Origin of the sequence: Flavobacterium hercynium, from assembly GCF_002217285.1 — a bacterium.
Lineage (GTDB): Bacteria > Bacteroidota > Bacteroidia > Flavobacteriales > Flavobacteriaceae > Flavobacterium > Flavobacterium hercynium.
In genome coordinates this window covers 1-57671 of record NZ_MUGW01000009.1, presented here as the reverse complement: position 1 = coordinate 57671, position 57671 = coordinate 1, and the positions used below count along the sequence as shown (strand labels likewise).

The following is a 57671-nucleotide window of genomic DNA, read 5'->3' as shown; positions in this document are numbered from 1 at the left end:
GCCAGCTTACTCAAAGCATCCATTTTAAAAAACTTTGGATACTGAATTTCAAAATGACGATACGCCTGTTTAGAGAAATCAGCAAAATCAGTAGGTTCAATTTTGAATATAGAATCTCCGTTCAAAACAATTTCGTTGTTTTGAATCGTGATGTAAGATTGTATGTATGTTTTTTGAGTCATTGTTTTAATTTAACACTAATTCCACAAATTAGCACGAATTGATTTCGGGTCTTTAAGAAATAGAGTTAAAATATAAATTTTGATAATTTCATTTTTCTTAAAAATTTGAACTTTCAAGATTTCCTTGCAAGTTGGATTTTTTTCATTTGAACTGTTCGGAATTTCCGAATAGTTCAAATTATAAACTAAAAATTAAAGCAGCTTAATTCGTGAAAATTAGTGCAATTCGTGTTTTACTTTTTCAAATACAACAGCCGTATTACAACCTCCGAATCCAGAAGCTGTTTTCAGGAAATATTTAATTTTTGCCTCTTCATTTTTGTGAATAACATTTATAGTTTCGCTTACGCCGATTTCGTCAAAACCTTTTGATTCAAAAAGCATATTCTGATTGACAGACTCTATAGCAATGACAGTTTCCAGTAATCCTGAAGCACCTAATGTATGACCATAAAAACCTTTGAGACTGTTTATGGGAGCTTTTTGTAAATCTAATCGGTTTAAGGCAATGGCTTCCATCTCATCGTTAAATGGTGTTGCCGTTCCGTGTGCTGATATGTAATCTATTTGAGATGCATTTATTTGCGCTTCCTGCAATGCATTTTGTATACTTCTAAACAAACCTTCACCGGTTCTTGATGGACCCGAAATGTGGTTGGCATCGTTTATAGAACTATCTCCAATGACTTTAATTTTTGCTTTCTCTCCTTCAGCAGAAACTAAAACTGCTGCTGTCGCTTCTCCCAAACTTACACCGGTTCTGTTTTTAGAATACGGTTTACAAGGGGAATCGCTCATGGCCTGAAAGGCATTGAAACCAGATAAAACAAACTCTGAAACTTCATCGCCGGCAACTATAAAAATGTTATCATACAATTCAGACTGAATCATTCTTTTAGCAACTGAAACGGCTAGAATTCCGGAAACACAAGCATTCGAAACCACGATAGGTTGTGTTTTGAATTGAAAGAAATCAGCAACATTTTGAGCTAAAACATCTAAATGTGCATTATTGAAATTCTCTTCCGAATCAACTTTTAATGCCGTAACATTTCCTTTAGTGGTAGAAAGTATAAAAGCTGTTTTTGAGTTTAAGGCTACTTTAGAATTTTTGATAATAGGTTCTAAAGCCAGAATCATCAATTTTTCTAAGCGTGAATATTTTGTACTGCTGATTTTTTCAAATGCAGCATTTATTTTTTCGTTACTAATAATCGAAGCATAAAAAGGGACAGGCATTAAAGAAGCGTCTTCGTGCCTTTGAATACCGGAATCACCATGAACAATAGCACTAATGTTCGATGGAACATCAAATCCTAAAGGTGTGATACAATTGGTTTCGGTAATATATACTTCTCTTATCATTTTATCATTTTTTTTCGCATATATCTATTTAAGTCTTTGGAAAACGAATGTTTTAATTAATCGTTTTTTTAATACTTTGTTTTAGATATTGTTAAATTCCTTTATCTTCATAAAGTATTTTTCTAGATTGTTCTTCGTATTTTTTTTTCAAGGCTTTCAGGTCATTTTTATATTGTTCACCTAGTGCTGTTGGAATGAATAAATTTACTTCGTCAAGCGTCACTTGCCCAACTTGTAGTTTATTTAAAATTTTTATAAACCCATTAAATGTATTTTGCAAGTGATTAACAAAAAAATTAGAAGTTTCGTTACTCAAAGACTCATTTAATAAAATACTTCGTTTTTCAATAAAAATAAAGGCCTCTTTTAATGGAGTTGAATCAAATTCTATATGAATTATTCTATTTCTTTGAGCTTGCTTGTATTGATCAGGCAAATCGTGACGGATATAATATTCAGTTTCAATAATTTTTTCCCATACTTCTTGTAGCGTTTTTAATAAAGTATCATAACGCTCTTTTCTTATTGCTACTAATGTCTTTTGAAACTCTTCGATTCTATTAAAACGATTATCAATACGTTTTTGAATAAAATATGTTGCAATACCAACAACAAATGCTGAAGTCAATAAATTAGATAATATGTCTACGTTTATCATATTTTTTTAAGTTTTGTATAATTGATTCACGAAACGTGTTCTATTTTATTAATCCAACTTTTCGTTTCCATGTTTCATAGAAAGGAGGATTAGTCAACATCAGATTTCCGTCGCCATCTAAAAAGACCTGAACAGTTTCGCCTGTACAAGCGACATCGCCTTTTGCATCTATAATTTTAAAACGATAAATCATTTTGGCAGCCGGTGTGTCGATAACAGTTGTTTCAATGGTTACAACATCGCCGTAACGCAAAGACAATTTATGTTCGCAAGTCGATTTTACGATTGGAGTTGTATATCCGGTTTCGGCAATATCCAAATAAGTAAGTCCGTGCTGACGTCCAAATGCTTCTCTGCCATCCTCAAAGTAGGTAATATAATTGCCATGCCAAACGATTCCTAACGGATCAGTTTCATTAAAACGAATTCTGATTTCGTGAGAGACGGTTAAGGCTGTGGCTTCGTTATACTGTTCTTTTCTTTTTGTCATAAAATAATGCGATGGATGTTGTGATAATAAAGAACAAAAATAACAAACTTATTTTTGGAATGATTTCGAGAAAAGAAACGTTACGCAATAAAACGTCGTAAAAGGCTTCCAGACCCCAATTCATTGGTGATGATTTGGCCACGATCTGCATGATTTTAGGCATAGCAAAAACAGGAACCCAAACACCTCCAACGGCAGCCAGAATAATGACACTTGTAGCCCCAAACGGAGCAGATTGTTCTTGTGTACTGGCTACAGTTCCCAGTAAAATTCCGAAACCAATGGCTGCAAAACCAGAGAACAGCGCGACAACACTCATTAAAAACAAATGTCCTTCGATATTTAGGGAAGGCAAACCAATATGTGGAAACAAGAAGATTGCTACCGCAACCATCATATAAAACTGAATCATGCAAATGATCGAGTAGGTAATGGTCTTTCCGATAATTACAACCACATTTGAAACAGGATTTGTGAGTAATCGAACAAATGTTCCTTGTGATTTTTCTTTAACAATATTAATAGACAACGGAATTACAATAAAAAATATTGCAAAAAGCGTCCATGCCGGAACGTTGTGCTGTACAGAATTCGGGCGTATTTCTTTGTTGTTTATAGTCGGAATAATTTCTTTGAAAGTAATAAAACTCTTTTGTTCAAATGCTACATCGCCTTCACCAAGCTGACTTTGAAAAGTGGTGTAGATTGATTTTGTTTCGATTTGTGAAATCATCTTATCAATCGAACTCATTACGGCATTTTTAAAGCTCATTTGCACTGCAGGATCAAAATACAATTTAACCTCTTTTTCTTTAATTACTTTAGTTGCTTTTGGCTGTGCAGCAGTATCTGTTTCTGTAAGACCCATTTTGCTCACAATGTTTTCGACATTCTGATCTATTTTGGTTTGAAGATCGATACTTAAGTTTTGCGGAATGATAATAGCCAATTGAAATTTTCCTTTGTAAACGGCTTCTTTCGCCATTTCTTCTGTAATGGGTTTGTGGTCTAATTGCGTGACAACAGTAAACAAATTACTTTTTTCAAGATTATCAAAAACAGTTTTAGATACAGAACCTTTGTCGTAGTCTACTAATAAAATTTCAATTTTGTTATCACTGATTGTTTTAAACGTGCTGTCCTGAATTAGTGTTACTGTGATGACAAGTACTAACGGCATTATAAACAGAATAATCAAACCGCCTAAATCACGTTTAAGCAGCAGAAATTCTTTAACAACGGACATCCATATTTTATAGCTCATCTCTAAAGTCTTTACCGGTTAATGAAATAAAAACTTCTTCAAGATTGCGTGCTTCTTTAGTCGAATCAATTAGATTGGAAGGTGTTCCCTGTGCAAAGATTTTCCCTCGGTCTAAAATAGCGATGTTGGTGCAAAAATCTTCGGCTTCAGCCAAATGATGAGAGGTGTATATAATGGTAGTTCCGTTTTGATTTAACGCTTTTAAATAATCTATGATAGCATTTTTAGACTGCACATCAACTCCAACCGTTGGTTCATCCAGGAATAAAACTTTAGGATTGTGCAAAATCCCGGCAATTAGATTTATTCTTCGTTTCATACCTCCGGAAAAAGTATCGATACGTTTGTCTGCAAATTTTAATAAACCTAAAAGATTTAAAGCTTCAATTACTTTCTCTTTTAAATCATTGCTTTTCAGTCCGTACATGCTTCCAAAATAATGTAAATTCTCTCGGGCTGTCAGCGTAGGATAGAGGGCATATTCTTGGGGAACTACTCCAATGATTTTTTTTATTTTTAAAGCATCATTTGTGTAGTTCAGATCATCAATAGTAAAATGACCTGATGTTGGTTTTATCAATCCGCAAAGCATGGAAATCAAGGTTGTTTTTCCGGCACCATTTGGACCTAATAATCCAAAAATTTCACCTGCATTTATTTCCAGCGAAACATTGTTCAAAGAATACTGATCTGCATTTTTGTACTTTTTCGAAAGGGATTCTATTTTTATAATGGATTGCAAAATATTTTTAACTTATGGCTTTTTTTAGTTTTTTGAAAAAGATTTCTTCTCTGTTGGCAATGCTCAAAAGTTCATCGGCAATAGCGTTGTAAGCATCTTCTTTGGCGCTTCTGTTCTTATAGATTCGGGATGCTTCGACAGCAAAATCACGCCATGAATCACCAATTTGAGTCATTTCTTTCGAAAGCTCTTTTAGCTCGTCATTGTTTAAAATTGTTGCTGCTTCTTGTAAAAAAGCGGCATAAATAAAACGAAAACCTCCGCCTCCCGTTCCAATTTCTTCCTGCATACGAACCATTTGTGCCAGATAATGATTGGCTTTTTTAGTTCCGTGTTTTACAGGCCATTTTCGAATTTGTTTCGATACGAATTTAATACCGCGAACACCAATAATAGGCATTGGAGCCAACATATCGCGACAAGTGTTTTTTATTCCTTTAATGATAGCGCTTTTGAGATCAACATTCGATGGAATCTGAATCGGGTAGTACATTTGTCCCCTTGGAGCAAAAGCGCCTTTAGCAAAGCGTACTTTGTCTAATTCTTCATGCGTTAGTGTGGTAACGGTTTCCATTACAGGATCACTCACTAAATAATCAGTTTCTGTTTTTCCGTAAACAACCAGATTATGCGCATTAAAATGAAAGCGGTATTCATCCGGGAAATAACTCAAATGATACACACCAACTTGTAATCCGGTTGGAATATTGTTTTTTAAATTTTCGTCCAGCGCTTTGTTTGCATTTACTGCTGAAGAAAATTTTTGTCTTTTTATTTTTAAATTTAATCGGCTTGCCAGCTTATTAAAAATTTGACCAGGTAAAGTTCTGTAGCTGATTGCGGGTGCGTGATTTACTTTTATGAAGGGTAAATACACGAAAAATAATCCGGATCCAATACCAAAAACCATTGGTTCGCTAATGTTAAGTCCGTTGTTTTTTAACAAATTAGACGCCACGCCATTTTCACAATGGGCAGATTGATGATGTGTGAAATTAGTTTGCATTAATCTGTTTTAATATTTTTTAATTCAGCAACCGAAATATCAAAAGTTTCGGCATATTTTTTTAGAATAGAATCGCTTAATTTAGCAAAAACGGCTGGTTTGAAGTGCCTTTTTACGCGCCATTTCCACATTCCGACATAACTGGAAAGTATCGTAAGATCCATTTTGTTTACTTCCATATAATAGCAAATCGGACTCACTTCGCCTTTTTCCACCTGCATTTTTGCTTCTGCAATTCTTTCATTTATTTCTTCGATCGAGTTAGAAAGTGCGATCGTTTTGGGCTCCCATCCAGTACTTAATGAAGTGGTGTAATTTCCGTTTTCATCCGTTGCGTATAAAAGTTCTTTAACGTTATTCTTCGTTAAATTACTTTTGTCTTGTGGTACATGTTCTTTTTCCATCGCCTGTTTTTTTCAGATAAAAGTAAATATAGTTAATTTTTAATCTGCATTACCTTGTTTAATAAAGGAGCTAAACCGCTTTCAGTTTTTACATCGTTGTTCCAAAAACTCAAACAACAACTTACATAATTTTCTCTTACTTTGCTTGCAACATAATAAATTGTTAGCGTTTTTCCTCCAGATACTCCTGCAAGTAATGATTTTACCCCTGTAAAATCATAAATAATTCTTTTTGCTTTAGTCTCAGTTCCTTCAAATAATATATCAACATCTTCTTCGTTAATTATTTTTCCTCCTTTTTGATATTTTGTAGAAGTGAATTGATTCTGAATTGATTGTTGCGCGCTTTCTATTGTCTTATGAATTGACCAATTCATTTCACCATTATATGGGCATTGAATTGTATTTACATTTGTCCAATAACAACTATTACTAAGAATAATTGCTCTTCCTGCAAAATCAATACTATCAATGGTAATTGATTCGAAAACTTCCTGAGGAATTTCTTTATTTAAAATTCTATTAATGTACTTTCGCTCAAAAACTTCGTCATTTTTGTTATAAAAGCCAAACCAAAAAATTGTTATTGTTTTGTTTTTGTCTTCAACGAAATAAAAAGAATTTATCGCATTAAGATTTTCAGTTAGCTTTACAGATTTTGTTATGTGAAAATTATTAAAATTTAAACTATCATCTTTGATTTTTAGATCTTCTTCTTTAATAGAAAATTTTCTGTACAGTTTTTTTAGACTTTTTTCTGAGAAATCGTAACTAAATGTTTCACTTGAAAAATCAACACCATCGACATTATAATAAGTTTTAGTTTTAGAATTTATTGCTTTTAATCTTTTTGTAAACCCGTCATTATTTTGACAATAAGTAACAATTGATAAAAGAAATAGTATTATTGATGTTATTTTTTTCATTGAAATTATTATCTAACCGAAATAGTCTGTTGTATAAACAAGTTAATTTCGCATTCTAAAAGTGTTCTGTCTTCGAGTACGCTTTCGCAACTCATGGTACATAAAGTATAATCGTCTCCTATAAATTTTGAAATCAGTCTGGCTTTCGTAATAATTGTATTTCCAACTTTAGGTAGTTCGTGTATTTTTAAGTTTTTTATAGCGCTTATAAAACCAATAACATGTACGTTTTCGTTTTCTGTTCCGTCTTCAGAGAAAAAGTATTTTTTGCCTACAATCGAAGAACAGGTTTGTGCTGTATTTTCAATAAGGCCTGCTTCGATAAAAGTTCCGTTATCTATAAAAACATTGTCTTCTTGTATCAAAAAAATAGTTTCTACATAATTGGCATCTATATCCAAAATTAAATCGACCATAAGCATTGGTGCTCGGTGCGGCAGATAGTTTTGTATGTCAACTCCGGATTTCATTCTTATATTATTTAGCTAAAACGGTTTTCATTTGTCCTTTAGCAATTTCTTCGTTATTAAGTGTTGTTACGATATCAACCAATGTGATTCCTGCAAATTCCTGTAAAATAGTTACTGTTGACTGAATACTATCACCAATTTTTGGTAATTGTTTAATTTCAATTTCTTTTATAGAACCAATATATCCTGTTGGTGCTACTTCATTTCTTAAAAAAAAATCATATCCGGTATGCAATGCTACAGACTGTGCCATATGTTCGATTAAGCCGGCTTCCAGAAAAGTATCCTGATCAAAAAATATATTATCGTTTGTTATTTTTAAACCGGAAACTAATGACGTTTCGGTAAACGAATACATACTGTCGACCATTACAAACGGAAACTTTTGCGGCAATAGATTTTCAACTGCTTCTTTTTCTAAAACTAACGCGCTACTCATTAATAAACGGTTAGATAAGCATAAGCAAATGAGAATCTTCCACTTTCAGGAACTGATAAAAGAATACGATCACCCTTTCTTAGATTTCCTGAATTCATCAATTCTTCTACAGCCAGATAAATAGAGGCAGAGCCAACATTTCCCACTCTAGAAAGATTCATAAACCATTTTTCATCCGCCATTCCGATTCCTTTTTCTTCCAGACCTTTTTTCAGACCTTCTACAAAAAAGTTTGAAGATACGTGCGGAATAAAATAATCTACCTGATCTGCTGTAATATTATTTTTGATCATGGCCTCTTTCATACTTTCAGCTCCTTTAGAAAGAATGAATTCGTCCAGTAATTTTACATCTTGTTTAATAGCAAAAACCGATTCGTTTAATAATTGTTCCGGTTCGTAATCGCTCCAAGGTTTAATTTCGCCATTTTCTAACTTATCTCCTCCTGCATACATGCAAGTCTCTAATTCGAAAGCGTATGAAAAGGCTTCCATCCATTCTATTTTTAGCGAAATAGCGCCTTTAGGTTCATTCTCTAATAAAAATGCTCCGGCACCATCAGAAAGCATCCACCTTAAAAAGTCTTTTTTGAAAGCAATAATAGGCTGTTCTTCAAGGCTTTTTAGGTTGTTAACTTCTTGACTGTATTTTTGAGCAATAAGCCAGGACGAAACTTTTTCTGATCCTGTACAAATTGCATTTTTTGAATTTCCTGATCGTACAGAAAGAAAACCGAATTTTAGAGAATTCATTCCTGCACAACAAACACCGGTTGATGAATTTAATTCTACCGATTTGTTTTTTAATAAACCATGAACCATCGCTGCATGCGAAGGCAAGAAAATGTCAGGCGTTGAGGTTCCACATGAAAGTACATCTAAATCCTGAGGCGTAAAATTTTCATCAAACAATTGCATAACTGCATTTTGAGTCAATTCTGCATTATTATGTGTGCTTTTTCCTGTTTTGTCTACGGCGTAGTAACGGCTTGTAATTTTATTATTGCGCAAAATAATACGTCTTGCTTTTGAAGCGGTATCGTTTATAAGACCTAAATAATTTTCCATTTCATCATTAGAAACAGCTTCATTTGGCAAATATTTTGCAGCTCGGGTAATATATACTTCAAACATAATCTAATTTCCTATTCTAAACTCCTTGATAATATTGAGTTTCTTTTTTTATGGTTTTTAACTTAAGGGGATACGTAAAAAGGTGCAATATATACACTATTGGTGAGATTAACCATATCGCAAGGAATAAATAAACATAAAAGACTTTAAGCAGCTTTTTTCTGTTTTTTTGATTTTTATAAATCAGATTTGACCATTTATTAAAAATTTTATTCGCTGTTTTGTCAACGGTAATCAGGTATGAACTAATTTTTACTGCACCCGCTGCCAGTAATTTTGGTTGTAAATTTTCGAGATTATGCTGTTTGAATTCAGAAAGTATTATGGTTCCAAACTTATCTGATTCCTGAATATCTTTTTCAGAAACTCCAGGAAGTGGGAAAATGCCTAAGTATTTTTTCTTTACTCCGGAGAACATCCATTCCACAATTGTTATAACACTTATCAAATTTCCTACGCGATCTACCAAAGCTACATTTCCAACTAACTGAGCGTTTGCTTCTTTTAGTAAAACTTTGATTTTTTCCTGTGCCATGATCCACATATTACGTGAACCACTTACCGTTACAACCGGAGTGTTGTTTAGTATCTTTTTTCCCTCGTCACTTTTTAGAAATGAGTTTATAGGAATAGAAGGCGATAAATACCAAACCTGATAATGAAATAATATCAAATCATATTTTGTATTCAAAATTTCTTCAGGAACAGGTTTTAAAGCTGTTGGAATTTGAAGAAACGATTCCGGAAAAGCGTCAAAGAAAGCATCTTTATTCCACGGAAACGGAAATGGTTGCTCTAGTTGTATTTTATGAAAACTTACTTTTATTTCTTCTGAATTGAGGAAAGGTTTAGCAATGTTTTGCGCAATAGATTCAAGTTGACCTGATTGGGAATAATGAATGACAAGAACATTTTTCATGTACGTTAGGGCTTAATTGATTCGCAAAAATAACTTTTTTTTTCAAATGAACTTACGGATTTTATCAGTTCGTTTGGTATGCACCCAGTCGGGCCACGTAGATGCTTCTTCAGCATCGTAAATGCGTATTTTTTGGTTAGGATCTTCTATCAGTAAATCATCTGATGAACAGTTTAGAATAGAGGCAGCTGCAGCAATTCCGGAATAGGTAGCACCGCTTACGCCATGAGATAAGGTACAGGAACCGCAAAGGTGTAAATTTTCGATTTCTGATTTATTTTTAAACGAAAAAGGGCCTACCTGGTTTAAGGTTTTTTCAGTACCGTAAACATTTCCATTGGTCGATTTGATATAAAACTGATTTGTTTTTGGCGTTCCTAATTCTGCCTGAACAATATGATTTTTGGCATTTGGAATAACAGTTTCAAGCGTGTTCATGAATTTGTTGATTACCTTTTCTTTAAACAAAGCATATTCAGGACTATGATAATCGTCTGTTTCAGAGAAAGCCGGAATATGATCGTAATTTACGTAGGTAACAATTTCAAAATTATGATAGCGCCCATTAAAACTCGGAGGATCTTTGAGTGTGGTACAACTCATAAAGGCACTTGGAAATAAGTCCCCTGATGTTATGGTGTCGCTCATTAGCTCTTCAAAGTTGGCATCTGCGTTTTCGTCTTTCATGAGCCAGAAATTACCGGAATCAATTCCGTATAGCGTTACATCCATATCTAAAGTTAAAAACAAGATCAGCGAGGTAACCGAATATTTTGTTTTTAGCAGTTTTTTATAAAGTGCATTGCTGAGGTATTCTTTGCCAACCAGTTTTAAGTATGTCGTATTTGGATCAGCGTTTGAGATTATGTTTTTAGCAAAAATCTGATGTCCATTTTCGAGCTGAACGCCAATTGCTTTTTTGTTTTCGATGATGATCTTTGCAACATTTTGCTTTACGCGAACTTCTCCGCCATGTTTTTTTATTCCGTTTGTCATGGCTTTTACGATGGCGCCACCACCGCCCATAGGATAATAACCACCATTGAAATAATGTCCCATTACAGAACAATGTACCGGAAAGCAGGCACGATTTGGCGAAAGCCCGTGATCACCACACTGAATATTAAGAACGGCTGTTAGCAACGGATCTTTGATATGCCAGCCAATAACTTTCTTTAACGGAAATAAAGCAAATTTTCCGAAATGTTTGGTCCGAAACGGAACGGTTATTTTCTGCCAAAGTCCTTTTAGTTTTGGGATAAGCTGTAATTCGGTATTGACTTTTTGTACAAGGGAAAGGTATTCGTGAATGTTTTTCTGTTCGTGAGGAAATTGTTCGGATAAAGTATTTTTAAGATTTTCGACTCCCGCTGGCAAATCAAAACGGTCATTGCCAATAATGCAATGTTCAAAGGCATTTTTGTTCATTCTAAAGAAAACAAGATCATTTGCAACTCCGAGTCCGCGATACAATTCATCGGTCGATTCTCCTTTGTCTAATAGTCCTACATAGTGAACACCCGGGCTAAAACGCTGTCCGTTGAGGGTAAAACTATGACTCCAGCCTCCGGGTACATAATGTTGTTCGAGAACCAAAACTTTTTGCCCCGCTCTCGCCAGACAAATTGCTGTTGCTAAACCGCCAACACCAGAACCTATAATAACTGAATCGAATTCTTCCATACTTTGTTTTGTGCTTACTAAAGTATGAAAAGAAAGTTTAGTTTGTTTTAATTAAGGTTATTGTTTAGTTATTATTCCAAAAATCGAAATAATTGAACCATTGTAGTGGATATTTTTTAAGAATACTTTCTACGCTGCTCACATATTCTTTAAGTAATGCTTTTTCGTCGCGATGTTTTACAGTTGCTTCGCGGGCGTATAAATGATAATGTAAGTTGGGTTCTTTCATTACATATACAAAAACAACAGGTACTTTTAATCGGGAAGCAATTAAGAAAGGACCGGCAGGGAAATTAGCTTCTTTGCCCAATATGTTTTCTGAAAGTGATTTTGTACCTTCAAAATAACGATCACCGGTAAAACAAACCAATTCGTTGTTCGTTAACGCAGCATTGATTTCGAAAATATGCGACAAATCTTCTTTAATGATGATAAACTTTACAGTCGGTTTTTGAGCAAGGCTTTCGAGATAGTTTTTAATAGCAGAATGCTCCAGATCTGTAGTGACCAGATTGATGCTGAAATCAATATTAATATCGCCTAAAAAATGTTCTGCAATTTCAAAGTTGCCAATATGTGCGCTTATCAAAACGCCTCCTTTTTTTGCTGCTAAAAGATTTTTGAGTACCTCAATTCCATCAAACTCGTAAGTGAATTTGTTTCGCATTCCTGCTGAAATGGAGACTTTATCAATAATGGTTTGTCCAAAAGTGTAATAACTTTTGAATACCATTTTTTTTGCTTTGAAATGAGGATATTGCAGTCTTTCTTTAAAATAATAAAAAATAGCCCTATTACTTTTCTTTAGGAACAAAAAGTAATAAGAAGCTACAAAATAAAGTAAAACATAAGCAGCCTTTATACCCGCTTTTTGTATCAAAAATACGAATATTCTATAACCTAAAACAGTGCCTTTTGATTTGCCATCCCATTGACTCATTAAGCAGTTTTAGCTTTTAATTTGGTTTCGATAAGGTCATAGAAATTTTGGAAAGTAACAATTCCGACAAAATCAACTTCAACTAGTTTTACGCCAAAATTTGCTTCAATAGAAACCACTAAGTCAACATAATCTAAGCTGTCAAGTCCAAGTGTATCTTTTAAATTAGCATCTGGTTCAATGTCGTCATTGTCTACTTCAAATTCATCAACCAAAAAACCATTAATTTTTTTTATAATCTCTTCTTTATTCATCGCTTAATTTAAACTTTTTAACCACCAACGCAGAGTTGGTTCCTCCGAACCCGAAAGAATTGGACAAAAATATGTCAAATTTTTTGTTTAAAGTAGTTTTGACCAAATTTAATTTAGATGCATCTTCATCCGGATTTTCTAAATTAATGTTTGGAGCGATAAAATCATGCTGCATCATAAGGATAGAGTAAATGATTTCGCTGGCTCCCGCCATCCAGCACTCATGTCCTGTCATTGATTTTGTAGAACTAACCGGTGGATTTTTTTCTCCAAAAACTTCAAAAATTGCTTTGGCTTCGTTGCCATCACCAACAGGAGTTGATGTTGCGTGGGCATTGATGTAGCCAATATCTGACGCTTTTAATTTTGCATCGTCGAGTGCACGTTGCATGGCTGTCGCAGGACCTTCAACATTTGGTGTCGAGATGTGTCCTCCGTTTGACGAAAATCCATAACCGGATACTTCGGCAATTATAGTGGCACCTCTTGCAATGGCAGATTCGTAGCTTTCTAAAATCAGGGTTGCACCACCACCACTCGGGATTAATCCGTCGCGATCTGAATCGAAGGGACGTGATGCTTTTTCAGGGTCATTTTCGCGCGATGAAAACACACCTAAACCATCAAAACTGCTCATCGCATATTTGTTGATTTCCTGAGCTCCACCAGTAATAATGATGTCCTGAAAACCGCTTTTTATTAAAAAGTAAGCCAATCCTATAGAATGCGAACCACTTGCGCAGGCTGCACTGATCGTAAGATTGATACCACGCAGTTTAAAAATCGTCGAAAGATTCATTGTTACCGTAGAGTTCATTGATTTGAAGATGGCTCCAGAACCAATTAACGCAGTGTCTTTTTTCTCACGCACAATATCTGTAGCATCAATAATAGCTTTAGAAACGCTGTCATTTCCATACATTATACCTACTTCACGATCATCAAAAAACGCCTCATCGATGTTGGCATTTTTCAAGGCTTCGATGGTGGCCATGTAAGCATATTCGGTTTCTTCACCAATACTCATACGCTGTCTGCGTGTCAGTAAATTTTTCAAATCTGCTTTCGGAACCATTCCGGTTAAGGCAGATTGAAAACCAAATTCTTTTCTTTCAGCATCAAACTTAATACCGGATTTTCCGTTGTATAAAGAATCTTTTACTTCTTCTAAAGAAGTTCCGATGCAGGAATAAATTCCCATTCCAGTAATTACAACTCTCTTATTCATCTTCTTTGCAAGTAATTTTTTTAGTCCTTAAAGTGTAATTTTTTGCATAGTAACAAAGCAACAAAGTTTTTTATCCTATTGCTTTAGTTTTTTAATCTCGCAAAGACGCAAAGTCGCAAAGTTTTTTTCTTTTTGAGTCTTTTTAATAAAACTTTGTGTCTTTGGAAGTAATTTTTTTTTACTCTATTACTTTACTTTTTTAATCTCGCAAAGTCGCAAAGTTGCCAAGTTTTTTTCTTTTTAAGTCCTTTTAATAAAACTTTGCGACTTAGCGCCTTTGCGTGCAATTTTCGCTTTTTTTTTAAAACGTAATTATATTAAGAGTATATCCCTCCGTTTATGTTGATAATTTCTCCTGTAATGTAACTAGACTTTTTAGAAACTAAAAAACTAACTAAGTCTGCTACTTCTTCTGCTTCACCAAAACGGTTCACCGGAATAAGTTTCAGTAATTCTTTTTCGTCTAATTGGCTCGTCATATCTGTTTTAATGAATCCCGGAGCAACGGCATTTACCGTAATATTTCGTTTTGCAACTTCCTGAGCAAGAGCTTTTGTAGCGGCAACGATTGCCCCTTTTGCAGCAGAATAATTTACTTGTCCTGCAGTTCCTTTTACTCCTGAAACCGAAACGATATTGACGATTCTGCCATATTTATTGCGCAGCATTTTTTGAATTAAAAACTGTGTCACATTAAAAAAGCCATTGAGACTTGTGTTTACCACACCGCTCCAGTCTTCTGGTGTCATCCACATAAAAAGACCATCTTTTGTAATTCCGGCATTGTTCACAATCGCTTCAATGATCGCTTCCGGATTAGCATCCTGCCACTTTGTTAAAGTAGCTTGTACCTCTTCAAAATTAGAAACATCAAAGCCTAGAATTTCTCCTGTAGCACCTAATTTTATAATTTCCTGAAGTGTTTCTTCGGCAGCTGTTTTGTTTGAATGATAGTTAATCAAAATATGATAGTTGGACTCTACGGCTAATTTTTTACAAATAGCACTTCCAATTCCTCTCGAGCCTCCTGTTACTAATACACACTTCATTTATGTCAGTTTATTTTTTTAATGTCAATTTAAGGTATTACTTTTTTTTGCCTGCCGGTTTTTTTACCGTTTTAGTCGCAGGTTTTGTCTCGGATTTAGTTTCCGTCTTTGGCTTTTCCGGAGCGACTTCAGCTACAGCAGCTCTTTTTTCTGCTTCAGAGAATAGTTCAGCGTTTTCGAACCATTGGTTGCCTACTACAGTTCCGTCTGGTCTAAGAAAGCCCCATTTCCCTTCATTTTTTACTCTCGCAACACCATCAATAAATCCTTTGTCTTGTTTAAAGAAGAATGCGATAATTCCATTTGCTGTAATTCCGTATTGAGTTGCAATAACCAGTTTTCCACTTTCGTTGATGAATCCCCAGTTTTTTTCTTTCACCGGAGCCAATCCGTTTGAGCTAAAAACTTCTGCATCGCTATATGTTGGCGGAATAACAAATTCTGCCTTAGGATTAATAAATCCCCATTTAGAACCTACACAAACAGGAGCTAAGTTTTTAGAGAATGCTTTTGCTTTATCATAAATTGGCAAAATAACCCAGTTTCCTTTTAAGTCAATGAATCCTATTTTTCCATTCTTTTTAGCATACGTTAAATCCTGAATTTCAAAATCCCATATTTTTTCAGCACCATCAACCGGAATGAATTTTCCACCGCTTACAAGACCAAATGTTTTATCTTTTCTTGCCCAGGTTGTATTTTTAAAATAGTTTCCAATTTCAGCATAAGCCGGTTCAACCAGTTCTTTTCCGTCGGTATTTATAATTCCCCAGTTTTTGTTAAGTTCTACTCGTGCAAAACCGTTTTCGAATTCTTTGATCTGATCGTATTTTGGCTCCAACACAATAGCCATTTTCGTATTGATTAGACCAACTTTTTTATTTTGTCTTATAAAGGCAACACCATCATTGAAATCAAATACTTTTTCAGTTGCCGGAGCTTTTTGTACTTCTCCTTTAGTATTAATGTAAACCCACTCTTTATCTTTTTGTACAACTGCAATTCCGCTGTTAAAGTCCTTTGCATCACTAAAAGTTGCCGGAATAACCCAAGTTCCTTTTGTGTCAATAAACCCCCATTTTCCACCATCTTCTACAGCAGCAAGACCGTTAGAAAAACTTTTTGCAGCTTTGTATTGAGGCTCAATTTTAAAGTTTCCATCTTTTGAGATGTATCCAATTTTTGAGTTCTTTTTAACTAATGCCAATTCTTGACTATTAACGAATTGAATGCAGCATACGAATAAAAAAATAACTAGTTTTTTCATAATTTTTAGGTTCAATATTAATAATAAAATAATGTCTTAACTGTTGATTAGGTAGTCTTTTACTTTTTGAACAAAAGGATACATTACCTGATCTTCTTTAAATTCAGGAATAATGTTTCTAATGTCATCATACCATTTTTTACTGACAGATGAAATTTTGTCTTTTTGAGCTAAATAATCGATTGCCTGAACGATCGTAATCATTTCGATACTTAATACTTCAAAAGCATTTTCGATAACTTTTGAGGTAATTACAGCAGCATTTGTTCCCATACTTACAATGTCCTGATTGTCGTTGTTGTTCGGAATACTGTGTACGTACATTGGGTTAGATAACATTTGGCTTTCGGCAGTTGTTGAGGTTGCAGTAAACTGAACGCCTTGCATTCCGAAGTTAAATCCTAATGTTCCTAAATTGACAAATGGAGGAAGAATTTCATTGATTTTTGAATTCAATAAATAATTCAACTGACGTTCTGCCAACATCGTTAGTTTGGTAATAACGATTTTAAGCTTGTCCATTTCAAGTGAAATGTAATCGCCGTGAAAGTTTCCACCGTGATAAACGTGTTTGTTTTTTACGTCTATAATTGGGTTATCATTTGCAGAGTTAAACTCATCTTCCAAAATGGAAGCTACATTATTTATGGTTTCTAAAACAGGACCTAAAATTTGTGGTACACAACGAAGTGAGTAATATTCCTGAACTTTTTCTTTGAAAATTTCTTCTGTATTTTCTCCTGAATATAAGTGATCTTCTCTTTTACGGATCAAAGTACTGTCAGCAAGATTTTGTCTCATTCTTGCCGCTACTTCCTGTTGTCCTTTATGACGTTTGGTTTGATTTAATTCTTCTGAGAAGTGATCATCATACGCCTGAACCAATTCGTTTATAGCACAAGAACATTTTAGTGACCAATCTAATAATTTTGAAGCGTGGTGAACATTCACAACTCCAATTCCGGTCATTACTGATGTTCCGTTGATTAATGCCAGACCTTCTCTGATTTCTACCTGAATTGGTTTTAAACCTTCAATTTCGAAAACTTCCGGAGTTGGTCTTCTGTCTCCTTTATAAAAAACTTCTCCTTCGCCTATTAAAACTAAAGCTAAATGTGATAATTGTACTAAATCTCCGCTGGCACCAACACCACCGTGTTCGAAGATAAGCGGAGTAATATCTCTGTTGATTAATTCTGCCATTAAGTGAATTACAGAAGGATGAACACCTGAATTTCCTAATGATAGTGTATTTAAACGCGCAAGGATTGCTGCTTTTGCACAAACAGGGCTTAGTGGTTTTCCTGTTCCTGAGGAGTGGCTGCGAATTAAATTATATTGTAACTGAATCTGATCAGATTCTTTAATTCTATATTGAGCCATTGGCCCAAAGCCAGTATTTACGCCATAAATTACTTTATTTCCCGAAAATTCTTTTAGGAAATTAAAGCTTTCGTTTACTCTGTTTAAAACAACATCGCTAATAACAACCTTGTTATTTCCAAAAATTATAGACTCAAATTCTGGTAAGCTTAAATATTCATTAATTGTATTCATTAAATCGTTTTTGATTGTGCTAATTTAATTTTATTTATCAAAATAAATGTAGTTATTTTGATGATGGCAAATGTAAGTTAAATAAATCATAAGATTTCGAATATGACAAAGGAGTTTGTAGATGTTTTAATCATAGGTGCAGGACCATCTGGTTGCGTCTCTGCATCTTATCTTCATAACAATAACGTAAAGATAAAAGTTGTTGAAAAAACAACATTTCCAAGGCTTGTGGTGGGCGAAAGCTTGATTCCGCGAGTGATGGATCATTTTGCCGAAGCGGAGCTTTTTGAAAGTCTCGACGCTATGAATTTTGAAAAAAAGTTAGGAGCCCGTTTTATCAGAGGAGAAGAAATTTGTGTTTTTGATTTCAGTAAAAAGTTTGGAGAAGGCTGGGATTGGACCTGGCAAGTGCCAAGAGCTGATTTTGATAACACGATGGCGCAGGAGGTAATTCGAAAAGGAATTGATCTGGAATTTGGTTCAGAAGTGATAGAAGTTTCTTTTGAAGGGAAAAATTCTAAGACAATTATTAAAGATAAAAATGGAGATCTAAAAGAAATTCACGCGAAATTCATCATAGATTCCAGCGGATACGGACGTGTTTTGCCACGTCTTTTAGATCTTGATACTCCGTCTAAGTTAGATCCACATTCTTCGATTTTCACACACGTCAAAGACATCAACAGACCAGAAGGCGAGGAGGGAACTCAAATTTCATTTGATATTCTGGAAACCGAAGTTTGGTTGTGGGTTATTCCATTTTCGAACGGGAATACAAGTTTAGGTGTTGTAGGACCAACAGATTTTATTAATTCGCTTTCAGAAAATAAAGATAACGCCGAAGCGCTTCAAAATGCAATTCAGAAATCGGATTATTATATTAAACGATTTAAAGGAACGGAGTTTTTATTCGAGCCGGTAAAATTGGAGAATTATTCGAGAGCAGTAAAAAGAATGTACGGAGATGGTTTTGCTTTGACTGGAAACAGTTCTGAGTTTTTAGATCCTGTTTTTTCATCTGGTGTCGCTTTTGCAACTGAATCAGGAATGCTTGCTGCAAAATTATACCTAAAAGAATCTCAGGGAATCGAAGTAGATTGGGAAACGGAATTTACAGCGTACATGAAACGCGGCATTGCAGTTTTCACTACGTATGTAAACGAATGGTACACCGGAAATTTGCAAACGTTATTTTTTCACCAACCTGAAAATCCTGAAGTAAAAGAAAAAATATGCTCCGTTTTAGCAGGATATGTCTGGAACGAAGAGAATCCGTTTGTTAAGAAACACGACAACGTAATTAAAAATATGGCCTATATGCTGAACATGCAGAAGGAAGAAAATCAAAGCCCTGAATAAGGGCTTTTTTTGTGGTTGTTTTAATGCTTGATTTAAAGTAATATTTAATAAAAGCGGTTTTTTAATATTTCTATTACTTCCAAAGCATTAGGATTTTCTTCTAATATTTTTTTTAACTTTTCAGGATCAGTTCCTTCATCAGGGACTAATTTCAATCCTCTTTTTAATACTGTAAGTTCAGTTGAAATGAATTTATTTTTGCCGCCACTAAAGGATTCTGTATTCTGTGAAATATAAACGACCTGATTTCTTTTTTTATCATCCCATAAATAGTTAGACTGTAAATGATTGTTTTTATTATATATATTTTCGCGAAGAGGTTTGCCAAATTTACCTTTTATATAATTTAATAATTCGATGCCTTCCTTTTCATTTTCAATAGTAAGGATGTATCCGGAAAACTTATTCGATTTAAAATTATCAACATAAAGAGATATACTACTAGTATAAGATATTAAACTATTTTTTTCTGTGTCTCTCATCTTTAGATTAGAAAAGACAACATTTCCATATTTAAAAATATCCACTTCTTCTGTCACGTAAGCAACATTTCCATAATCTACATTTTTGTCTTTTTCAAATTTTGTAGAATCTTTAATGATTGATAATATATCAGTATCAAATTTTAATGTTTCTAAATCAGTTGAAGTAGTAGTACATGAAATTATTAATAAGGGTAATGTGAGTAAGAAGAATGTTTTTTTCATTGTATTTTATGTTTTAGAGCTAAGAGTTGTACTACCTCAAGATTTATATAATTTCTAATTCTGTTTTTCCCTTTGGGACATAGAACATCTGTTCTAACATTAGTTCTTCTTTGGTTTCTTTATTAAAGAGATAGAAAGCAGGTTCTCCATTTGATTTTTTTAATGTTACTAACTTTCCATAACCATAAAACTTTAAAGTTGTGTCAGCAGGAAGAGGCATAACCTTAAAACCATTTTTAGCTTCCTCGATCAAGCTATCAATTCTGTCTTTAGATTCCGAAGCGCTTAAGTACATTGATGTGGCCATGTTCCTTTCTCGTGTTTTAATTTTATCTATAAATTCACTATACTTTTCACTCTCCAGTAATTCTGCCAAATTATTGTATTGAGCAATAAGTTTTTCTCCCAATTTTTCTACATCATTTAGATTTTCACCATCATTCCATTTTGTTAATGTATAAGGAATTTCTGCTACAAAGGCGGATGCGATAGTTAAAGATGGAGTTTTCTGATCTTTGCCTACTTTCTCAAATATTGTTTCTGCAAAGTCATTAACGTGTTTAAATTCATTATTGGCTACATCCATTAATCTAACATTAAAACGAAGTGCTGCTTCAGAATTTAAATCTTGTTGTCCCGAAATAGCCTTTATAGTTGCCGTTATTAATTGTTCTCCAGATTTATATATGGCGTAATTTATTGGGATATTAGTTGAAACTTGTCCTGTAGTCTCCATACTTATCACAGGAATGTCATTTATTAAAATTTCAAAATAACAAGCTGCAGCTGAAAATTCTATAGTGTAATATGGTTCGTATATCATTTTATTAAATTTTTAATTAACTGATTTTAGGTTTCCACTATCAAAGCCTAAGTATCCAATAAAATCTACCCATTCTCTATCGGTTTTTTTATAAACAAATAAAACGCGATAAAATTCATCATTATCTTTTGTAAAGTAATAATAACAAATGTTATTATTTACCCATAGAAAAGTATTAATAGGACCTAGTTTATAAACGTTTTTTGGTTTTCCAAATAAAAGATTAAGATTACGGGACAACTCATCAGATTCAAACTTTGTAAACAAGTTTATCTGATACATTCCTATTATATTGTTTTTTTCATTGTTTAGAGCTCCAATTTCTGGATCAATTTTGCCGTAATGAAACATTACATTATTTGTGCCAAGGCTATTTTTATTTGCTAGATTAGTTTTGTTAAAAGTTAATAAGTTTTTTGACTCAAATACTAATCTTTCATTACCCATAGATGTTAATTGTTCATTCTTTACTGTATCTTTTTTAGATAGATTAGCAGATGATAAAATGTCCGTTATTTCTTCATCAAAGGTTAAATTATGTAAATCAAAAGGTTTTGATACTTTTGTTTTTTTCATTTCCTGTTCAGGTTTTTTGTTAGTTTGAGAATTACACGATTGTAATATAATTAACACTAAAAGGATTGGTAATAATTTTGCTTTTTTCATTTTATATAATTTAGAATAATTTTATTTTAGAACTAATTTTTGTTACTTCTTCGAACTTTTGTATTACATCAAAAGGATCAAAAAGATTTTTTTCATATTTGTAATCAGCTAAATCAGCACTTCGATCACCTGCAAAAATTCCTTTTTTGATTAATAATCCCACTTTTGCTTTAATTACACCAGTGACTCTTAAACCATCAAAATTTAATGCTGGCTGATAATATATTGAGACTTCTTCACTATTTTTTCCATAAAATAATTGATGTGCAAAAGTTGCTGAACCAACTGCTTTTCCTGAAACTTCAGCATAGGCATAAGCTTCTCCTATTAAGATAACCACATTTGCTTTTATTTCTAAACCAGCTCTCAGTTCTATCTTTAAAACAGTTTCAAGTTTAGCTTCTCCATTATTTTCATCTGATTTAGTATTTACTTTTAATTTAGAAGACCCATTTATAGTACCTGTAATTTCTAAGTCAATATACATTTTAAGACTTATAGTGTTGTCCTCATCTCCCAGCCAGTCTCTTACTTCATTAAATATTTTCATCGCGGCTAAATTGCCTGAACCTCCAGTAGTTGCCGCCACACCTAACTGTACTAGACCAGCTAATAAATCAATGTTTAAGCCTAATTCTATTAACGGTTCTGCTATAAAATAAAATTCGATTGCAGTACCTATTTCAAGTGTTTCTTTTCCTTTTTTCTTTCCTCTCTCTAAGTTCCATTCGGCACCAAGACGAAGGTTGGGAGGGTTCATTTCAACCCATAACGGCCAATTTTTCCCTAATCGGGTTTTGCTTACAGCTCCTTTTGTTTCGCCAGTTATTGTTTTTGAAAACTCTTTTAGTGAAGCAAATACAGAGTAAAATTGTTTTATTTTAGTTTCATATTTGAGAGTAGCATCAAAATGTTTGTCGTATTTATCATTGTTAATTTTATCCCAATTAGCTTCTAAAACTACTCCAAATTCTACTTCTGTCTGTTTCCATCTTTTTTCTGCGCCTATTTTTCCAGCATTACTTTGCATCTGTTTATGCTGTGCAGGTGATAGTTTTTGCCATTTTACACTTAATTTATTAGTTAAATTTAGTAATAAATGAAAATCCCACTTAATGTCGGGATAAGTTTTAACTAGAATCGTTGTGTTGGATGCAACTGAATAATAACGACAAGAGTGTATATCAATATTATACTGATTTACAAAAAGTTTTGGTAAAAGATATTTAAGCGGGTATTTTTCTAATGCATCTATATTTGATTTTACTGGAAAAGCTAATTTATTAGTTACTTTATCAATTACCTTATCATATTCAGGAGAATTAATTCTAATATTTTTTCGGTGTTTAATATCTTTAAAACAGGCTTTATTTTCAAATTCGGTGACATCTATTGTAAGATCTTGTTCGTAACTTGGTGCAATAGTTTCGTAAATTATAGTTTGTGCGTCATGTCCATAGGAGTCAAAAGAAATGTCTACTCTGCGGTTTTCATTATATTCTTTTTCATTTTTATATTTTATATCATCACGTCCTTTTTTGTCATCTGATGGGTTAACCTCTCCACGTCCTGTAGAAATAATCCTGTAAGCAGCTAAGCCACCATCTGCAAAGACTTTTTTTACAGCGTCACTACGTTGTTGCGAGAGTTTTTGGTTATATTGTTCTTTTCCTATTACACAAGCATGCCCATCTACTTTGATGTAAGAATGTTGAGATAGCAACAAATATTGTAAAACATTGTGAAGAACTGATTTGGCATCAGAAGTTATATCATATTTTTCAAAATCAAAATATATAGTTTTTAAGATTGGTGTTTTTGGTGTCCAGGTATTTTCTAAATTTTTACCATTATCAAAAACGAGTAGTGGTGTTTTTTTGCTTTCAGTAATTGAAATAGTTTCGAATCGACAGAGTTCAAATCTTTCTTTGTTAGGAATTGGCTCTCCAGTTTTTAATGGAGATAAGTTTGTTGGAGGAGTTGTCTGTTTTGAGCTTATTTTTTTGTTAATTTTTAAAAAAGAACCATGTTTGGTTTCCTTTTTATCATTAGGAATATATAGTTGATTTGCAGGATCAAAAACTTTTACATAAAACTCTTCCGTTTCTTTAATACCTTTAAGATTAGAATACCAAGAAAAAGTATTTTTGATTTCAAGATTTATTTCGCCATCAATTACGTCTACACTCGTATATCGAAACAAAGCTTTCTTATCATCTGTTTTTCTAAAAACATCTATACTAAGATTTAGATTACCATTAAGACCTTCGGTTACTAAATTAAGATAGATTTTATCTCCGTAATTAAAAGTTTGACTTTTACTAACATCCTTTCCGTCATTTGTTGTACACCATTTACTACTCTTTATCTTCGCAGGACAATTACCGCTTATTAGCAGACCTGTTTTGTTTATAACATCTCTATTACCAGAAAGGCTTGCTTCTAGATAATATTCAAATGGACCACATAAATTTTTAGGAAGCTTAATACCATACTTATTACTTACAGGTATTATTTTTTGTAAAATGATAGTTCTTGTTTTAAGATCCTGAAAAATCCAGGTTATATTCTTTTTTTTGTCAGATTCAGTAGTAGCATCGTACCATTTTTCTATTGTAAAAAAGACATGCTGATCTGGAGCGATTACAACTTTTTTATTCGGAATAGATAAATCTTTTTTTACTATCCCGTCACCCGTCCATTTTATTTTTTTAACACCTTTTACCATTTTTAAAATATTTTTTAGATTGATTAAAGATCACTTATCCCTTCATGTTTAGCTTGCTTACTATACATGTCTTTAACATCAACCATTGGGTTAACGAGGTTGTGAACCATTGGCTCTGTATTTTTAAAATTTTGTTCTGCGGGTTCTGCGGTTTGTCCGTGATCGGTGATTTCTATGCAATCAGGTCCTCCCATTGGGCACGTTCCTTTACTATCTTCAAGCAATATTTGCCCATCATTACTTAGTGTAACTTTATCATAAGGTTTACTCCATTTTGTAATCACCGCCATGCAAGGTGCAAACGAGCTTCCCACAGGTTGTTTTTTGCAATTACCAAAGGTGTTTTTCTCTAAAGTCTGTTGAATCTCTTTGGTGGTAGCAAGGAGTTTTTCAGATCCTTCTTTGTCATTGGCAAAGTGCTTTTTATGTGATTTAACTTTTATCTTATCAGTTTTAGAAGGGTCTTCACTAAACTTGCACTTGCAAGTGGCACCCTGGACTACAAAATGTTTTTCGCTCATAATTTTAATCGTTTACAATTGCCACCACTTTTTTTGAGGTTTGGTTTCTTCAATAAATAATTCTTGTCTTGGACTTGCGCTAATCTCTTTTTTGTCATCTAAATTAGATATCGTAACGGTATAATTTTGTGGAGTATCTAACTTTAAATCACAGCTAATAAAAATACTTTCGGGCATGTAGTTTTGAGGATTCAGGAAATATTTAGCTCTGTAATTTCCTTCTGGTTTTTCCTCAGAATATTCTTTTATAGGCAGACTTAAATCATGCTCAAAATCGGTTTTGGTCCGATCATCATGAAGCTTTCCGTTGATGTCGATTACTAAGAAGTCGTCGATGTCCAGATAAGCGTCTAGTTTTTGTTGAACATTGTAATTTATATTTTCGCTCTTTGCCATACTAGGAAAACTAGTCTCTTTTTCAATTGATAACGATGAAGAATACTGAACGTGAATTCCGTTGAAAAACGCATTCAGAAACCAGTCTTTGGAGAGTGAAAGGTATAAAGTATCATCATCTTCGAGATTACGATCGTAAATAGCGAGGTATTTTTCGACCTGATCTCCTTTGTAATACTTTCGGATTTCTTTTTTAACCTTTTGCCAGCGCGTTTCGATTTCGTTAAAGTTATTGATGTAAACCCATTTTCCGTTTTCATCAACTACAACAAGCAATGGATATAATGCTGCCGAAGCTTTTTCGGCAATATCTTGTACCATAGAATCTGCTGCGGTATCATTTATGTAAACGCTGCCAATTCTGTTTACTTCAAAAAAGTAATAACCATTTTCGCTTTTGGCTTTCCACTTTACGTTTACTTGTTGTTTGATAGTATTTACAGTTGCACCGCTTTCGATAGTGTAAAGTACACCATACGAAATATTTGTCTGAGCCTGATTCAAAGAAATGCCAAAAGCTCCATCGTTAAAAATTGCTTTTTTGCGAATTTTTTCTTTTTCCTCGTCCGAAAGTTCAATTTTTTCGGGCGCTAAAATAACATACCGAAGATGGTTCGGAAAATCGGCTTCAATTAAATCTTGCAATGGGCAAAATTTATTGTGATAACTTCTCAGATCATCAGGTCTGATAACTAGTTGTTTAGCAACGCTTATTAAGGTGTCATTCTTTTTAATCTTGTAGGTTAAATGATCCTCATAAGTGAACTCGGGAATGTAGGGCATGTACTATCAATATTAGTGCGCCAAATATATGTTTTTTCCTGCTAATCAAATGCATTATGTTAAAAAAAAAAGACTGTCATTTCTGACAATCTTTTTTTCCTCAAAAAAATAGTTTTTATAAAATTATGTTACCAGAATTTCACATATAATGCGATGATAACTAATAACGTAATTACGATTAAAACTGTAGTTTGTGGTTTTACTTTAAACATTTCAGAGTCTATTTCAAACGCTTTAGGATTAACTTTTGGTCCAGCGAAACTTATTGCCACCATTGTTAGTGTAGTAAACAAGAATGATAACCCCATACAAATATGGAATGGAATCTCGTAAGCTCCTTTTCCGTTTGGATAAGCTGTGTATAATAATGTTTCGTTTCCGAACAACATTGGTGCGTATTCGTTGAATAATACAGACAATACAAAACCTAAAATTACACCCACGATTGCTGCTGTTCCTGTTGTTCTTTTCCAGAACATACCTAAAACGAACATAGCGAAAACTCCAGGGCTAATAAATCCGGTGTATTTTTGAATGTAAGTGAATCCACCAACTCCGCCAATACCTAAAATATCATTCCATGTAAATAAAACGGCAAGAAGCATCGCTGCAAATACGGCAATTCTACCAATGTTTACCTGTTGTTTTTCTCCAGCTTCTTTCTGAATGTATTTTTTATGAATATCTAAAGTATAAATAGTCGAGATACTGTTTACTTTTCCGGCTAATGAAGCTACAATTGCAGCTGTTAATGCCGCTACAGAAAGTCCTTTTAATCCTGTTGGCAAGAAAGTCAATACAGCAGAATATGCACCATCTTTTCCTCCAACCAATTGTGGTAAATGTCCGTTTTGGTATAATACGTAAGCCGCAATACCTGGTAACATTACGATTAAAGGCATTAATAATTTTAAGATACCAGCAAATAAAATACCAGTACGTGCAGTTTGTAAATCAGCACCTAAAGCTCTTTGTGTGATGTATTGGTTACAACCCCAATAGTTTAAGTTAATGATCCAGATACCGGCAAGGTAAGACATTAAACCTGGGAAAGTTAAATATTTATCGATATCAAGTTGAGAAGAAGTTGCCGTAGGTTTTGGAATAATCATTTTGAAATGCTCAGGCGCTTCTCTCATTAATACTTTGAAACCTGCAATTGCATTTTCTCCTACTCCAAAATATTGTCCCACAGTTGTTAGTGCAATGTACGAAGTTACCAAACCTCCAATAATCAAAACAGCAACCTGAATAACGTCGGTATACGCTACCACTTTCATACCTCCTAAAGAGATAAACAAAGCAAAAACAGCCAAACCAACCATAATTACGTGCAGGTATTCCCCACCGGCTAAACCATTAATAGCAACAGCTCCTAAATACAGAATGGAAGTTAAGTTTACAAAAACATACAGGAACAACCAGAAAACAGCCATAATCAAAGCAGTAGATTCGTTGTAACGTGTTTTTAAGAATTGTGGCATGGTGTAAATCTTATTTTTAAGATAAACAGGAATAAACCATACAGCCACGATAATCAAGGCAACAGCAGCTAACCACTCATAAGCAGCAACAGCAATTCCTAAAAAGAAACCTTCACCGCTCATTCCGATGAATTGTTCTGCTGAAATATTAGAGGCAATTAAAGATGCTCCAATAGCCCACCAGGTTAAGTTTCCTTCGGCTAAAAAGTAAGCCTTTGCATCTTGTTCGTCTTGTTTACGTTTTCTGTAAACGGTATATCCGTAGACAGAGACTACGATAAAGTAAATAATAAAAACCGCATAATCTGCGAGAGCGAGGTTTTGGTTCATTGTTAGTGGTATTAAATAAATTAGTATAGTGATTGTTTTTGGGGTTAATTTTAAAACCAGATTTGATTTGGGGAATCTGGTTTTAAAATATATTATATGTTTTTATTCCTGGTTTTTAGTAAGGGGCATTGTAGCTGAGATATGAAAAACAAAATTTAGTTAGGTTTTGTTTTTTAATTATGCTCTGCTTTTTTATTATGATTTAAGTACTTCTACTCTGTCTTTATAATGTATGTCTGATAATTCTCTTAATACTTCAGCACATGTTTCAGGCGTAATATCGCGTTGAGATTCTCCCAGCATTTCGTATCCTACCATGAATTTTTTTACAGTTGCTGAACGCAATAAAGGCGGATAAAAGTGCATGTGGAAGTGCCATTCCGGATGCTCCATATTATCTGTTGGTGCCTGATGAATTCCTGAAGAATAAGGGAAAGAAGTGTTGAACAAATTATCGTATTTAATCGTTAATTGTTTTAAAATCTTTGCATAAGCTTTAGTTTCTTCGTCGGTTAAATCCGTGATTCTTCCAAAGCTTCTTTTGCTTATAATCATTGTTTCATAAGGCCATGTTGCCCAAAACGGAATTAAAGCTACGAAGTGGTCATTTTCAAGAACAATACGTTGTCCGTTTTTTGACTCTGCTTTAAGATAATCAGCTAAAAGTGTAGTACCATTTTTTTCGTAATAAGCTTTTAGGCAATTTTGTGTTTTCTGAACCTGATTTGGTAGTGATGATTGCGCCCAGATTTGTCCGTGTGGATGCGGGTTGCTGCAGCCCATTACGCTTCCTTTGTTTTCGAAAATCTGAACGTGGTTGATGTATTTAATACTGCCTAATTCTTTGTATTCTTTTTGCCATGTTTTAATGACGCCTTCAATTGCTTCAACACTCATTTCCGGTAAGGTAAGATCGTGTCTTGGTGAGAAACAAATTACTTTAGAAATTCCTCTTTCCGGTTCTGCTTTAAAGAAGGTATGTTTAATTTCTTCTTCATACATTACTTCTTCTTGTTTTAAGGCGGCAAAATCATTTTCAAATACATAACTACCTTCATACTTTGGATTATGAGTTCCGTTAGCACGAACATTACCCGGGCATAGGTAACAGTTTTCGTCATGTTTAGGTAATACTTCAGTTGAAATTGATTCATTTTGTCCTTGCCACGGACGTTGAGCTCGGTGAGGAGATACTAAAACCCATTCATTAAGTAAGGGGTTAAAACGTCTGTGAGGGTCTGTGTTAATGTCAAAATTTTTCATTGTAATTTGCTAAGGTATTTAATGTAGAATAGTCCCGTTTGCGATTTTTACATCGTAAAACTTAAGTTCGATCCCAAATATATCTAAATAAAGGTTGGAAAACTTACTTTTTACATCATTTTCGTAACCTTTTTGTATTAAATTTATAGTGCAACCACCAAAACCACCTCCCATTAAACGAGAACCAAGGATAAAATCGTCTTTTTTAGCGTTTTCTACCAGCATATCCAGCTCTTCGCAGCTTACTTCGTACTCCTGAGATAAACCATCATGTGTTTCAAAAAGCAACTGACCCAAAAGTGCGATATTTCCGCTGTCTAGTGCTTCACAGGCTCTTATAACACGACTTATTTCTTTTACAACAAAATGTACTCTTTTAAATACTACAGGATTCATCTTGTCCTGAATACTCAACAATTGTGTTTCGGTACAATCCCTAAAGCTTTTAACCTCAGGAAAGTGGCTTTTGATAATAGCCAGTCCTTCTTCACACTCCAATCGTCTTGTATTATATTCTGATGTAAAAAGAGAATGTTTTACATTACTATCAAATAATACTAATGAATAATCTTTAAAATCAGCGTTGTGATATTCAAATTCTAAAGTGTTGCAATCTAATTTTATAACTTTGTTTTCAAGACCATGTACGCTCGAAAACTGATCCATAATACCGCAATTGATACCCACCCAGTGTTCTGCTTTTTGTCCCATTAAGGCAATGTCAACCTTTGCAATCGTAAGATCAAAAAGAGCAGCGATACCGTAAATCATTCCGCATTCTAATGCTGCAGACGAAGACAACCCGGAACCAACCGGAATATTACTGCTAAAAACACAGTTGAAACCTTCGAATGAAAAACCATGGTCCTGCAATTGTTTGATGACACCCAACACATAATTAGTCCAGACAACATCGCTTAATTTGATTTCTTTGGTTAAATCGACTTCAAATTCTTCTCCTAAATCTATTGCAATGATTTTAGAGGTATTGGTATTGTTTTTTTCGAAAGCAAAGCAAATAATCTTGTCAATTGCCGCCGGTAAAACAAAACCGTCGTTGTAATCGATATGTTCTCCAATAATGTTAATTCTTCCCGGAGACAGCACCGTTTTTTGAGGAGCAGATCCAAAAGATTTCTCAAAATAGGCCGTCGTGTCTTGTATTAAAATGTCGTTCATCTGATATAAATAATGGTATTTTTTTTATAAATCTTACTTTATGTTTTCGAATTTATAAATGGTTTTTTGTTTGTATTCTTCTCCTTTTTTCAAAACTGAATTCGGAAAATGTGTATGGTTTGGAGCGTCAGGAAAATTTTGTGTTTCGAAACAAATTCCGCTTGACGGATGATAAGCTGCGTTTTCTTTTCCTTTTATAGTATCAAAACAATTTCCGCCTACATATATATGTACACTTGGCTGATCTGTATAAACGCTCATTTTTAAATTGTTTTTTTCGCTAAAGAATTGTGCCGCAACTTCATTTTTAGCTTTCACAACAAACGAATTGTCAATCACAGCAGGACATTTTTTTGCTGTTCTAAAATCAAAATCATGGTTGGAAAGTTCTGTGAAATTTCCTGATGGAATATTATCTGCGTCAACTTCCAAAATCTGATCTGCATTTACAAACACTTCCTGATCCAAAACAGATGAATCGTGACCGTTGAGGTTAAAATAACTGTGATGCGTTAGATTAATGACTGTGTCTTCAGTAGTTGTTGCGTTATATTCTAATTGTAATTCGTTTTCTTCTGTTAAAGTATACTTTAAATAAACATGCAATTCTCCAGGGAAATTTTCATCTAAATGTTCGCTCGAAAGACTTAAGGTGATAGATGGATTTTTGCCATTAGTTACATCTGCTACATTCCAAACCTTTCTTCCAAAACCTACATTACCGCCATGAAGTGTATTTCTGTTGTTATTACCTACAAGTTGAAAAACCTTATCATTTAATGTAAATACTCCTTTGTTGATTCGTCCTGCATATCTGCCTACTGTGGTACCAAAATAAGGAGCACTTGGCAAACTATAAGAATCCAGGTAAGCCTTTAAATCATCAAAACCTAAAACGACATCTGCTACTTTGCCATTTTCAAGCGGTATCTGCAAAGAAGTTACTGTAGCGCCATAGTTTATAATTTGCACTTTCAGACCATTTTCATTCGACAATTCAAAAGAATAGATGTCTTCTTTGTCAGGCATTATACCAAATAATTTTGTTGTAGATCTGTCCATTAAATGCGATATGTGTTTTATTTTTCTAATATTTTTACCAATAATGAAATCCAAAAATAGAAACATTCTTTATTTTTACATACCAGTACCTACCAGTTTTTAGTATATTGCAATAAAAAATAATTTTCATGAATATAATTTCAATTCAAGCCAATCTTGGTTTGCCAAAATATAAGCAGATTATTCTTTCAATAGAAAAAGCGATTGAAGAAGGGAAGTTGGTAAAAGGAGACAGGCTTCCGTCTGTAAATAAAGTTTGTCTTGCCTTTTCATTGTCTCGCGATACGGTGTTATTGGGATACGATGAATTGAAAAAAAGAGGGATTATTTTTGCCATTCCCGGTAAAGGATATTACGTGAAAAGCGTTGAAATCAGTATAAAACAAAAGATTTTTTTACTTTTTGATGAATTAAATACGTTTAAGGAAGATCTCTATAATTCGTTTTTAAAAAATATTGGAAAGAATGTCCAGGTCGATATTTTCTTTCACCATTTTAATGTAAAGGTGTTTAAAAAACTCGTAAAAGACAGCAACGGCAATTACACCAAATATATTATTATGCCAACGAACTTAAACGATATCGTTGAATCGATAAAAACCCTACCAGTAAACGACGTTATTATCCTTGATCAGACCAATCCTGATTTGAATTTTTACCCTGCTGTATATCAAAATCATCAGAAAGATATCTTTGAAGGGATGCAAAAAGGAAAGTCAAAGCTCAATAAATATACAAGAATGATTTTGATTTTTCCGGGTTTTAGGGAGCCACTCGGTATGAAAAAGGGATTTGAAGAGTTCTGCGAGGAATACAATTTTAAGTATGAAATCATAACCGAGTTTGCCGCCAGAGAAATAGAAGTAGGAGATTTGTATGTTATCCCCAATGATCGTGATCTGGTGCGGGTAATCGAAAATGCGAGAAAACAAAACTTAAGCCTGGGTAACGATTTCGGAATCATTTCGTATAATGAAACACCTTTGAAAAAGATTGTGGCAAATGGTATTACGACGATTTCGACTAACTTTGAAACAATGGGAAAAATTCTAGCCGATATGGTGCTCAAAGGAAACAAAGATCAAATCGAAAACAAGTCGTCGCTATTAATCCGAAATTCACTTTAATTAAAACAAAAATGGCAGCAAATCACATATTCAAAGCAGAAGGAAAATGGACGTCTAAACCTGTTTCTGCAAATCAAACAAAGCGATTCTACAGTAAAAGTCACACTGTTATAGTCGAAGGAAAACCAGTTTTGGACATTTCTGCTGCAAAAGCCTTCAAGGGCGATCCTGAATTGTATAATCCGGAAGATTTAATGCTGAGCAGTTTGGTTTCCTGCCACATGATGTCGTATTTATACGTTTGCGCTCAAAATCAAATAGAAGTGCTGGAATATTCAGATCATGCCGAAGCAACACTCGAAGTTGCTCCAGATGGCAGCGGACGTTTTATTGAGGCGCGACTAAACCCAAAAGTTATTATTGCCAATGCCGATAAAGTCGATTTGGCAATTGCATTGCATACCAAAGCCAACCAGTTGTGTTTTATCGCCAACTCTTGCAATTTTCCCGTTTTGCATCAGGCGAGTTGCGAGGTTTCTTCGCTATAAAAATGTTTATTTTGAAGATTTATTTTTCTTTGGATAATTTTTCCCAGTAATCAGCTCTTTCTTTTTCTATTAAAACCATACGCTCGTAAAGTTCAACTACTTTGTCTAGAGGATTGAATGAGCAGTGATAATTTCCAATGTTTCCATAATTATCGTTGAAAGTATTAAAGTAATTAATGATGCCTTCGTCTGAAAAATTCTTAATTGCTTCTACACTTACGCCAAGAGCCTTTGCCACTTCTATAAGTTTTTCATCATCAATTTCTTCGCTGTTTTCCAACATAGAAACAGTTTGTTGATTAGTTCCCATAGCTATTGCTAAAGCTTCTTGTTTCATGTCTTTTAGTTCACGAATACGACTTATTTTACGTCCTATGTGATTTTGTTTTGTCGGTGTGTTCATAAGCTCAAAGATAAATAATTACAAATAAAAAAAGTAAGGTTCCTGTAAGATACATCTATATAATGTATGATACATTTTGCCTGCTTTTTGTTGAACTACACAAAAATACAATTTTTGGGATTAGTTGAAGGGTAAAATATTTGGAAATGATTTTTTCATATCCAACAGTAATAAAATAATTATGGACGCTGTAATTAATTTTTAGTTTCGATTTAATTATGTAAAACGATCAAATCAAAATACAGTAAGCGAGTTTTTAAAATAGCGCTTGAGTCTAGTCCGGTAAACTCTTTTTCTTGTTCTTCAGTACTAAAAAGGTTTTCGAAATCATTTCGTTTGTAATACTTTAATGGACTTGGTGTATTGTAGGAGTCTACAACAATAAAACGACAGCCGGTTTTATTTGCTCCGTCTACGAACCATGATTTAATAAAATCCATTAATTGTTTCCCAGTTCTGTCGTTTTCTCCTCTAACGCTACGGTAATTTTTATTAACACCAAGTCTTCCTATTAGTACAGCGGGATAAGTACGCATACGTTTTTGATTAGAAATCTTTTTATTAACTTTCTGCTTTCGCGAGTTTGGTAAATGGGTGGTTTTTATGCTGTCATTTGAAATAGTAAAGGCGCAAACTATTTCTTTTGGATTTTCATCTAATGTAAAGCAATATGTTTTGCCAAGTAATTGTGATTGATAAAGCAAAGCGTCTTTTTGAAAGAAATCGTTTAAATCATCGTTGCCGCAATCGAAATTGTCACAACAAGCACTAATAGTAGCGTCATAAACTTGGAGAGTGCATTTGTCTAAAAGAAAAGCCAAATCAATTATATTTTTGCTTTGGCTAATATTTTAGATGCAGTAGACATTTGCTTAGAGAAATCTACTGTAGCTTTTTTTGCAGTATTTGTAGTAACTGCAGAGTCAAAAGCTTTTGCTGCTTTGTCTTTTAAAACAGGTATTGATTTGATTGCAATTGCCATAACTAATTATTTTAGACTACAAATTTATGCAAACATAGCTGAAAAACAATATTTTTAGATTGAATTTTAACAAATTCATTTGTAGCGTATTGTTGTAGAATAAATAATAAGCAGTAGTAAAATATTAAGAGGAAAAATAAAACGAGAAACTCACAAAACTAAAAAAACCTCTTCCGTTAAGAAGAGGTTTTACGTACCATTTAAAGCTGAATTGTCGAACTTATTTGTTGAAGATTTGAAGAAATTATCTTTCGCATACCTTAAATTAAATAAATAATATTACTCTTCTATATCTTTAAATTGTGTCATAATTAATTTTATTAAAGCGAATATTATCATTTTTAAGATTTGACCAATCAAAATCGTAGAGTTCATCATCCCTCCAATCATCTGGAAAATCAACAATTAAAAAATTGCCTATGCCAAAACCACCTCCAAAATAACAATCAGTATTTACTCCAAGACTTTTACTACCTGGATTAAAATCTTCTGTTCTAAATTGAGAAGAAAGTAACGCGCATAATCCTGCATATGCATCGATTAGATTGCTAAAATTAGCAGTTTCGAAATTATGAACCCTATCATGCTTAGATTTATTATAGGCTTGATACCAAGGTAAAGGTTTGCCTTGTTTCCATTCAAAAAAAGGTTTTCTAATTTTTTTACTTCCTTTCCAAAAAGGTAATTCTATAGAATAATCATCCAAATGATGTGTTTTATTTACAATAAAAAAATCATGTATGTTCCAACTATTTTCAGAACGTTTTCTCGAAGTATTGCTTTAAAATTTGCTTCGACTTCAATGCAAATCCTAGTTAATAGCTCATGTATTCTAAAAGAATAGGTCGAATTGTTAGTATCTGATGGTTCAACAAATTCAAATAACTTGAGAATATCTTGTTGAATGATTGAGAATGCTCGTGTATAATATTCAGGATTGGCCGAATATTGATGGTCTACAATATAAGCCCAGCTACTGTATCCTGAATTAGGGCTTTGTTTTAAAGGTCTATAATTTCTATGAAAAGGTTTACTAAAACTCATTTGATTTTATATATAGTTTTTAAAATAAATTTACCTTGTTCTACAATTTTATTCTAATGTTAAACGAATATGATGCTTGTCACTTAATACTTTGAGATTATTCATAAAAAATAATTCTTGAGCTTTAGTTATAGCGTTTGATAAAAACATTTCGTGGATAAGATATAGTTTGTCGTCATTTTCTAACAAATCAAAATCTTCATCACTTTGTTTTCCCCATATATTTTGCTCTGGTTGTGTAATGAATTTTCTCTTGCTTAATGTTTTGGTATTTATTATATAAACATTTTTATTGGGGAAATATATAGAGAATTTTGACCATATTTCTTTTGAACCGAAAGATGTTTGAGTTGAATCACTCATAATATTTAACTCTAATTCAACAGCAAAACTATATAAAATTTTTGCGATTCCTTGTTTTCTATATTTTTCTGCTGTAGCAATTTTTTCTACAACATAATATGAGTGATTTGAAATTAGTAGATAGCTTAATTTCATAGTTCCCCATATTTCATTTGTATTATTACTAGTTGCAATTTTTAAGAAAATAACGTCTTCATCTAAATCTGTGCAAAACAATGAACTATCAGAAGATACCTTAATCTGAGAATTATATTTTTTAAATTCTGCATTCTTCTCTCTAACTTCATTGAAAAAAGTAAACATGCTAAATTTAGTTGGATTAAACAAATTTGGCATTTATGATTTATTTATGAATTCAAACTTATTCACTAAAATAAGTTGTCGTTGCTTTTTCTGTTAATGTATAATATGTTCTCTCACCTATTTTAGTGTCCAATCTTCTTTTTTCACTAGAAACTAATCCTAACTCCTTAAGTTTAATTGAGCGCTTAGATACTTTTTGATAAGTGCAATCGAGTTCTTGTGCAAGTGCTGAAGGATATTGGGGAGATTCAATATTAAGAGAATTTAAAAGATTTATATCAAATTCTGGAATTTGTATTGCTTCTGAAACATTTGGTATATCAACACTTACATGCTCTATTTCGCAATTCCCTACCCTACAAGTGGGACATAACATATTAAATAGTTGTAAGCTTTGTAGTGTCTCATAACTATAAATTTTATTACATTCAATGTTTTGACATTTAATTTGTTTAGCGGATGAAATATATTTTTTGATTATATCTGTATAATTAAATCTTCTCTGAATTACATATTTCCTATCACTTCCTCTTCCATAAAAGATATCTTCTTTCATACATAATCCATAATTTAATGAATAAAAACTCATTACTTTCTGGCTGTCTTGGTCTTTTTGCTCATTATATTTAGTGATAAAAAAGTTTAGTTCCAAGGATGACAGAATTTCCTCAAAATTACTATCGATATAGAAGTGACTTGTTGGTGGTTTTTCTTTATCTAATTGAAATATTTTAGAATCTAGATTGGGTATTTCGCGTTTATTTGTTTTTGAAGAATTAATAATATTCTGTAATAATTCTTTTAAATGATATTTTTCCAGTTTAATATTAAAAGGCTCACGCATGAATATATTTTTTGAAAAATATGGATTTATTGAGTCTGAAAAATATTTTTCTGATGCGAGTTCAAGGTCTTTTAAAGTTATTTTTTGGTCTTTTGAAATACTGTTTTGATAGGCATACCAAAGAATCCAGCCAACATTTCTTGGTACACTTGATGTGATATCAAATAACATTTTACAATAATCATCTAATGTCACTTTTGTTGTAATATCAAAAAAATATTCAGGAGGTTGTTTACAAAAGTATTGTATTCTTGTAGTTAATAGTTTTTTTACACTTCTTTGTGCTTCAGCTTGAATATCAGTCACTCTTCTCGATTGATATAGGTCGTAATAATCTAATCTTATTTGCTCAATTTTTTGTGGGTCTATATCGCCTAAATATATTCGGCCAGGGTAAGCGGCAATTTTGAATTTGAAATACTCATCTGACCAGTTATTTAGTGGTGATATGATTGTGTCAACAAAGACTTTCATCGCTCTCTCTTCAATTTCAGAAAAGTCATCCAGACAAATTACAATATATTTTATTCCAATTTTACTAAGTAAACCTTTAATACTAGTAAGTATAATTGTTGGATTGAAGCATTTTAGTAATATTTCTGAATATTTTTCTTCCAAAGTATTGTTGTTCCCTTCAAAAAACGAATTGTTATTTTTATCGGATAGATTTATTGACACTCCATTTGGGCCAACAGAAAAATCGCTTGATGATTCATTTCCATTTTTTTGTTCAACATTTTGATTGGACGATTGATTTACATTTTTTTCTTTAAGAATTTGAACGTCAATAAATTCATTTTTCTCTATTTCATTAAAAATATTTTCTAACTCTATTTCATATGTCTTTTTTCCAGTGCCGAAAATTTTAGAAATGTTTGCAAGGAAAAACTTGAGAGTGTTAGTTTTAACTTCAGATTTAATTTGTTCAATTATCTGTTTTAAGAATGTTTTATATATTAAGTATCTTTCAAGGTCTGAACTTGTAATTAAATTACGATAAGGTGTTGAATCATAGCTGAAATTTTTAGATTGCTCAAATATTGTTTTTACATCAATATAAAGAAAGTTTATCATTATCTTTTCTATATTCATGTTGAAGTCTTGCAATTATAGTTGATTTTCCTGTTCCTTTTCGACCTATTAACATAGTTGTGTTTGGTCTTAAACATGATTTGAGAACGAAATCACCATCTAACGCATCAACGTATAATTCTTCAATAATGTCATCATCATTATTTATATCTGAAAGGTCAGCTCTTCTACTTTTTTTTAAAGAATCAACCATTGAATAAAAGTTATCTTTCTCTTTTGTTTCTATTTTCATCAGGTAAATTTTATTAAAAACAAATATATGTAAATCAGAGTTTATTTTTTTGAAAATTATAAAAACCCGTAGTTATACCTATTGCTTAATAGTTAATAATTCATTTATCTTGTTAGGATTAAACAAATTAGATGAAATATGGTTTTCCGTAAAGAACATAATGTTTTATTGATTTTATTTGTTAGAGGTGCTTCATTTAGATTAATAATGATGATTATTTAAAATCGAATAACTATGAGCTTATTTAAAGAAAATGTTATTATTGAATTGACGGTTGAAATGTTGAAGTATGGAAACAGTATAAACTTTTTTTTAGGAAATAAAAATGGAGAAATTACAAAATTTTCTGACTTCGGATACTCTTTTGTTACTGATACAAATGAAAATTACTTTTTTACATTTAATAACAATAAAATCCCAAATGACTATGATGGTGTCTTTTATATCGACATAAAAAATTTAAAAGAAGATATAGTTGAATTTATAAAAACGTGTAAAAAAACGTGTCTATATTATAACTTTCCTTCATCAAAAAAAATAATAGATACATGGAAGAATAATTTCAAGTTTAAAGAAGAAATTATTGACGAAAACAAGAAAGTTATAGTAAACGGTCTTAGGCCACCTCAAATAGGAGCATTGCATTCTATTTTGGCGCATTGGCATGAATCTTTAGTGGATTTGGCTACTTTTAATAAAGTACAAAATGTTTTCAAGGGAAAAAGATGGTACAATACAAAGCCAAACCATAAAAATTGCGATTTTCCAATGCGTGATTTTTTGACATGTGAAATTTGCGGAGGTCAAATAACGGGAAGCAAATCTACAGGAAGAACTAAAAAGTATGCTTATTATCATTGTAGAAATAAATGTCAGACAAGAGTTAGAGTTGAGGATGCGCATATTAAAATTGCAAGTATACTATGTGGTCTGCAAATTAGCCAGAATATAAAAGAGCTATTTACAGATGTTTTAAGAAATTCCGAAGCTCAAATTAACGGAGATAGAAACAATCAGCTTAAACTTAAAATTGACCTTCAAAAAAGCCTCAAATCTCAAATTGAAGATGCAGAAGATTTATTATTAAGCAGAAGCATTGATAAAGATAGGTTCGATAGAATCATTGAACGTATTAATGGAAAACTTAGTGTTGTTGAGGATGATATTGAGATTCTAAGAACTAAAAAAGATTCTGTAAATGGTTATGTTGATTCAGGATTGGAATTACTAGGAAATTTAGATGAATTCTTTCTTAATGGGGATTACAATGGGAAAAGAATTTTGGCGGGTTCAATTTTTACTGAAAAACTAATCTTTGGAAATGAGAGTTGTCGAACCACTAAAGTGAATGAGGTAATTGAGGTTCTGACTAGGAATATCAAGGCTTCGGAAGGTATTAAAAAAAGAAAAGCCGTCAAAAATGACAGCTTTTCCGTTAATGTACCCGGAGCCGGAGTCGAACCGGCACGGTTTCCCACAGGTGTTTGAGACCAGCGCGTCTACCAATTCCGCCATCCGGGCTTAGCAGACGAAAAAACAATCAATCAGATCGATCATTTTAACGCAATAGAATAAGAAAAAATGCCCTTATTCCTTTAACACGGTGCAAATGTAAAAAATAAAATTAAAAATTCTACTAAAAATACTTAAATTTTTCCTTTCAGTGTTCAATAAATTTTATAAATTTGCACCTCGTTAAAACGACGCACACACAACTAACTACACCCGAGGCATTTATATAGGTTTTACTTTACGTAACAAGTTAGGGTAAAATTGTATAAAAGCAGCGGTAAAAACAACAATTACAATGTCGCACCTAGAACCAGAAGCTAAAATATTTGCTTGTTCACAAAGTGTTTATCTTGCTGAAAAAATTGCAGCACAATACGGAATTCCGTTAGGAAAAGTAACAAAGTCAACGTATAGCGATGGAGAATTTCAGCCATCATACGAAGAGTCAATCAGAGGATTGCGCGTTTTTATAGTGTGTTCCACTTTTCCAAGCGCAGACAACCTGATGGAATTGTTACTAATGATTGATGCAGCAAAACGTGCATCAGCAAGACATATTACAGCAGTTATGCCTTATTTTGGTTGGGCAAGACAAGATAGAAAAGACAAACCAAGAGTACCGATTGGAGCAAAATTAGTAGCTAATTTATTAGATGCTGCCGGAGCAACAAGAGTAATGACAATGGACTTGCATGCAGATCAGATTCAAGGGTTTTTCGAAAAACCGGTAGATCATTTATTTGCATCAACAATCTTTTTGCCATACGTACAAAGTTTAAAGTTAGACAATCTGACAATTGCATCTCCGGATATGGGAGGTTCAAAAAGAGCATATGCTTACTCTAAGTTTTTAGAATCAGATGTAGTAATCTGTTACAAACAAAGAAAAGCAGCCAACGTTATCGACACTATGGAATTGATTGGTGAAGTAAAAGGTCGTAACGTAATATTAGTAGACGACATGATCGATACTGGTGGAACATTAGCGAAAGCGGCAGATTTGATGATCGAAAAAGGAGCATTGAGCGTAAGAGCAATTTGTACACACGCGATCTTATCTGGTGACGCTTACGAAAAAATCGAAAACTCAAAATTAAGTGAGTTAATCGTGACCGATTCTATTCCGTTAAAGAAAGAATCAAAGAAAATTAGAGTAGTGAGTTGTGCGCCTCTATTTGCAGAAGTTATGCACATGGTGCACCACAACAATTCCATTAGTGGAAAGTTTATAATGTAATTTTGGCAATATGCTTTAGGCTGTAAGCTTTAAGCAATTCCCTAAAATTCATTACAAAAGCCTAAAGCCTAGTGCTTAAAGCTAATAGCAAATAATGTAGAAGCAGTAAGCTTTAGGCTATAAGCCGTAAGCTCTATTCTCATTCTAAAAAAGCTTAAAGCCTATTGCTTAAAGCAAATTATGATGTAAAAGCCTAAAGCATATTGCTTAAAGCTTACAGCATTTAGAAAAAGCCTAAAGCCTAGTGCCTAAAGCTTATAGCAATAAATATTTATTAATAACTATATTTTTTTACAATGAAATCGATTACAATTAAAGGATCAGAAAGAGAAAGCGTGGGCAAAGTGTCAACTAAAGCCTTACGTAATGCTGGAGCGGTTCCTTGCGTGTTATACGGAGGAAATCAAGCAGTACACTTCTCAGCAGACGCTGCAGCGTTCAAAAACTTGGTTTACACTCCAAATGCACACACAGTTGTGATTGAGCTTGGAAAAGGAAAATCATTTAATGCAATTTTGCAAGACATTCAGGTTCACCCAGTATCTGACAAAATTTTACACATTGACTTCTTTCAATTGTTTGATGACAAAGAAATCACAATGGAAGTTCCTGTAAAAGTTGTTGGTACATCAAAAGGTGTTCTTGCTGGAGGTGTTTTACGTTTAAACACTCGTAAATTAAAAGTTAAAGCTTTACCTAAAAATCTTCCTGATTTTGTTGAAGCTGACATCACTCCACTTGAAATGGGTAACAAATTATACGTTACTAAAGTTGGATCTCCAGACTACAAAATTATTCACCCAGACAACACTGTTGTTGCTCAGGTAAGAATTTCTCGTGCTGCTATGAAAGCTGCTCAAGAAGCTGCAAAAGCTGCAAAAGCTCCTGCAAAAGGAAAGAAAAAATAATTTTTTTCAAATCAAATATCAAAGCATCAGTTGCAAAACTGGTGCTTTTTTTTGGTCTATACTTTTTTTAAGGTTCAGAGGTATAGAGTGGTGACGTAGAGACGCACTGCTGTGCGTCTTTTTTACGGCATCGTTTTTTCAATTCCGAATTAAAAACAAATATCAATTTAAATCCTTACACAATTCAAATTATCTAATTGACACATTTTCTAATTACCAAATTAACCTTATTTTTGCTCTATGATAAAATGGATAACAAAACTGTTTTCATCAACACAAAAAGAAGAGAACGTAGACAACATGAAGAAATATTTAATCGTAGGACTTGGTAACATTGGTGCCGAATACGTAAATACACGACACAACATAGGCTTTAAAGTCCTGGATTTTTTAGCAAAAAGTGAAAGCCTTTCGTTCGAAACCGTAAAATTGGGTGCTTTAGCGGAATATAAATTAAAAGGAAGAACCTTTTTTCTGCTTAAGCCAAACACCTACATGAATTTAAGCGGCAAGGCGGTAAAATACTGGATGGACAAAGAAAATATACCATTAGAGAATATTTTGGTCATTACAGATGATTTAAACCTGTCTTTTGGAACAATCCGCATTAAGCCAAAAGGAAGTGATGGCGGACATAACGGATTAAAAAACATCAACTTGGTGTTGAACACACAACAATACACACGTTTTAGATTCGGTATCAGCGACCAATTCAAAAAAGGACAACAAATAGATTATGTTTTAGGAGATTGGAGCGATGAAGAAAAAACAAAATTGCCGGAACGTTTAGAAATTTCAGCAGAAATTATTAAATCTTTTGGAACTGCAGGTTTAGAAAATACAATGACCGCTTTTAACGGAAAATAAAGATTTATAGGTATTTAGCTCATAAAAAAGCGAATCATCAATTAATTAAATCTAATTATAACGAAATAGTATTTCCGATTCCAAAGTTAAATGTCTAAATTTGGAATAAATTAGTATAAATCATAAAATCATAAATATCATGGCTTTTGAATTACCACAATTACCTTATGCATATGACGCATTAGAACCACATATTGATGCACGTACAATGGAAATTCACCATTCGAAACATCATAATGCGTACACAACAAATCTTAATGCAGCTATTGCAGGAACAGATTTAGAAGGAAAAACAATCGAAAACATCTTAATTAACTTAGATAAATCAAACGCAGCAGTACGTAATAATGGTGGAGGTTTTTACAACCACAATTTATTCTGGACTGTAATGGCTCCAAACGGTGGCGGATTACCAACAGGTGATTTATTAGCTGCTATCGAAGCTTCTTTTGGAACGTTTGAAGAATTTAAAGCAAAATTTGCTAAAGCGGGTGCAACTCAATTTGGTTCAGGATGGGCTTGGTTAACAGTTCAAAAAGGAGGAAAATTAGAAGTTGTAGGTACTCCAAATCAAGACAATCCATTAATGCCGGACGTTGCTGGTAACGGTGGAACTCCAATCTTAGGAATGGATGTTTGGGAGCACGCTTATTACTTAAACTACCAAAACAGAAGACCAGATTATATTGAAGCTTTCTTTAGTGTAATTAACTGGACAGAAGTAGCAAGAAGATTTGCTTTAGACAAATAGTCTTCTCTTTTATAAAATTAAAACCGATTAGTTCTTTTGAATTAATCGGTTTTTTTATTTTAGTTCTTTTTCTATTTGCTTCTGTATTATTTTATTTATGCCATTTTAGAATAACCAATAAGAAATATCTGAAAATTTAGTGCTTTTTGTTAAACGTAAGATTTTTAACTTGTGTTTTGAATAAAAACGAGAATGATTTAGAAAGCAGCGAAAGTTTACTCCAATAAAAAAGGTGGAATTTCTTCCACCCTTTTTGCCCCAAATCTACCATATACTTAACCTACTAATGTTATGGTTTAGTAAATATATGACAGCTATATTATTTCCACAAATATTTTAGATGAAGTGTAAAAAAAATCGATTAAAAGTAGTAAATCTCTATTTTTCACTTTATTCCAATAAAAAAGGTGGAATTTCTTCCACCCTTTTTGCCCCAAATCTACCATAAACTTAACCTACTAATGTTATGGTTTAGTAAATGTATTGTAGCTTGTTCATTTTCCCAAACATATAAGACGAACGGCAAAAAAAACCGATGAAATGCACAAATTAACCTTTTATTGGCAATTTTTTAATAAGCTCGTGCATCTTTTCCTTCGTAAAAATTCATGAATGCTCTGTTAACAACACGGTTTCCACCTGGAGTTGGATAATCTCCGGTAAAGTACCAGTCGCCTAAATTTTTAGGACAAGCAATATGTAAATCTTCTACTTTTTGAAAGATAATCTTTACTTCGGCATTGATTTCCGGAGAGCTTAACATCTCAGCAATTTTGTCTGAAATTTCCTCAGGCGTAAATTGATCGTAAATAGCCGTTACATAATTTACTACTTCAGTGTCTGCATAGTTTTCCTGTGCTTTACACTTCGTATAAACTTCATCTACTATATGGTATAGGTTTTTTTCTTTTAATAAAGCTAAAGCAGCTCTAAAAGCCACAAGACCTTCAAGCTTTGCCATATCGATTCCGTAACAATCAGGATAACGAATTTGTGGTGCCGATGAAACGATTACAATACGTTTTGGATTTAAACGATCCATCATCTTAATGATACTCATTTTTAGCGTAGTACCACGAACAATACTGTCGTCGATAATAACAAGGTTGTCTGTTGGTTTAATAACGCCATACGTTACATCATACACGTGAGCCACTAAATCATCACGGCTGCTGTCTTCTGTAATAAACGTTCTTAATTTAGCATCCTTAATGGCTACTTTTTCAGTACGAATTTTTACAGCTAATAATTCTTGTAAAGTTTCGGCTGTAAGTGTATTTCGATTCGCTAATATGTAATTGTTTTTTCTTTGATTTAAGAAATCCTGAGCAGCTTCAACTAAACCATAAAATGATGTTTCGGCTGTATTTGGAATATAAGAAAAAACAGTATTGTCTGTATCGCTGTCAATAGAGTCAAGAACAGCAGGTAAAATTAGTTTTCCTAAATTTTTACGTTCCTGATAAATTTCAGCATCACTTCCTCTTGAGAAATAGATTCTTTCAAAAGAACATGCTTTTTTAACGGTTGGTTCCAGAATCTGGTTCATAGATACTTTTCCGTTTTTCTTGATGATTAAAGCATTACCCGGATCGATTTCCTGAACTTTTTCGAACGGAACATTAAATACAGTTTGAATAACAGGTCTTTCAGAAGCAACAACAACTACTTCATCATCCTGATAAAAATAAGCAGGACGAATTCCCGCAGGATCTCTAAAAACGAAAGCATCACCATGACCTAGTAATCCCGCCATAGCATAACCACCATCAAGATTTTTAGCAGAACGCGCTAATATTTTTGCAATATCCAAACGATCTGCAATTACTGGCGAAGCTTCTCTTTTAGAATACCCTTCTGCTTTGCAGTCTTGGTACAATTGCATTACTTCTTTGTCCAGGAAGTGACCAATTTTTTCCATCACCGTTACAGTGTCGGCCATTTCTTTAGGATGTTGTCCAAGCTCTACTAAGTTTTCAAAAAGTTCTTTAACATTTGTCATGTTAAAGTTACCAGCCAAAATTAAATTACGGTGCATCCAGTTACTCTGACGTAAAAATGGGTGAACACTTTCGATGCTGTTTTTTCCGAAAGTTCCGTAACGAACGTGACCTAAAAAAAGTTCTCCTACATAAGGAATCTTTTCTTTTTGTAAATTAACATCATTGGCATATTCAGGATGTGCACTCATTTCTTCGTTAATACGATCGTTGATTTGGGCAAAAACATCTTGTATAGGTTGTGCGTGGTTAGATCGAACACGGCTAATGTAGCGTTGTCCAGGTTCTACATCAAGTTTGATGCTTGCAAAACCGGCACCATCCTGACCACGGTTGTGCTGCTTTTCCATCATTAGATACATTTTTTGTATCCCGTAAAAAGCAGTTCCGTATTTCTCTTTATAATATTCAAGCGGTTTAAGAAGTCTAACTAAGGCTATACCACATTCGTGTTTTAACGCGTCGCTCATTGTATTTGTTATTTGTGTTGTTGTAAGTTGTGTGTATTAACGTAATAAAAAAGCCCCGTTTTTATCCGAGGCTTTAGAGCATTATATTTCTATGTCAAATTGAGTTAACGACTTAAATTGCTGTAATCGAATTGCAACTTCAGCTTTGCTTAACGTTTCCATCCTTTCTGTTCCAAATTTCTCGACGCAGAAAGAAGCTAAATTAGAACCGTAAATAATAGCATTTCTCATATTAGAAAACGAAATGTTTTCGCTTTGAGTAATGTATCCTGAAAAACCACCTGCAAAAGTGTCTCCGGCTCCTGTTGGATCAAAAACATCTTCTAATGGTAAAGCTGGTGCAAAAAACACTTCTCTGTTGTGGAATAAAAGCGCTCCGTGTTCTCCTTTTTTGATCACCACATATTTTGGTCCCAATTCCTGAATTTTGGCAGCAGCTTTTACAAGAGAATATTCTCCTGAAAGTTGTCTTGCTTCTTCATCATTGATTGTAATAACGTCTACACGTTTAATTACGTCAAGTAATTCCGGTAAAGCGCAGTCCATCCAAAAGTTCATAGTGTCTAAAACTACTAATTTTGGTTTTTTCTCCATTTGGTCTAAAACACTGCTTTGAACCAAAGGATGTAAGTTTCCTAGCATTACAATATCAGCGTCTTTGAAGTTTTGAGGAACTTTTGGTTGAAAATCAGCCAAAACGTTTAACTCAGTAACCAAAGTGTCTCTTGAATTTAGATCGTTGTGGTATAAACCGCTCCAGAAAAAGGTTTTACCACCTTTTACAATTTCGATACCAGAGATATCAATATTTTTTGAAGTTAAAAGATCTAAATGTTCTTGAGGAAAATCGTCGCCAACTACAGAAACAATGGCCGATTGTAAGTTAAAAAATGATGCTGATAAACCAATGTAAGTTGCAGCTCCACCTAAAATTTTATCTGTTTTTCCGAAAGGAGTTTCGATAGCATCGAAAGCAACCGTTCCAACAATCAATAATTTATTCATTTTATGAATTTCGAATTAGGGTGCAAAGATACTTCATAAGTTACAATATTGCAACGGTTTAGGTTCTCAAAATTTTCATAAAAAAACAATAACGCTTTCAGGGGCAAAACTCTTGTAAATGAGTGCTTTGAATTTGATCGTGTAAAGGGATTAAAATATGATTTTCTGATTTAAATCGCAACATTTATTTTTGAAAAAAGACTTTATGTTTTTGATTAGTTTTGCTTAAACAACACATTCTGTTTATGAAGAAAATTTTCACTTTAATATTGACTGTTTTTTTGCTGATTTCTTGTGAAAGAAAACAGTCGAATTTCTCTGAGGAAATGATTGAAAAGTTAGCTTACAGAGGAAAAATTATAGATGGAATAATGTTACCGCCACCGCCAATATCATTTTCCGACCTTTATGTTAATCTTGATAATGATGAAATTCTTTTGACAAACAGTAATGAATTATTTTTCTTTTATAAAAAGCATTATTCTAAAAAGTTTAAATCTTTCAAAGAGTTTTTAAGTGCGGTTTTAAATGATGGATTTGTTTTCGATAGAAGATTATTTAAAAAATCTGGATATCTAGAACCTTTTAGATTAAATTCAAAAATAGAAAAAGAATATAAAGATTTAATAGGATTTGATGAATTTTTTAAAAAGTATTCTAGACAATTGACAAAAGAAAGTTTAGTTCTTAATCGATTAGTTATAAAAGAAAATGAAGATCTGACAATAGGTTATATTTTATTTAAAAATGGTTATAATTTAAGTCTTGATTGTCATTTAGGAAATTCTTATATTCGAAAAAGGGAAGATGTTTTTAAGTAAAAATTACTAAACCTCATACTTCTTATCAAAGTAGTTTTTTAAAACCCCAATCTGAATAAAGAGCATAAACGGAACAATCAAAAGCGAGTATAGTATATTTTTAGAAAAATGCATTCCTGAAAATAGGGCAGTGGCTTTATCCGAGTATAATTTTGTCATTTCGGAATTTGGTAAATTATCATTTCCTAAAAGAGTATAAATACTCAAGCCAATTAAACTACAACCAATAACAAGCCAAGCCGATTTAGATATTAACGGTTTGTATACTTTTGCTTTGCTTGTTTCTATAATAAGAACCTGAGACATTATTTTTGAGGTAAAGTCTATTGATGGTGATTCTAAAGTCTGATCTGCCATCATTTTATCAATAAGATTTTCTATATTTTTATCATCCTCTTTCATAAATCATATTTGTTTTGAAGCCTTGTTATTGTTATAATAGCTAAGTACTTCCGGTTCTAATTGCTTTTTCAAAATTACGGCTAATTTCTGTCGGCTTCTAAATAATTTTATTTTCACATTATTAGACGTGATGTTCATTATTTTTCCAATTTCTTCTAAGCTTTGCTCTTCAAAATAAAATAAAGTCAGTAAGTAATTTTCTTCATTAGGCAATAAATTTAAGCAATTCTGAATTGTTTGTTTACGTTCTTTGTCTTCTAAAGCACTTAAAGCGTTGTTCATTGTTTTAATGTGATGAGATGAAAATTCATCTATGGAAATGTTTAAATCTTCTTTCTTATTCTTTTTGATGCGATCTAAACAAGTGTTGTAAGCTACTCTGTAAATCCAGGTCGAAAATTTAGAATCACCTTTAAACTGACGTAAAGAACTGTAAGCTTTTACAAAAGTATCCTGTGCAACCTCTTGAGCTTCTTCTCTGTTTTTGACCATTTTAAGAGATAAAGTAAATATCATATCCTTATAACGATTCACCAACACGGCAAACGCATTGGTATCTCCTTGAAGAATTTTGTCGATATATTCCTGATCACTTATTGTACTCATATTATATAGGACGATCACTTTTATAATAAGGTTACAGGAAATTAAGATTTTTTAAAAACTTTATTTTTAAGCCTCATTATAAAGGTAATATTAGAGGAGTTGTTTACAGATGTAAATTGTTTCAAATTAAAATATTGAAAAAAAACAGATTTTCTTGTAACCTAATCAAAACAAGTCTCGTCCTATGAAGTATCAATCAATTAAATAAAACAAAATTATGGGACCACAAATTTTAATACCAATTAGTCTTTTTCTAATGATCTTCGGAATTGTCTATCTGATTTTTTCTACCAGAAACAGAGAACGTTTAGCACTTATAGAAAAGGGGATAGATGCCAGTATCTTCTTAAAAGGAAGTGAAAAAGGCGTTCCGGCGTGGAAAATATTTGTTGTGAATCTGGCCTTCTTATTAATAGGAAGCGGAGTAGGGATTTTTCTTGCCTTATTAATTACAACATACACAGGATTAAATGATGGAGCAGTTTATCCGTCGATCATTTTTATAATGTCGGGAGTAGGATTACTTGCAGGATTTAAAACCGCAAAAGATTTAGATAAGGAATAAAGAATTTTTTAAGTTAGTACTTTGTATAACGAGGTTGTCCTTCTTTTGGATGACCTCGTTATTTTTTTATCCTTTTGAGCCAATGGTTTCGTAATACTCATCGACAGAAAGTTTAGGCTGTGCAGATGCCATTACTGCCAATTGATCGCAGCGTTCGTTTTGAGGGTGATTATTGTGGCCTTTAATCCATTTAAAATCGACTTGGTGCTTTCGGTACACAATCAGAAAACGTTTCCATAAATCAGGGTTTTTTTTGCCGGTATAGTTTTTCTTTTCCCAGCCAAAAACCCATTTTTTCAAAACAGAATCGACTACATATTTAGAATCAGAAATAACCAAAACCTTCATATTCGGATTTTTGAGTTTTTCCAGCCCCACTATTACAGCCAAAAGTTCCATTCGGTTATTGGTCGTTAGGCGAAAACCTTCGTAAAATTCTTTTTTATGTGGCGTACCTACCAGTTCCATTACAACGCCATAGCCTCCGTTACCCGGATTTCCTTTTGCAGCGCCATCAGTATATATGTGTACTTCGTGATTCATTTTTTTTTAGACTTGCTTAGATTTTTAGACTTACTTAGACTGGCTTAGACTTTATTTAGATTACTTAGATTATTAGATCTTTAGAGTGACTTAGACTTCTTAGATTTGTTAGAATTTAGATTGTTGGATCTTTGGATTTTTAGATTTTTAAATTTTTAAATTTTGTACAGCTTTGATTTTTTAGATTAATACGATACTTTATCTAATTAGATTTTTTCCCAAGAAATTTGCAAGTATAGAATATAAACTATTTAGATTACTATAAATTGTAATTGAACAATCCAACAGTCTAAGAAGTCTAAGTCAGTCTAAAGATCTAACAATCTAAAATTCTAATAATCTGGAAATAATTTCCGGAAAATACTTTTGTTCTAATTCGTGAATCTTTTCGGCTACAGTTTCTGCGGTGTCTTCTTCTGTCAGGGCTACATTTTTCTGAAAAATAATGCCGCCTTCGTCATAATGTTCGTTTACAAAATGAATAGAAATTCCGGTTTCTTTTTCTTTATTTTCGACTACTGCTCTGTGTATGTGCATTCCATACATTCCTTTTCCTCCATAATTAGGTAAAAGTGCCGGATGAATGTTGATGATTTTATCAGGATATTGCTCAATTATGTTTTCTGGAAACTTCAACAGGAAACCTGCGAGTACGATTAAATCCGGATCGATTTCCTGTATTTTTTGCAGTACTTTTCTTTCTAAAAGTTCGTTTTTAGAGAAGATTTCAACTGGAATCTGATAGTTTTTTGCTCTTTCGATAACTTTTGCTGAAGCGTTATTGGTAAAGACCGAAACGACGTTTGCAATTTTTGTTTTTGCAAAATGTTTTATGATGTTCTCTGCATTAGTTCCTGATCCTGAGGCAAAAACAATAATTTTTTTCATAAACGGGTTTATTTTTAGAATGCAAAAAACGGAATAAAAATCGAAAATAAATAGTATTAAAAAGGCTTTCTTGAAATTAATTTTATAAATTAGTATCACATTTATAAACTAAATAGTTGTTTTAAAATAAAGTTTTTTATTTTTGCCAACAAATTAAATTCTAAAATTAAAGATTATGTCAGACATTGCATCAAGAGTAAAAGCGATTATCGTAGACAAATTAGGTGTTGACGAAAACGAAGTTGTAACAGAAGCAAGCTTCACTAATGATTTAGGAGCTGACTCATTAGACACTGTTGAGCTTATTATGGAATTCGAAAAAGAATTTGATATTCAAATTCCAGACGATCAAGCAGAAAACATTGCTACTGTTGGTCAAGCTATTTCTTATATCGAGGAAGCTAAAAAATAATAATATTGCACCCGATTTTTATGTTATATAATGTCGGGTGTTATTATTTTTTTAAAATTTAAATTTCGATTGATTTTCAATCAAAAAGATATATTTATATTGTAATGCCCATGGCTCTTAAGTAGCAATACAATTAAGAAGGTGTGGGTTTTATTTATTTAAAGTACAAAATACATATTTATGGCATTAAGGCGAGTTGTTGTAACAGGATTAGGTGCTCTTACTCCTATTGGTAATAATATCCAAGAGTATTGGGAAGCACTTGTGAACGGAGTTAGCGGAGCTGCTCCTATCACATACTATGATACAGAAAAGCATAAGACGAAATTTGCCTGTGAAGTAAAAAACTTCAATATTGAAGATTTTATGGATCGTAAAGAATCAAGAAGATTAGACAAATTTGCACAATATGCTGTTGCTGCCAGTGATGAGGCTATTATAGATGCCGGACTTACTGATGAGAATATCGACAAACAAAGAGTTGGGGTTATTTGGGGAGCAGGAATTGGAGGTTTAGAAACTTTTCAGGAAGAGGTAATGTATTATGCTAAAGGTGACGGAACTCCAAAGTTTAATCCGTTCTTTATTCCTAAAATGATTGCCGATATCGCACCAGCACACATTTCGATGCGTAATGGTTATATGGGTCCAAATTATACTACTGTTTCTGCATGTGCATCTTCTGCAAATGCATTAATAGATGCTTTCAACTACATTCGTTTAGGAATGTGTGACGTTATTATTTCAGGTGGTTCTGAAGCGGCAATTACAATTGCAGGTATGGGAGGTTTTAACTCTATGCACGCTTTATCTACAAGAAATGATAGTCCTGAAACCGCTTCAAGACCTTTTGACGGAACCAGAGACGGTTTTGTTTTAGGAGAAGGAGCAGGAGCTTTGGTTCTTGAAGATTACGAACATGCAAAAGCCAGAGGCGCAAAAATTTATTGCGAAGTTGGTGGAGGCGGGATGTCATCAGATGCTTATCACTTAACTGCACCACATCCGGAAGGAATTGGAGTTATTGCAGTAATGAAAAATACACTTAGAGATGCTGGAATGAACCCTGAAGATGTTGATCATATCAATACTCACGGAACTTCTACTCCATTAGGAGATGTAGCAGAATTAAAAGCGATCAGTAATGTTTTTGGTGAGCATGCAAAAAACATCAATATCAACTCTACAAAATCAATGACAGGACATTTACTTGGTGCTGCAGGTGCTATCGAAGCTATTGCTTCTATTTTAGCAATGAAACACGGTATTGTTCCTCCAACAATTAATCATACAGTTGTTGATGAAAACATTGATCCGTCATTGAACCTGACATTAAACAAACCTCAAAAGAGAGAAGTAAATGTTGCCATGAGTAATACTTTTGGTTTTGGTGGACACAATGCTTGTGTATTGTTTAAAAAATTAGCTGACTAATTTTGTCTATGAATATTATCAAAAAAATATTTTCAAAATCCCGTTCTCTTGAAGACGGGATTTTTTTTGACACTATTCAGAAAATACTTGGCTTTCAGCCTGTTTCGGTTGATTTTTATAAGAAAGCGTTTACGCACAGATCTTCTAATAAACTTGATGAAGCAGGAAACCCAATTAATTATGAACGCTTAGAGTTTTTAGGTGATGCGATGCTAAGTGCTGTAATTGCGGCACATTTATACAACAAAGCCCCAAATGGTGATGAAGGTTATTTAACCAAAATGCGCTCTAAAATTGTAAGCCGTGAACATTTAAATGAATTAGGTAAAGATTTAAACCTCGTTCGTTTTGTAGAAAGTAAAGTACCGGTTCAGCACTTTGGAGAAAACATTCATGGTAATATTTTTGAATCGCTTGTTGGTGCTATTTATTTAGACCGCGGCTATTCATTTTGCGAACAGTTTATTCAGAACAGAGTAATTACACCTTATGTAGATATTGCTCGTCTGGAAGGAAAAGTTATCAGTTATAAAAGTCTTGTTATCGAATGGTGTCAGAAAGAAAAAAGAATCTTTCATTATGATATTTTTGAAGATAACGGTATCGACGGACAACGCCTCTTTGGTGTAAAATTGAGCATAGACGAAAAAGTAATTGCGAGAGCAAGAGCAACTTCAAAAAAGAAAGCAGAAGAAAAAGCATCGCAAAGAGCTTATTTTGCATTTCAGGAAAAAATAGATAAGAAATAACAGCAATTATACTGTAATTTTCTTAATGCTATAACGTTTTCGTTTATAAATTAACAAAAACAACCCACTCTTAATTATTTATGCTCCGTTAGAAATAGTATATTTACAACTAGATTTTTCATGACATGGCAATTCATAGATTGGATTTAGACGAATTTGACGAAATTGATTATTATTTAATGGCAATTCATACTTCATTAGAAGATTATAGATTGGCGTATTTTATCAATAAAGAACTTCCTATTAATTTAAGTAAGAGCAAAAACGAGATCCATGCTCAAACGAAGGAAGGTGAAGCAAATTTTTCTAGATTTTATTATTACGATTCTGAAAAGGCCGTTTCGTGGAATTTGATTCAGAATAAAAATGAAATCATTTCAGTGAGTACAAATGATTTCCAGAATTTGTTTTCTAATGAAACTAGTGAGGTTTCTACAACAATTCATTTACTTCCTGAATTCAAAAAAGTCGATTATTTCCTGAAAATAGAGAATAGCGAGGAAACTCTAGATTTTTCAGAAATTCAACAACAATTAAATGCAATCGAAAGTATAGCGGCTATATATGTTGTTGATACAAACAAAATAAAATCAAAAAACAATCTAATTTTTTAAAAAAAATGCTGACAAACAAAAAAACTAAAATTGTAGCTACGCTAGGACCTGCATGTGGTACAAGAGAGATTATCAAAGATATGATCGAAGCAGGAGTTAATGTGTTTAGAGTAAATTTTTCGCATGCTGATTACGAAGGAGTAAAAGAAAAAATTAATATCATTAGAGGCTTAAACGAAGAGTTTGGTTACACTACAGCAATTCTTGGAGATTTGCAAGGACCAAAACTAAGAGTTGGTGTAATGGAAGAAGGAACTGTTGTAAACGATGGTGATCTTATTACTTTTACTACTGCAGAAGATATTATAGGAACATCTAAAAAAGTGTTCATGAAATATCAAAATTTTCCAAATGATGTTAATCCTGGAGAGCGTATTTTGCTTGATGATGGAAAATTAATTTTCGAAATTATTTCTACAGATAAAAAATCAGAAGTTGTTGCTAAGGTAATTCAAGGTGGAGAGTTAAAATCTAAAAAAGGAGTTAACCTTCCGAACACTAAAATTTCATTACCGGCATTAACTGAAAAAGATATTGCAGATGCTATTTTTGCTATTGAGCAAAAAGTAGACTGGATCGCACTTTCGTTTGTAAAAACACCTCGCGACTTACAAGACCTACAAGAATTAATTGCTAAACATTCTGAATATAAAATTCCAATTGTTGCTAAAATTGAAATGCCGGAAGCTCTTGAGAACATGGATAAAATTGTAGCTTATTGTGATGCTTTAATGGTGGCTCGTGGAGATCTAGGAGTTGAACTTCCTGCACACGAAGTACCTTTAGTTCAAAAAGATTTGATCCGCAGAGCTAAAACGGCTAGAATTCCTGTTATCGTTGCTACACAAATGATGGAAACAATGATTACAAGTTTAACGCCAACAAGAGCAGAAGTAAATGACGTTGCTAACTCAGTTATGGACGGAGCTGATGCTGTAATGTTGTCTGGAGAAACAGCTACAGGAAATTATCCGGTACAGGTAATTCAGAGAATGACTCAAATTTGTGAGGCTGTTGAGGATTCACCGCTTATTCAGGTTCCACAAAACACACCACAAATTAAAACAAAACGTTTTGTAACTAAAACAGTTTGTCATCAAGCAGCTTTATTAGCAAATGAAATCAAAGCTAAAGCAATTTGTACTTTAACAAATAGTGGTTATACAGCTTTTCAGGTTTCAGCTTGGAGACCATCAGCACATATTTTAGTATTTACTTCAAACAGAAGAATCTTAACACAATTGAATTTATTGTGGGGAGTTAAATCATACTTCTACGACAAAGACGAAAGTACAGACGATACTGTAACAGACGTAAATAAAATCGCAGTTGAAAAAGGATATGCTACAAAAGGAGATTATTTAATTAACCTTGCAGCAATGCCAATTAAAGATAAAGGAATGGTAAATACCATGAGAGTTTCTGAAATAGAGTAATTCTTTTCTTTACATAAACAAAGCCATCAGTATTCTGGTGGCTTTTTTTTGTGTTATATGTTTTTGCGTATTTTGTAGGGTTATGCGGCTTAATAAAAAGATTGTGTAAAAATTAACGGCAATATGTTAGTTTTTTTCTTTAATATTTAAGTGATTTGTAACGAAAACCTATTTAAGGCTACTAATTAGTCAACTATTTAAATCATTGATTATGTATAAAACTACAATGAAATCAGTTTTCGCGGCATCGGCTTTTTTGGTGGGTGTGAGCGGCTGTTTTGCGCAAGACGTTTTGGTAAATTCATTAAAATTGAATGCAAGTGATAAAAGTAAAGAGAACTTTAAATTCACAGAGCAAATTAATTTGGGAACTACTTCTGTAAAAGCACAAGGTTCATCAGGAACGTGCTGGAGTTATGCTTCAAATTCATTTTTAGAATCAGAAATGATTCGTTTAGGAAAACAACCAGTTGAGTTGTCTCAGATTTTCTCAGCAAGAAATGTTTATGTTGAAAAAGGAATTAATTATGTGCGTATGCACGGTGCCGTTACTTTAGGTGATGGAGGAGCACTGCATGATGTAATTAATATGTACAAAAAATACGGAACTGTACCAAGAGAAGTGTACACAGGTTTAAACTACGGAACAGATAAAAATAAATTTGGAGAAATGGCTGCGCTTATCGAAGGTGTATTGGAGGCTGTCGTTAAAAATCCAAATGGAGAATTGACGCCAAACTGGCAAAAAGCGTATGCTGCCGTTATTGATTCTTATTTAGGAAAAGTACCGGAAAACTTTACATACAAAGGAAAAAACTACACGCCACAAACTTTTGCAAAAGAAGTTGTTGGAATCAATCCTGACGAGTATATCGAGATTTCGTCATTTACAACAGCGCCTTATTACCAAAAAACATTAATGGCTGTGCCTGATAACTGGTCATTTGATCAGGTTTATAATGTAAAAGTAAACGATATGACAGATGTTATTGACAATGCTTTGAAAAAAGGATATACTGTAGCGTGGGCAACCGATGTAAGTGAGAAAAGCTTTAGCTGGAAAAATGGTGTTGCTTATGTGCCGACAAAGAAATTTGAAGACATGACAGCAGAAGAAAAAGCAGATATGTTCAACGGACCAAAACCAGAGCCGGAAATCACACCGGAAATGCGTCAGACTGCGTTTGATAACTATACAACTACAGACGATCACGGAATGCATATTATTGGTTTAGCCAAAGATCAAACCGGAAGAGAATATTACATCGTTAAAAACTCTTGGGGAGAAACAAACGACTACAAAGGCTTCTTGTTTGTGACTAAAAACTTCGTGAAGTATAAAACTACTGCTTTGATGTTAAACAAGGGCGGAATTCCATCTGATATCGCTAAAAAATTAGGGGTTTAAGAAGTTTTAGTTCTTTTATAATATAGAAATAGCGCTGCAGTAAATTGCAGCGCTATTTTTTTATATTGAATTTTTTGAAATCGAAATGATAAGATTGAGTGTGCTTGTTTTTTGGGCGTTTCCTACGGCCGGGCTATCCGCTATATCTTTTTGTTTTTAAAGAAAAAACAAAAAGGATACCGCTTCTATCCCTAACGCAAAAGAAACACTTTGCGATTTATGGTACGTAGATGATACGGATTCTATGCTCATTTTTGTCATTTCGACGAAGGAGGCTCGAGCGATAGCGAACAGACGAAGTAAATCTTCGCAAGTAGCTCCGTGAAGTATTGCCAATCTTTGTCGAGTTCCTAACGAAGATTTCTCCTTTCGTCGAAATGACAAGATTGCGAAAAAAAACTATTTCCCTTTCAGTAATCTATCCAAATATTGCACTTTTTCTCTTTCAGCCAGCACTAAGCGCTCATAAAGTTCAACGACTTTATCAAGAGGATTAAAGTTGCAGGTATGTGCTGTTCCGCCATTGACAACATTACTATCGTGGTATGTGTTGCCAATAATATTTAAAACAGCTTCTTCAGAGAAATTTTTAATTGCTTCAACAGAAACGCCAAGAGCTATTGCTACTTCTTTAAGTTTTTCATCATCAATTTCCTCGCTATTTTCAATCATAGAAATGGTTTGTTGATTAGTTCCCATGGCTAGTGCTAATGCATCCTGCTTCATGTCGCGAAGTTCGCGGATACGACTTATTTTGCGTCCTATGTGATTTGGTTTGGTTAGTGTGCTCATAACTCAAAGATATTTAAAAAATTTCAAAAAATTATTTGTTCAGTAAAATACAGAATATGTTGATATGTTACATTTCTGGGATCAATGCATATTGTT

General features: G+C 33.2%; 59 protein-coding genes and 1 tRNA gene (1 of these 60 running past the window's edge). 15 read left to right on the top strand and 45 right to left on the bottom strand.

Annotated elements, in window-relative coordinates; genetic code table 11:
- The 20 genes from B0A66_RS04855 to B0A66_RS04760 all read right to left on the bottom strand — a co-directional run.
- Positions 1-182, bottom strand: partial view of a beta-ketoacyl-[acyl-carrier-protein] synthase family protein gene (locus B0A66_RS04855; protein WP_089048733.1) — the 5' portion only. 433 nt of this gene lie to the left of the window's left edge; 182 of the gene's 615 nt are visible here — the first part of the coding sequence; its start codon is at positions 180-182; its stop codon lies beyond the left edge, outside the window.
- Between the two features lie 216 nt (positions 183-398).
- Positions 399-1547 carry a beta-ketoacyl-[acyl-carrier-protein] synthase family protein gene (locus tag B0A66_RS04850; RefSeq protein ID WP_089048732.1) on the bottom strand — a complete coding sequence of 383 codons (1149 nt, stop codon included), beginning with the start codon at positions 1545-1547 and terminating at the stop codon, positions 399-401.
- 91 nt (positions 1548-1638) lie between these two features.
- Positions 1639-2205, bottom strand: a complete 567-nt coding sequence (locus B0A66_RS04845; RefSeq protein ID WP_089048731.1) for a hypothetical protein — start codon at positions 2203-2205, stop codon at positions 1639-1641.
- A 40-nt stretch (positions 2206-2245) separates the two neighbouring features.
- A complete protein-coding gene (locus B0A66_RS04840) occupies positions 2246-2695 on the bottom strand; it encodes an acyl-CoA thioesterase (protein WP_089048730.1) in 450 nt (149 codons plus the stop codon).
- Positions 2670-3959 carry an ABC transporter permease gene (locus B0A66_RS04835; protein ID WP_165766583.1) on the bottom strand — a complete coding sequence of 430 codons (1290 nt, stop codon included), beginning with the start codon at positions 3957-3959 and terminating at the stop codon, positions 2670-2672. Before B0A66_RS04835 ends, B0A66_RS04840 begins: the two co-directional genes overlap by 26 nt.
- Positions 3949-4701 carry an ABC transporter ATP-binding protein gene (locus tag B0A66_RS04830; RefSeq protein WP_089048729.1) on the bottom strand — a complete coding sequence of 251 codons (753 nt, stop codon included), beginning with the start codon at positions 4699-4701 and terminating at the stop codon, positions 3949-3951. Before B0A66_RS04830 ends, B0A66_RS04835 begins: the two co-directional genes overlap by 11 nt.
- Before the next feature lie 7 nt (positions 4702-4708).
- Positions 4709-5707, bottom strand: coding sequence for a BtrH N-terminal domain-containing protein (locus B0A66_RS04825; protein WP_089048728.1), 999 nt, complete (start codon positions 5705-5707; stop codon positions 4709-4711).
- The gene (locus B0A66_RS04820; protein ID WP_089048727.1) at positions 5707-6111 is read right to left on the bottom strand and encodes a hypothetical protein; all 405 of its coding nucleotides are present in this window, start codon (positions 6109-6111) and stop codon (positions 5707-5709) included. Before B0A66_RS04820 ends, B0A66_RS04825 begins: the two co-directional genes overlap by 1 nt.
- Positions 6112-6143: 32 nt before the next feature.
- Entirely contained in the window at positions 6144-7037 is an 894-nt protein-coding gene (locus B0A66_RS04815; RefSeq protein WP_089048726.1) for a hypothetical protein, read from the bottom strand.
- An 8-nt stretch (positions 7038-7045) separates the two neighbouring features.
- Positions 7046-7507 carry an ABC transporter permease gene (locus B0A66_RS04810; protein WP_089048725.1) on the bottom strand — a complete coding sequence of 154 codons (462 nt, stop codon included), beginning with the start codon at positions 7505-7507 and terminating at the stop codon, positions 7046-7048.
- Positions 7508-7514: 7 nt separating this feature from the next.
- Entirely contained in the window at positions 7515-7946 is a 432-nt protein-coding gene (locus tag B0A66_RS04805) for a hypothetical protein (protein WP_089048724.1), read from the bottom strand.
- The gene (locus B0A66_RS04800; protein WP_089048723.1) at positions 7946-9079 is read right to left on the bottom strand and encodes a beta-ketoacyl-ACP synthase III; all 1134 of its coding nucleotides are present in this window, start codon (positions 9077-9079) and stop codon (positions 7946-7948) included. The genes B0A66_RS04805 and B0A66_RS04800 overlap by 1 nt, the downstream gene beginning before the upstream one ends.
- 16 nt (positions 9080-9095) lie before the next feature.
- Complete coding sequence (locus tag B0A66_RS04795; protein WP_089048722.1) at positions 9096-9998, bottom strand: NADPH-dependent FMN reductase family protein; 903 nt, start codon at positions 9996-9998, stop codon at positions 9096-9098.
- A 42-nt stretch (positions 9999-10040) separates the two neighbouring features.
- The gene (locus tag B0A66_RS04790; protein ID WP_089048721.1) at positions 10041-11681 is read right to left on the bottom strand and encodes a phytoene desaturase family protein; all 1641 of its coding nucleotides are present in this window, start codon (positions 11679-11681) and stop codon (positions 10041-10043) included.
- 64 nt (positions 11682-11745) lie between these two features.
- Complete coding sequence (locus tag B0A66_RS04785; protein ID WP_089048720.1) at positions 11746-12621, bottom strand: LpxL/LpxP family acyltransferase; 876 nt, start codon at positions 12619-12621, stop codon at positions 11746-11748.
- Positions 12621-12875 carry an acyl carrier protein gene (locus tag B0A66_RS04780; protein ID WP_089048719.1) on the bottom strand — a complete coding sequence of 85 codons (255 nt, stop codon included), beginning with the start codon at positions 12873-12875 and terminating at the stop codon, positions 12621-12623. The genes B0A66_RS04785 and B0A66_RS04780 overlap by 1 nt, the downstream gene beginning before the upstream one ends.
- Positions 12868-14103 (bottom strand): beta-ketoacyl-[acyl-carrier-protein] synthase family protein, encoded by a 1236-nt coding sequence (locus B0A66_RS04775; RefSeq protein WP_089048718.1) that lies wholly within the window; start codon positions 14101-14103, stop codon positions 12868-12870. Before B0A66_RS04775 ends, B0A66_RS04780 begins: the two co-directional genes overlap by 8 nt.
- 317 nt (positions 14104-14420) lie before the next feature.
- Entirely contained in the window at positions 14421-15152 is a 732-nt protein-coding gene (gene fabG, locus B0A66_RS04770) for a 3-oxoacyl-ACP reductase FabG (RefSeq protein WP_089048717.1), read from the bottom strand.
- A gap of 37 nt (positions 15153-15189) precedes the next feature.
- The gene (locus tag B0A66_RS04765; protein WP_089048716.1) at positions 15190-16419 is read right to left on the bottom strand and encodes a WG repeat-containing protein; all 1230 of its coding nucleotides are present in this window, start codon (positions 16417-16419) and stop codon (positions 15190-15192) included.
- Between the two features lie 36 nt (positions 16420-16455).
- Positions 16456-17976, bottom strand: coding sequence for an HAL/PAL/TAL family ammonia-lyase (locus B0A66_RS04760; RefSeq protein WP_089048715.1), 1521 nt, complete (start codon positions 17974-17976; stop codon positions 16456-16458).
- Positions 17977-18078: 102 nt separating this feature from the next.
- Between B0A66_RS04760 and B0A66_RS04755 the strand changes: the two genes are divergently transcribed.
- On the top strand, positions 18079-19335 hold the full coding sequence (locus tag B0A66_RS04755; RefSeq protein ID WP_089048714.1) for an NAD(P)/FAD-dependent oxidoreductase: 1257 nt from the start codon (positions 18079-18081) through the stop codon (positions 19333-19335).
- Positions 19336-19379: 44 nt separating this feature from the next.
- On the opposite strand, the gene B0A66_RS04750 is transcribed toward B0A66_RS04755, so the two are convergent.
- From B0A66_RS04750 to B0A66_RS04705, 10 genes are all read right to left on the bottom strand, one after another.
- Positions 19380-20042, bottom strand: a complete 663-nt coding sequence (locus B0A66_RS04750; RefSeq protein ID WP_089048713.1) for a hypothetical protein — start codon at positions 20040-20042, stop codon at positions 19380-19382.
- A gap of 43 nt (positions 20043-20085) precedes the next feature.
- Positions 20086-20865, bottom strand: coding sequence for a hypothetical protein (locus B0A66_RS04745; RefSeq protein WP_089048712.1), 780 nt, complete (start codon positions 20863-20865; stop codon positions 20086-20088).
- A 12-nt stretch (positions 20866-20877) separates the two neighbouring features.
- Entirely contained in the window at positions 20878-21531 is a 654-nt protein-coding gene (locus B0A66_RS04740) for a hypothetical protein (protein ID WP_089048711.1), read from the bottom strand.
- Between the two features lie 10 nt (positions 21532-21541).
- Entirely contained in the window at positions 21542-24259 is a 2718-nt protein-coding gene (locus tag B0A66_RS04735; protein WP_089048710.1) for an OmpA family protein, read from the bottom strand.
- A 23-nt stretch (positions 24260-24282) separates the two neighbouring features.
- Complete coding sequence (locus B0A66_RS04730) at positions 24283-24780, bottom strand: DUF4280 domain-containing protein (RefSeq protein WP_089048709.1); 498 nt, start codon at positions 24778-24780, stop codon at positions 24283-24285.
- A 12-nt stretch (positions 24781-24792) separates the two neighbouring features.
- Positions 24793-25959, bottom strand: a complete 1167-nt coding sequence (locus B0A66_RS04725; RefSeq protein ID WP_089048708.1) for a peptidoglycan-binding protein LysM — start codon at positions 25957-25959, stop codon at positions 24793-24795.
- Positions 25960-26087: 128 nt separating this feature from the next.
- On the bottom strand, positions 26088-27773 hold the full coding sequence (locus B0A66_RS04720) for a sodium/sugar symporter (protein WP_089048707.1): 1686 nt from the start codon (positions 27771-27773) through the stop codon (positions 26088-26090).
- 195 nt (positions 27774-27968) lie between these two features.
- Positions 27969-29036 carry a UDP-glucose--hexose-1-phosphate uridylyltransferase gene (locus tag B0A66_RS04715; protein ID WP_089048706.1) on the bottom strand — a complete coding sequence of 356 codons (1068 nt, stop codon included), beginning with the start codon at positions 29034-29036 and terminating at the stop codon, positions 27969-27971.
- Positions 29037-29054: 18 nt separating this feature from the next.
- Positions 29055-30215, bottom strand: a complete 1161-nt coding sequence (gene galK, locus B0A66_RS04710) for a galactokinase (protein ID WP_089048705.1) — start codon at positions 30213-30215, stop codon at positions 29055-29057.
- Between the two features lie 33 nt (positions 30216-30248).
- Complete coding sequence (locus tag B0A66_RS04705) at positions 30249-31343, bottom strand: aldose epimerase family protein (protein WP_089048704.1); 1095 nt, start codon at positions 31341-31343, stop codon at positions 30249-30251.
- A 62-nt stretch (positions 31344-31405) separates the two neighbouring features.
- Between B0A66_RS04705 and B0A66_RS04700 the strand changes: the two genes are divergently transcribed.
- Positions 31406-32404: a GntR family transcriptional regulator gene (locus B0A66_RS04700; RefSeq protein ID WP_089048703.1), complete on the top strand. Its 999-nt coding sequence runs from the start codon at positions 31406-31408 to the stop codon at positions 32402-32404.
- Between the two features lie 11 nt (positions 32405-32415).
- Complete coding sequence (locus tag B0A66_RS04695; protein WP_089048702.1) at positions 32416-32892, top strand: OsmC family protein; 477 nt, start codon at positions 32416-32418, stop codon at positions 32890-32892.
- A gap of 19 nt (positions 32893-32911) precedes the next feature.
- Here the strand turns inward: B0A66_RS04695 and B0A66_RS04690 are convergent, their stop codons facing one another.
- From B0A66_RS04690 to B0A66_RS04655, 8 genes are all read right to left on the bottom strand, one after another.
- Positions 32912-33295, bottom strand: coding sequence for a helix-turn-helix domain-containing protein (locus B0A66_RS04690; RefSeq protein WP_089048701.1), 384 nt, complete (start codon positions 33293-33295; stop codon positions 32912-32914).
- 212 nt (positions 33296-33507) lie between these two features.
- On the bottom strand, positions 33508-34116 hold the full coding sequence (locus B0A66_RS04685) for a GNAT family N-acetyltransferase (protein ID WP_089048700.1): 609 nt from the start codon (positions 34114-34116) through the stop codon (positions 33508-33510).
- 5 nt (positions 34117-34121) lie between these two features.
- Positions 34122-34277 carry a hypothetical protein gene (locus B0A66_RS22815; RefSeq protein WP_165766582.1) on the bottom strand — a complete coding sequence of 52 codons (156 nt, stop codon included), beginning with the start codon at positions 34275-34277 and terminating at the stop codon, positions 34122-34124.
- Between the two features lie 295 nt (positions 34278-34572).
- Positions 34573-34983: a hypothetical protein gene (locus B0A66_RS04680; RefSeq protein ID WP_089048699.1), complete on the bottom strand. Its 411-nt coding sequence runs from the start codon at positions 34981-34983 to the stop codon at positions 34573-34575.
- 386 nt (positions 34984-35369) lie between these two features.
- Positions 35370-36020, bottom strand: coding sequence for a hypothetical protein (locus B0A66_RS04670; RefSeq protein WP_089048697.1), 651 nt, complete (start codon positions 36018-36020; stop codon positions 35370-35372).
- 25 nt (positions 36021-36045) lie between these two features.
- Positions 36046-37923, bottom strand: a complete 1878-nt coding sequence (locus tag B0A66_RS04665) for a winged helix-turn-helix domain-containing protein (RefSeq protein ID WP_089048696.1) — start codon at positions 37921-37923, stop codon at positions 36046-36048.
- Entirely contained in the window at positions 37883-38155 is a 273-nt protein-coding gene (locus B0A66_RS04660; RefSeq protein ID WP_089048695.1) for a P-loop NTPase family protein, read from the bottom strand. The genes B0A66_RS04665 and B0A66_RS04660 overlap by 41 nt, the downstream gene beginning before the upstream one ends.
- Positions 38156-39596: 1441 nt before the next feature.
- Positions 39597-39676, bottom strand: a tRNA-Leu gene (locus B0A66_RS04655).
- 286 nt (positions 39677-39962) lie between these two features.
- On the opposite strand from B0A66_RS04655, the gene B0A66_RS04650 reads away from it, so the two are divergent.
- The 4 genes from B0A66_RS04650 (at position 39963) to B0A66_RS04635 (ending at position 43430) form a co-directional block, all read left to right on the top strand.
- Entirely contained in the window at positions 39963-40904 is a 942-nt protein-coding gene (locus tag B0A66_RS04650) for a ribose-phosphate pyrophosphokinase (RefSeq protein WP_089048694.1), read from the top strand.
- 296 nt (positions 40905-41200) lie between these two features.
- On the top strand, positions 41201-41812 hold the full coding sequence (locus B0A66_RS04645; RefSeq protein WP_089048693.1) for a 50S ribosomal protein L25/general stress protein Ctc: 612 nt from the start codon (positions 41201-41203) through the stop codon (positions 41810-41812).
- Positions 41813-42052: 240 nt separating this feature from the next.
- Entirely contained in the window at positions 42053-42679 is a 627-nt protein-coding gene (gene pth, locus B0A66_RS04640) for an aminoacyl-tRNA hydrolase (protein WP_089048692.1), read from the top strand.
- A 139-nt stretch (positions 42680-42818) separates the two neighbouring features.
- Positions 42819-43430: a superoxide dismutase gene (locus B0A66_RS04635; protein WP_089048691.1), complete on the top strand. Its 612-nt coding sequence runs from the start codon at positions 42819-42821 to the stop codon at positions 43428-43430.
- A gap of 571 nt (positions 43431-44001) precedes the next feature.
- On the opposite strand, the gene B0A66_RS04630 is transcribed toward B0A66_RS04635, so the two are convergent.
- Both B0A66_RS04630 and B0A66_RS04625 read right to left on the bottom strand, forming a co-directional pair.
- Positions 44002-45900, bottom strand: a complete 1899-nt coding sequence (locus B0A66_RS04630) for an amidophosphoribosyltransferase (RefSeq protein WP_089048690.1) — start codon at positions 45898-45900, stop codon at positions 44002-44004.
- A gap of 81 nt (positions 45901-45981) precedes the next feature.
- Positions 45982-46905 (bottom strand): PfkB family carbohydrate kinase, encoded by a 924-nt coding sequence (locus tag B0A66_RS04625; RefSeq protein ID WP_089048689.1) that lies wholly within the window; start codon positions 46903-46905, stop codon positions 45982-45984.
- 245 nt (positions 46906-47150) lie between these two features.
- Here B0A66_RS04625 and B0A66_RS04620 point away from each other — a divergent pair, with 245 nt between their 5' ends.
- Positions 47151-47726 (top strand): hypothetical protein, encoded by a 576-nt coding sequence (locus tag B0A66_RS04620; protein WP_089048688.1) that lies wholly within the window; start codon positions 47151-47153, stop codon positions 47724-47726.
- A gap of 6 nt (positions 47727-47732) precedes the next feature.
- Here B0A66_RS04620 and B0A66_RS04615 read toward each other — a convergent pair whose 3' ends face one another.
- Complete coding sequence (locus B0A66_RS04615; protein WP_089048687.1) at positions 47733-48128, bottom strand: hypothetical protein; 396 nt, start codon at positions 48126-48128, stop codon at positions 47733-47735.
- A gap of 3 nt (positions 48129-48131) precedes the next feature.
- Entirely contained in the window at positions 48132-48734 is a 603-nt protein-coding gene (locus tag B0A66_RS04610; RefSeq protein WP_089048686.1) for an RNA polymerase sigma factor, read from the bottom strand.
- Between the two features lie 217 nt (positions 48735-48951).
- Here B0A66_RS04610 and B0A66_RS04605 point away from each other — a divergent pair, with 217 nt between their 5' ends.
- Positions 48952-49299 (top strand): DUF6249 domain-containing protein, encoded by a 348-nt coding sequence (locus B0A66_RS04605; RefSeq protein ID WP_089048685.1) that lies wholly within the window; start codon positions 48952-48954, stop codon positions 49297-49299.
- A 66-nt stretch (positions 49300-49365) separates the two neighbouring features.
- Here the strand turns inward: B0A66_RS04605 and rnhA are convergent, their stop codons facing one another.
- Complete coding sequence (rnhA, locus tag B0A66_RS04600; RefSeq protein ID WP_089048684.1) at positions 49366-49842, bottom strand: ribonuclease HI; 477 nt, start codon at positions 49840-49842, stop codon at positions 49366-49368.
- A 324-nt stretch (positions 49843-50166) separates the two neighbouring features.
- Positions 50167-50730, bottom strand: a complete 564-nt coding sequence (gene purN, locus B0A66_RS04595) for a phosphoribosylglycinamide formyltransferase (protein WP_089048683.1) — start codon at positions 50728-50730, stop codon at positions 50167-50169.
- A gap of 175 nt (positions 50731-50905) precedes the next feature.
- Between purN and B0A66_RS04590 the strand changes: the two genes are divergently transcribed.
- From B0A66_RS04590 to B0A66_RS04565, 6 genes are all read left to right on the top strand, one after another.
- Positions 50906-51142: an acyl carrier protein gene (locus B0A66_RS04590; protein WP_007137004.1), complete on the top strand. Its 237-nt coding sequence runs from the start codon at positions 50906-50908 to the stop codon at positions 51140-51142.
- Positions 51143-51322: 180 nt separating this feature from the next.
- A complete protein-coding gene (gene fabF, locus B0A66_RS04585) occupies positions 51323-52576 on the top strand; it encodes a beta-ketoacyl-ACP synthase II (protein ID WP_089048682.1) in 1254 nt (417 codons plus the stop codon).
- Positions 52577-52584: 8 nt separating this feature from the next.
- Positions 52585-53325 carry a ribonuclease III gene (rnc, locus tag B0A66_RS04580; RefSeq protein WP_089048681.1) on the top strand — a complete coding sequence of 247 codons (741 nt, stop codon included), beginning with the start codon at positions 52585-52587 and terminating at the stop codon, positions 53323-53325.
- Positions 53326-53450: 125 nt separating this feature from the next.
- On the top strand, positions 53451-53939 hold the full coding sequence (locus tag B0A66_RS04575) for an IPExxxVDY family protein (RefSeq protein WP_089048680.1): 489 nt from the start codon (positions 53451-53453) through the stop codon (positions 53937-53939).
- A gap of 5 nt (positions 53940-53944) precedes the next feature.
- On the top strand, positions 53945-55375 hold the full coding sequence (gene pyk, locus B0A66_RS04570; protein ID WP_089048679.1) for a pyruvate kinase: 1431 nt from the start codon (positions 53945-53947) through the stop codon (positions 55373-55375).
- Between the two features lie 211 nt (positions 55376-55586).
- Complete coding sequence (locus B0A66_RS04565; RefSeq protein WP_089048678.1) at positions 55587-56783, top strand: C1 family peptidase; 1197 nt, start codon at positions 55587-55589, stop codon at positions 56781-56783.
- 399 nt (positions 56784-57182) lie between these two features.
- On the opposite strand, the gene B0A66_RS04560 is transcribed toward B0A66_RS04565, so the two are convergent.
- Positions 57183-57575: a helix-turn-helix domain-containing protein gene (locus tag B0A66_RS04560; protein WP_089048677.1), complete on the bottom strand. Its 393-nt coding sequence runs from the start codon at positions 57573-57575 to the stop codon at positions 57183-57185.
- Between the last annotated feature and the right edge of the window lie 96 nt (positions 57576-57671).

Excerpts from the sequence above, each read along its gene's own strand:
- B0A66_RS04850 (WP_089048732.1), bottom strand. The coding sequence starts at position 1,547 with ATGATAAGAGAAGTATATATTACCGAAACCAATTGTATCACACCTTTA.
- B0A66_RS04845 (WP_089048731.1), bottom strand. The coding sequence starts at position 2,205 with ATGATAAACGTAGACATATTATCTAATTTATTGACTTCAGCATTTGTT.
- B0A66_RS04840 (WP_089048730.1), bottom strand. The coding sequence starts at position 2,695 with ATGACAAAAAGAAAAGAACAGTATAACGAAGCCACAGCCTTAACCGTC.
- B0A66_RS04835 (WP_165766583.1), bottom strand. The coding sequence starts at position 3,959 with ATGAGCTATAAAATATGGATGTCCGTTGTTAAAGAATTTCTGCTGCTT.
- B0A66_RS04825 (WP_089048728.1), bottom strand. The coding sequence starts at position 5,707 with ATGCAAACTAATTTCACACATCATCAATCTGCCCATTGTGAAAATGGC.
- B0A66_RS04820 (WP_089048727.1), bottom strand. The coding sequence starts at position 6,111 with ATGGAAAAAGAACATGTACCACAAGACAAAAGTAATTTAACGAAGAAT.
- B0A66_RS04815 (WP_089048726.1), bottom strand. The coding sequence starts at position 7,037 with ATGAAAAAAATAACATCAATAATACTATTTCTTTTATCAATTGTTACT.
- B0A66_RS04810 (WP_089048725.1), bottom strand. The coding sequence starts at position 7,507 with ATGAAATCCGGAGTTGACATACAAAACTATCTGCCGCACCGAGCACCA.
- B0A66_RS04805 (WP_089048724.1), bottom strand. The coding sequence starts at position 7,946 with ATGAGTAGCGCGTTAGTTTTAGAAAAAGAAGCAGTTGAAAATCTATTG.
- B0A66_RS04800 (WP_089048723.1), bottom strand. The coding sequence starts at position 9,079 with ATGTTTGAAGTATATATTACCCGAGCTGCAAAATATTTGCCAAATGAA.
- B0A66_RS04795 (WP_089048722.1), bottom strand. The coding sequence starts at position 9,998 with ATGAAAAATGTTCTTGTCATTCATTATTCCCAATCAGGTCAACTTGAA.
- B0A66_RS04790 (WP_089048721.1), bottom strand. The coding sequence starts at position 11,681 with ATGGAAGAATTCGATTCAGTTATTATAGGTTCTGGTGTTGGCGGTTTA.
- B0A66_RS04785 (WP_089048720.1), bottom strand. The coding sequence starts at position 12,621 with ATGAGTCAATGGGATGGCAAATCAAAAGGCACTGTTTTAGGTTATAGA.
- B0A66_RS04780 (WP_089048719.1), bottom strand. The coding sequence starts at position 12,875 with ATGAATAAAGAAGAGATTATAAAAAAAATTAATGGTTTTTTGGTTGAT.
- B0A66_RS04775 (WP_089048718.1), bottom strand. The coding sequence starts at position 14,103 with ATGAATAAGAGAGTTGTAATTACTGGAATGGGAATTTATTCCTGCATC.
- fabG (WP_089048717.1), bottom strand. The coding sequence starts at position 15,152 with ATGAAGTGTGTATTAGTAACAGGAGGCTCGAGAGGAATTGGAAGTGCT.
- B0A66_RS04765 (WP_089048716.1), bottom strand. The coding sequence starts at position 16,419 with ATGAAAAAACTAGTTATTTTTTTATTCGTATGCTGCATTCAATTCGTT.
- B0A66_RS04760 (WP_089048715.1), bottom strand. The coding sequence starts at position 17,976 with ATGAATACAATTAATGAATATTTAAGCTTACCAGAATTTGAGTCTATA.
- B0A66_RS04755 (WP_089048714.1), top strand. The coding sequence starts at position 18,079 with ATGACAAAGGAGTTTGTAGATGTTTTAATCATAGGTGCAGGACCATCT.
- B0A66_RS04750 (WP_089048713.1), bottom strand. The coding sequence starts at position 20,042 with ATGAAAAAAACATTCTTCTTACTCACATTACCCTTATTAATAATTTCA.
- B0A66_RS04745 (WP_089048712.1), bottom strand. The coding sequence starts at position 20,865 with ATGATATACGAACCATATTACACTATAGAATTTTCAGCTGCAGCTTGT.
- B0A66_RS04740 (WP_089048711.1), bottom strand. The coding sequence starts at position 21,531 with ATGAAAAAAGCAAAATTATTACCAATCCTTTTAGTGTTAATTATATTA.
- B0A66_RS04735 (WP_089048710.1), bottom strand. The coding sequence starts at position 24,259 with ATGGTAAAAGGTGTTAAAAAAATAAAATGGACGGGTGACGGGATAGTA.
- B0A66_RS04730 (WP_089048709.1), bottom strand. The coding sequence starts at position 24,780 with ATGAGCGAAAAACATTTTGTAGTCCAGGGTGCCACTTGCAAGTGCAAG.
- B0A66_RS04725 (WP_089048708.1), bottom strand. The coding sequence starts at position 25,959 with ATGCCCTACATTCCCGAGTTCACTTATGAGGATCATTTAACCTACAAG.
- B0A66_RS04720 (WP_089048707.1), bottom strand. The coding sequence starts at position 27,773 with ATGAACCAAAACCTCGCTCTCGCAGATTATGCGGTTTTTATTATTTAC.
- B0A66_RS04715 (WP_089048706.1), bottom strand. The coding sequence starts at position 29,036 with ATGAAAAATTTTGACATTAACACAGACCCTCACAGACGTTTTAACCCC.
- galK (WP_089048705.1), bottom strand. The coding sequence starts at position 30,215 with ATGAACGACATTTTAATACAAGACACGACGGCCTATTTTGAGAAATCT.
- B0A66_RS04705 (WP_089048704.1), bottom strand. The coding sequence starts at position 31,343 with ATGTTTCTATTTTTGGATTTCATTATTGGTAAAAATATTAGAAAAATA.
- B0A66_RS04700 (WP_089048703.1), top strand. The coding sequence starts at position 31,406 with ATGAATATAATTTCAATTCAAGCCAATCTTGGTTTGCCAAAATATAAG.
- B0A66_RS04695 (WP_089048702.1), top strand. The coding sequence starts at position 32,416 with ATGGCAGCAAATCACATATTCAAAGCAGAAGGAAAATGGACGTCTAAA.
- B0A66_RS04690 (WP_089048701.1), bottom strand. The coding sequence starts at position 33,295 with ATGAACACACCGACAAAACAAAATCACATAGGACGTAAAATAAGTCGT.
- B0A66_RS22815 (WP_165766582.1), bottom strand. The coding sequence starts at position 34,277 with ATGGCAATTGCAATCAAATCAATACCTGTTTTAAAAGACAAAGCAGCA.
- B0A66_RS04670 (WP_089048697.1), bottom strand. The coding sequence starts at position 36,020 with ATGCCAAATTTGTTTAATCCAACTAAATTTAGCATGTTTACTTTTTTC.
- B0A66_RS04665 (WP_089048696.1), bottom strand. The coding sequence starts at position 37,923 with ATGAATATAGAAAAGATAATGATAAACTTTCTTTATATTGATGTAAAA.
- B0A66_RS04660 (WP_089048695.1), bottom strand. The coding sequence starts at position 38,155 with ATGAAAATAGAAACAAAAGAGAAAGATAACTTTTATTCAATGGTTGAT.
- B0A66_RS04650 (WP_089048694.1), top strand. The coding sequence starts at position 39,963 with ATGTCGCACCTAGAACCAGAAGCTAAAATATTTGCTTGTTCACAAAGT.
- B0A66_RS04645 (WP_089048693.1), top strand. The coding sequence starts at position 41,201 with ATGAAATCGATTACAATTAAAGGATCAGAAAGAGAAAGCGTGGGCAAA.
- pth (WP_089048692.1), top strand. The coding sequence starts at position 42,053 with ATGATAAAATGGATAACAAAACTGTTTTCATCAACACAAAAAGAAGAG.
- B0A66_RS04635 (WP_089048691.1), top strand. The coding sequence starts at position 42,819 with ATGGCTTTTGAATTACCACAATTACCTTATGCATATGACGCATTAGAA.
- B0A66_RS04630 (WP_089048690.1), bottom strand. The coding sequence starts at position 45,900 with ATGAGCGACGCGTTAAAACACGAATGTGGTATAGCCTTAGTTAGACTT.
- B0A66_RS04625 (WP_089048689.1), bottom strand. The coding sequence starts at position 46,905 with ATGAATAAATTATTGATTGTTGGAACGGTTGCTTTCGATGCTATCGAA.
- B0A66_RS04620 (WP_089048688.1), top strand. The coding sequence starts at position 47,151 with ATGAAGAAAATTTTCACTTTAATATTGACTGTTTTTTTGCTGATTTCT.
- B0A66_RS04615 (WP_089048687.1), bottom strand. The coding sequence starts at position 48,128 with ATGAAAGAGGATGATAAAAATATAGAAAATCTTATTGATAAAATGATG.
- B0A66_RS04610 (WP_089048686.1), bottom strand. The coding sequence starts at position 48,734 with ATGAGTACAATAAGTGATCAGGAATATATCGACAAAATTCTTCAAGGA.
- B0A66_RS04605 (WP_089048685.1), top strand. The coding sequence starts at position 48,952 with ATGGGACCACAAATTTTAATACCAATTAGTCTTTTTCTAATGATCTTC.
- rnhA (WP_089048684.1), bottom strand. The coding sequence starts at position 49,842 with ATGAATCACGAAGTACACATATATACTGATGGCGCTGCAAAAGGAAAT.
- purN (WP_089048683.1), bottom strand. The coding sequence starts at position 50,730 with ATGAAAAAAATTATTGTTTTTGCCTCAGGATCAGGAACTAATGCAGAG.
- B0A66_RS04590 (WP_007137004.1), top strand. The coding sequence starts at position 50,906 with ATGTCAGACATTGCATCAAGAGTAAAAGCGATTATCGTAGACAAATTA.
- fabF (WP_089048682.1), top strand. The coding sequence starts at position 51,323 with ATGGCATTAAGGCGAGTTGTTGTAACAGGATTAGGTGCTCTTACTCCT.
- rnc (WP_089048681.1), top strand. The coding sequence starts at position 52,585 with ATGAATATTATCAAAAAAATATTTTCAAAATCCCGTTCTCTTGAAGAC.
- B0A66_RS04575 (WP_089048680.1), top strand. The coding sequence starts at position 53,451 with ATGGCAATTCATAGATTGGATTTAGACGAATTTGACGAAATTGATTAT.
- pyk (WP_089048679.1), top strand. The coding sequence starts at position 53,945 with ATGCTGACAAACAAAAAAACTAAAATTGTAGCTACGCTAGGACCTGCA.
- B0A66_RS04565 (WP_089048678.1), top strand. The coding sequence starts at position 55,587 with ATGTATAAAACTACAATGAAATCAGTTTTCGCGGCATCGGCTTTTTTG.
- B0A66_RS04560 (WP_089048677.1), bottom strand. The coding sequence starts at position 57,575 with ATGAGCACACTAACCAAACCAAATCACATAGGACGCAAAATAAGTCGT.